Source organism: Pseudodonghicola sp. (assembly GCF_048268305.1).
Taxonomy (GTDB): domain Bacteria; phylum Pseudomonadota; class Alphaproteobacteria; order Rhodobacterales; family Rhodobacteraceae; genus Pseudodonghicola.
Window position 1 is genome coordinate 1 of record NZ_JBLWVT010000002.1, and the last position, 56,460, is coordinate 56,460.

Consider the following 56,460-nt stretch of genomic DNA (forward strand, 5'->3'; position numbering starts at 1 on the left):
GGGAGTCGAACCCCTCTTTTCAGGTTGAAAACCTGACGTCCTAACCGATAGACGAACGGGCCACGCTGTGGTGAGCGGTTCTTTATGCAATCGCGCGGACCCCCGCAAGATAGAATCTGCGCGGGGGAACAGATTTTTCGCTCAGGCCTCGGCGGCGTCCTCGAGGCGGAGCTGAACGCTCTGCCGGCCGCCCCAGGTGTTGATCTCCAGCCGCCCGGCCAGGTGGAACCGGGCGCCGCCATGGGTCTCGAGCCGCGGGCCCAGATCGGTGTCGAAGGCGCCGAAGGCGATGGCGTCGAGCCGGCCCTCCATTCCATCCGACAGCGACAGTTTCAGGTGGCTGGCGCCGACCCGCTTGGCATAGCGAATCTGCATGTCGGGCAGGGCGAAGCGGGGGGCAGGGGCGCCGGCGCCATAGGGGCCCGCGCGCTCCAGCTCCTCGATCAGCGGCACATTGGCGGCGCCCGGCATCAGCAGGCCGTCGAGCTTGAGGTCGGCCGGCCCCAGGACGCCGGCGCCCTGCCGCTCCATCAGCTCTGCCAGCCGCGCCATGGCCGGTTCCAGCTGGTCGCGCGCCACCGTCAGCCCGGCCGCCATCTTGTGGCCACCGCCCTTGATCAGCAGCCCCTCGGTCGCCAGCCGGTGAATCGCGGCGCCCAGATCGATGCCCGAGACCGAGCGGCCCGAGCCCTTGCCCTCGTCGCCATCGAGGCCGATCACCACGGCGGGGCGATTGGCGGCCTCCTTCAGCCGCGAGGCGACGATGCCGACGACGCCCGGGTGCCAGCCTTCGCCGGCGGCCCAGACCAGCGGCGCGTCGAGCCCGCGTTCCTCGGCCTGTTCCATCGCGGCGGCGCGCACCGCCTCTTCGATCTCGCGCCGCTCGGTGTTGAGCTGGTCCAGCCGTTCGGCCAGCGCCTGCGCCTCGATCGGGTCCTCGGTGGCGAGCAGCCGGGCGCCCAGATCGGCCTTGCCGATGCGGCCGCCGGCATTGACGCGCGGCCCCAGCAGAAAGCCGAGGTGATAGGTATTGGGGGCGGCATCCATCCGCGCCACATCGGCCAGCGCCACCAGCCCGGGGCGCTGGCGCTGCGCCATCACCCGCAGGCCCTGGCGCACCAGCGCCCGGTTGGCGCCGATCAGCTGGGCGACATCGGCGACGGTCGCCAGTGCCACCAGATCCAGCATCGCCATCAGGTCGGGGCCGGGGGCCTGGCCGCCTTCGCGCAATTGCCGGCGCACCTCGACCAGCATCAGGAAGACCACGCCGGCGGCGCAGAGATAGCCCAGATCGCCATCCTCGTCCTGCCGGTTGGGGTTCACCACCGCCAGGGCGGGGGGCAGGGTCTCGCCCCCCAGGTGGTGGTCCAGCACGATGACATCGGCGCCCTTGGCCGCGGCGATCGGCTCGTGGCTCAGCGTGCCACAGTCGACGCAGACGATCAGATCGTGACGGGCGGCCAGATCGCGCATCGCGGGTTCGTTGGGGCCATAGCCTTCGTCGATCCGGTCGGGAATATAGAGTGTCGGGGTCAGCCCCATCTGCCTGAGCCAGATCAGCAGCAGCGCGGCAGAGCTGCCGCCGTCGACGTCGTAATCGGCGAAGATGGCGATCCGCTGGCGTCCGCGCACCGCGGCAACAAAGCGATGGGCGGCCTTTTCCATGTCGCGCAGGCGGCGGGGGTCGGGCAGCAGATCCTTAAGTTGGGGGGTCAGGAAACCCTGGGCCTCCTCCTGCGGCACGCCGCGGCGGGCCAGCACCTGGGCGACCGGGCGGGGCAGGCCGGTGATCTGGGCCATGGCCTCGGCGGCGCGGTCGGTCTCCACATCCGGCCCGATCCAGCGTCGCCCGGTCAAGGACCGTTCCACCCCCAGAAATGCCATATGTCCCGCCCTTCGTCCTGCCGTTTCGCGGCCGGTGCCGCAATCCTGCGCTGGATAGGACATTTCGCGCCGGGAGGGGAGGTCAAAATATCCCGCGCCGGTGCGGTGGCCTCAGCGCAGCAGGCGGCTGCGCTGGGTCTCGCTCAGCTTGTCGAGATTGTTCAGATCGAAAGCCCCGGTGCGGAACAGTTGCACCACGTGGATCTGGGCGTCTTGCAGATGTTCGCGCAGTTCGGCGCGCAGCCGGGCGGGATCGCGGGCGCGCAGCGCCTCGATCAGCGGGTCATGCGACCGGGCGATTTCCTCGGGGTCGTCATAGAGCTGGCCGACCAGGGCGATACCGGCCCGCATCTCGGCGGCGATCTGGTCGAACAGCCGCAGGATTCGGGAGTTTCCGCCCAATTCGCAGAGCATGCGGTGAAAGGCGAAATCCTGCACCACCTGTTCCTGGGTCTGGCCCTCGTCCGCCAGATCGTAGAGCTTTTGCACCTGCGCCTCGAGACGGTTGAAATCCGCCTCGGTCATGCGGGCGACAGCGGCGTCTGCGGCGTGCAGCTCCAGGCATTCGCGCAGGTCATAGACCTCTTTCAACTCGTCGGCGTCATAGGCGTGGACGAAGAAGCCGCGACGCGGATGGGACACGATAAGTCCCTGACTTTCCAGCAGCCTCAGGCCTTCACGCACCGGTGCGCGGGAGGTGCCGAGCTCGCGCGCCAGCCGGGCATCGGCAACTTTCTCGCCGGGGCGCAGCCGGCCGTCGCCAATGGCGCGCAGCACCTGATCCGCGACCCGGCTGGCCAGATCTGCGGGTTGCAGGGTTTCGAAAATCTGCTGCTCCGGGGATAGGTCTTCGCTCATTCCTGCCGTCACTCCTTGGATAAAACTGGCCCGCGCGGCGCCTCCTCTGCGCCCCGGCCAATACCTCTAACGTGGCTTTGCCCGTTTCGGGGGCAATAAATGGCTTGTCGTACGGTTTCCAGCAAATCTTGCTTTGCGTCGATTGTCGACAGTTGAAATGAAAAACTTGTCGTCCTAGCCTCGACTCACCGCGACAGAGTGCCGCTCCCCCCGGGGGCGGCAGGACAGGAGACAGGAATGGTACTGCAAGAGCGCATCTCTACCGCTCATCCTCAGGAACGTGTGGAACTTGCCGCCGCTTATCGGCTGATCGCCGAGTTCGGCATGGATGACAGCATTTTCACGCATATCTCGGCCAAGGCCCCGAAAAGCGAAGGGGATCATGCCTTTCTGATCAACCCCTACGGGCTGCGGTTCGACGAGGTGACCGCCGGAAATCTGGCTGTCATCGACATCAACGGTGATATTCTGAACGACCCCTACGGGGCGGGCATCAACAAGGCCGGTTTTACCATCCATTCGGCGATTCACGCGGCGCGGCCCGATGTCGCCTGCGTGCTGCATACCCATACGGTCGCCGGTGTGGCCGTCGCCTCGATGAAAGAGGGGTTGCTGCCGCTGAACCAGTGGTCGGCGCCCTTCTTCAACCGGCTGGCCTATCACGACTATGAGGGGATCGCGCTGAACCTCGAGGAGCGCGCCCGAATCGTCGCCGATCTCGGCGACAAATCGGCGATGATCCTGCGCAACCACGGGCTGCTGACCTGCGGCCGTTCCGTCGGCGAGGCGTTCCGGGCGATGATGGATCTGGAACGCGCCTGCCGGGCCCAGATCGCAGTGATGAGCAGCCGGCAGACGCCGAACCAGCTGTCCGACGAGCTGGCCGAACATACCGCGCGGCAGGAAGAGGGCTGGGCGGAGCAGCATCAGGCCGCCGGCAAACCGGACGCGGAATGGACCGCCTATCTGCGCCTGTGCAAGAAGCGCCATCCGGATTTCGATCAGTGATGGACATGTCCCGCAAACCCCTGATCCCGGTCGTCGCCCTGTCAGAGGTGTTCGATCTGGCCACCATCTTCGCGGATGACGGGCGGTCGGGGCTGCAAATCCTGCGTCCTGAACAGATCGACGATCCGGCCGCGGTCGAATTCGCCTTGGCCTGGCGACCGGCGGACGATGCTTTCGACGCCTTTCCCAATATCCGGCTGGTCTCCTCCATCGCCGCCGGGGTCGACAGCATCATCGCCTGCCCGTCGCTGCCTGAGACGGCGGTGGTCTCGCGCATCCGCGACGAGGCGCAGGCGCAGATGATGGCGGGATTCGCGGCCTGGAACGTGGTCTGGCATCATCGCCGGATCGGCGACTATGTGAAGAACCAGACGACCCGCACCTGGGAGCGCAGCTTTCGCCCCGCCCTGCCGGGGCAGGTGACGGTCGGGGTTCTGGGCTTTGGCCTGATGGGGCGGATGTGCGCCCGGGCGATCGCCGCGATGGGCTATCGCGTGCTGGCGGCGCGGCGTTCCACTGGTGCGGCCGAGGTCGAACCGGGGGTCGAGGTGATCTCGGGCCCCGCGGCACTGACCGAGGTCGCGGCGCAGGCGCAGATCCTGGTCAACGTGCTGCCGCTGACCGAGGAGACCCGCGATTTCCTCAACCGCGATTTCTTCGCGCGGATGCCCGAGGGCGCGAGCCTGGTGCAGATCGGCCGGGGCGAGCATCTGGTCGAGGCCGATTTCCTCGAGGCGCTCGATCAGGGGCGGATCGCCTCGGCGACGGTCGATGTCTTCCGGCAGGAACCCCTGTCGCCCGACCATCCGTTCTGGGCGCGTCCCGAAATCCTGATCACGCCGCACAAGGCCTCGGATTCCACCCGCGACGAGATCCTACGGCAACTGGCGGAAAACTGCATCGCGATCAGCGAGGGGCGCGCGCCGCCCGGCGCGGTCGATCTGACTGCGGGCTACTGAGGATGCCCGCCCAGGCCGGACATTCCGGACCCTCCCAGACATGCTTTCATCGAAAGGTTCGCACATGACCACCCCCACCCGCATTCTCACCAACGGCAAGATTTGGTGTGGCCTGAAGGAAGGCTTCGCCGAGGCGCTCGCCATCGAGGGCGACAAGGTGCTTGCCACCGGCACCGCTGACGAGATCGCCGCCCTGGCCGGGCCCGAGACCGATATCATCGACCTGGGCGGCAAATTCGCCGTTCCGGGGCTGAACGACGCGCATATGCACCTCTATCTTTACGGCCTGAACCTGCTGCAGGTGGACCTGCGGCCGCACGCCGGGGTGCGCAGCATTCAGGCGCTGCTGGATCGGGTGAAGGCGGCGGCCGAACAATTGCCGCCGGGTGCCTGGATCATCGGGCGCGGTTACGATCACGACAAGCTGACCGAACTGCGCCACCCCCATATGAAGGAACTGGACGCGGTCGCGCCGAACAACCCGGTGATGCTGTCGCGCGCCTGCGGCCATGCGGCGGTCGCCAACACGCTGGCGTTGCAGGCCGGCGGCATCGGGCACAATACGCCGCAACCCTATGGTGGCCATATCGGCCGTGACGATCAGGGTATGTTGAGCGGCCTGCTGCTGGAAAACGCCCGGGTGCCGGTGTCGCGCGCCCAGCCGCAGCCCACGGTGGACGATCTGGTCAACGCCATCGAACGCGGTGGTCAGGAACTCCTGAAACTCGGCGTCACCTCGGTGATGGAGGCCGCCATCGGCATGGGCATCGGCGAGGGCGAGCTTGACGCCTATATGAAGGCGAACGAGACCGGCCGCCTGCCGGTGCGTGTTGCCGGCACGCTGATGGGCGATCTGGAGCGCAACATTCTGGATTACGCCTATGGCAAGGGGCTGGTGACCGGGGTCGGCGACAACATGTTCCGCATCGGGCCGGTGAAGATCTTCACCGACGGCTCGATCGGCGGCTATTCCGCCTGGATGTCTGAGCCCTATTACAAGCAGCCCGACAATTACGGCGTGCCCTGTCTCAACCAGGAACAGACCGACGAGCTGGTGATGAAGGCCCACAAGATGGGCTATCAGATGGCGCCCCACGCCATCGGCGATGCGGCGATCGGCATGGTGCTTGCGGCCTATGAAAAGGCCTATGCCGCCGAGCCGGCCGAGGATCGCCGCCACCGGATCGAACATTGCGGCTGGCATACGCCGGCGCAGCTCGAACAGATGAAGGCGATGAAGGTGATCCCGGCGGGCCAGCCCTCGTTCCTCTATTTCTTCGGCGACGGCTATTTCATGTGCATGGGCCCGGACAAGCCGAAGAAGAGCTATCCGTTCAAGACCTGGCTCGAGTCCGGCCTGCATCCCTCGGGCTCGACCGACTGCCCGGTGACCGAGCCCGATCCGCTGCCCGCGCTCTATGGCATGATCGCGCGCAAGTCCGACACCGGCCAGTCGCTGGGCGAGGATGAACGGCTGAGCGTCGCCGAGGCGCTGCACTGCTATACCTATGAAAGCGCCTATGGCGTCCATGACGAGAAGATCAAGGGCCGGCTGGTCCCCGGACAGCTCGCCGATATCGCGGTCTTCGACACCAACTTCTTCGACGTGGACCCCGAGGCGATCCTCGACGCCAAATGTCAGATGACGATCCTCGGCGGTGAAGTCGTCTACAGCCGCGGAGACGCTGCCTGATGCTGCGCACCATCATCGACCGTCTGCTTCTGTCGATCCCGGTGCTCTTCGGGGTGCTGTTGTTCGGCTTCCTGCTGTTGCAGCTTGTCCCGGGCGATCCGGCCCGGGTGGTGGCGGGCCCTACCGCCACGCCCGAAGTGGTGGCCCAGATCCGCGAGGAGATGGGGCTCGACCGGCCGGTTCTGGTCCAGTTCTGGGCCTATATCGAGCGGATTGCCCACGGCGACATGGGGCGGTCGATGATCTCGAACAAGACGGTGACCGAGGAATTGGGCGCCGCCATCGGCCCGACGGTGGAACTGATGCTGGCCAGCCTGGTCTGGTCGGTGCCGATCGGCATCGCCATGGGCACGCTGGCCGCGGTGCTGCGCGGATCGCTCGCCGATCGGATGGTGATGGGGCTGTCGGTGGCGGGCGTGTCGCTGCCAATCTTCTTCATCAGCCTGCTGCTGATCCAGTACCTTGGCGTGGTCTGGCCGATCTTCCCCTTCATCGGCAGGCCGGGCCCCTGGTATACCGCCCAGGGCTTCATGGCGCTGTTCCTGCCGGCGCTGTCGCTGGGGCTGATCCTGATCGGCCCGGTGGCGCGGATGACCCGGTCGTCGGTGCTCGAGGTGCTCAAGCTTGACCATGTGCGCACCGCGCGGGCCAAGGGGCTGTCGGAAATCCGCGTGGTGTTGAAACACGGGCTCAGGAACGCGCTGATCCCGGTGATCACCCTGATCGGCCTGCAGGCGGGCTATCTGCTGGGCGGCGCCGTGGTGACCGAGACGATTTTTTCCTGGCCCGGCCTCGGCCGGCTGGTGGTGGGGGCGATCCTGTCGTCCGATTTCACCGTGGCGCAGGGGGCGGTTCTGCTCTTCGCGCTGGGGTTCATCACCATCAACCTGATCATCGACGTTCTCTATTCCATTCTTGATCCGAGGGTACGCAAATGACCTTGGCCGTGACCGATCCCGAAGACATCACCGCCGCGACCGAAGAGGGAACGGCCACCGCCGCGCCGCCGGCACGCGCTCATTGGTTCCGTCGTCTGCTGCGCGACCGCGCCGCGGCGCTGGCGCTGATCACCTTGACCGCGATCATCCTCGGCGCGCTCTTCGCCCCGCTTCTAGCGCCCTTCGATCCGGCGTCGAACTCGCGGTCTATCATGACGCCGCCGGCCTGGAGCGACATGGGCGAGGCCGACCATCTGCTGGGCACCGACGGGCAGGGGCGGGATATCCTGTCGCGGCTGCTCTATGGCACCCGGCTGACCCTGCTGATCGGCTTTGTCGCCGTCGGCATCGGAGGCGCCATCGGCTCGCTGATCGGGCTGCTGTCGGCCTTCTACGCCCGGCTGGACCCCTGGGTGATGCGGGGCATCGACGTCCTGCTGTCCTTCCCGGCCATCCTGCTGGGCCTCGCCCTGGTGGCGGTGATGGGGCAGGGGATCGTGCCGGTGATCATCGCGCTCGCGGTCTCCTCGGTGCCCGATTGCGCCCGGATCGCCCGCGGCATCGCCATCGGCGTGATGAAGCAGGAGTTCATCGAGGCCGGCCGCGCCGTGGGCCTGTCGGACCTCGCGCTTTTCAACCGCTATCTGCTGCGCAACTGCATCTCCTCGATCATGATCTTCATCTCGCTGCGCTTCGGCCAGATCGTGCTGATCGGCGCGACGCTGTCCTTCCTGGGGCTCGGAGCCCGGCCGCCGGCGGCCGAGCTTGGGATGATGGCCTCGCAGGGGCGGGAGTTCCTGCTGTTCGCGCCGCATATCGCGGTGATCCCCTCGGTTCTGATTTTCGTCATCGTGCTGTCGGCGAATGTCGCCGGCGATGCGCTGCGGGACGTGCTCGACCCGCGCCTGCAGGCCTGATCCGCGCGAGCGGGCCGGGCCAAACAATAAAACCAAACGACCAACAAGGAGACGACTTCACATGATTCCCTTCACCCAGACCTCCTTCCGCAGCCGGGTCCGGCTCGGGCTGGCGGCGCTTGTCACCGCCGTGGCCCTGCCCGCCGCCGCGCAGGAAGTCACCATCATCCGCGAGCTCGACTCGAACCACTACGATCCGCCCCGCACCGCCGCCCTTGCCGGCTCGGAAGTGCTGTTCATGCTGGCCGACACCATCGTGGGCCTGGCCGAGGACATGAAGACCATCGAACCCCTTCTGGCGTCGAGCTGGACGGTCTCGGACGATGGTCTGATCTATACTTTCAAGATCCGCGACGACGTCACCTTCTGCGACGGCAAGAAGATGACCGCCGATGACGTGGCCTATTCGCTGAACCGCTGGCTCGATCCGGAAACCAAGTCGCCGGTGAGTTGGCGGATGGGCGACGTCAAGTCGATCACCGCGCCGGATGCCACCACCGTGGTCTACGAGCTGAACGCGCCGCATTCCGAGCTGCTCTATCAACTGGCGCAGAGCTTCGGTTCGATCGTCGACAAGGATACGGTCGAGAAGCTCGGCAAGGATTTCGGCGTGACCGGCTTCAACGGCACCGGCCCGTTCTGCTGGGAAAGCTGGACGCCGCGCGACAAGATGGTGATGACCCGCCACGAGGATTATCACTGGGGTCCGGCGAACTATGAGAACAAGGGCCCCGCACAGGTCGAGAAGATCACCTGGCAGGTGGTGCCCGAGGCCGCGACCCGCACCGTTGCACTGATGACCGGTCAGGGCCAGATCAGCCCCTATGTGCCCTTCATCGGCGTCGACAAGCTGCGCAAGGCGCCGACCGTCACGGTGGTGGAATCGGACGAAGCCTTCTGGACCAACTACATCGGTTTCAAGATCGACAAGGAAGGGGTTGATGATCCGCGGGTCCGGCAGGCCATCAACTGGGCGGTCGATCAGGCCGCCATGGCCGAGGATCTGTTCTTCGGCGAGGTGCAGCCGGCTTATTCCTATGTCTCGAAAGGGGCACTGGATTACGATCCCAAGGTCGAACCCCTGCTGCAGAAATACGATCCTGAAAAGGCGGCGCAACTGCTGGACGAGGCGGGCTGGAAGCTGAACGCGGACGGCAAGCGCGAAAAGGACGGCAAGCTGCTGCAACCGGTGGTCTACTCCTTCACCGGCGCCTGGCAGCAGGTGGTGGAATCGGTTCAGGCCTATCTGCTGAAAGTCGGGATCGACATGCAGATCCAGCCGTTCGACGCAACTGTCGCCTGGGGCAAGCTGGCGACCCAGGAATTCGACATGTTCACCATGGGCTTCCCCTATATCTCGGCCGGGGACGCGCTGAACCTCTATTTCCGCTCGTCGAACATGCCGTCGCCGAACCGGATGAACTGGAACGATCCGGAAACCGATAAGCTGCTTTATGAAGGCTCCATCGCCGTCAGTGACGAGGTTCGGGCGAAGGATTACGGCATCGTGCAGGAGAAGGTGACCGAGGCCGCCGTCTGGCTGCCGATCTATCACAAGCCGATGCAGATCGCCTATTCGAAGAAGCTCAAGCCCTTCACCGCCCATAACATCTATGGGGCCGGTCTCTATAAGGGGCTGCAGATCGGCTATCTCGACTGATTGCCGTGACGTCCCCGGAGAGGATCCGGGGGCGTCCGAGACCTCAGACCGTGGCCGGCTTTCCCGGCCCGGTCCCGTCTGATCACCCGTCTCCCGACACCTCCAAGACCCACCCGAGGAGCGCGCCGCGCATGTCCGATACGCCCCAATCCCCCGTCACCGTGATCCGCAACGCCGCCTATATCGTGGCCTGGGACGATCTCGCCCAGAGCCATCGGTTGATCGAAAACCAGGATCTCGCCTTTGCCGGCGATCGAATCCTGCAGGTCGGCGGCCAATGGATCGGCCCCGTGACCGAGGAGATCGACGGTCGCGACCGGCTGGTCTGCCCCGGGCTGATCGACATCCATTCGCATCCCTCCTCCGAACCGATGAACAAGGGGATGCTGGACGAGCTGGGCTCGCCCGGCCTCAGGATGTCGTCGCTTTACGAATTCATGCCGCTGTTCCGCCCCGATCTGGTGGGCACCCATGCGGCATCCAAGGTCGCCTTCAGCGAATTGGCGCTGTCCGGGGTGACCACCATCGTCGATCTCTCCGTCGCCTATGAGGGCTGGGTCGATATCCTCGCCGCCTCGGGCCTGCGCGCCGTGGCCGCGCCGATGTATCGGTCTGCCCGTTGGTTCACCAAGACCGGCTATTCGGTAGACTATGACTGGGCCGCGGACGATGGTCGCGCCGCCATGGCCGAAGCGCTTGAGGTCATCGACACCGCCACCGCCCACCCCTCGGGGCGGCTGTCGGGGATGATCGCGCCCGCCCAGATCGACACCTGTTCCGCCGCGCTGATCCAGGACAGCTTCGCCGAGGCGCAGGCGCGCGGCATCCCGATGCAGATCCATGCCGCCCAGAGCATGGTCGAGTTCAACGAGATCACCGCCCGCCACGGTCGCACGCCGATCGAATGGCTCAATGACTTGGGCGTGCTGAAACCCGGGCTGATCATCGGCCACGGCATCTTTCTGAATGATCACCCCTGGGCCGGCTGGCCGGGGTCGAGCGATTTCACGCGGCTCGCCGCCTCGGGCGCGGCGGTGGCGCATTGCCCGACGGTGTTCCAGCGTCGTGGCGTCGCCATGCGCAGCTTCGGTCGTTATCTGCGCGGCGGCATCCCGATGGGGATCGGCACCGATACCTATCCCCACAACATGCTTGAGGAAATCCGCCACGCATTGATCAATTCGCGGCTGATGTCGGGCGATGTCTATGACATCCGCGCCGCCGACGCCTTCAACGCTGCCACCATCGGTGGCGCGGCGATCCTCGGGATGCCGGATATCGGCAAGCTCGCGCCGGGCATGAAGGCAGACCTCTTCCTCGCCGATACCAAACACCGGGCGATGCGGCCGCTGCGCGACCCGCTGAATTCGCTGATCTATGTCGCCGGCGAACGCGCCGTCACCGATACCTTCGTCGACGGCCGGGCGCTGGTGCGCGCGGGTGCCGCGCTGGCCTTCGACATCGACGCCGAGCTTGACGGGCTGGAGGCGGCGCAACGCCGCGCCGAGGCGCAGTTCCGCGAGCTGGATTTCCGCCATCGCAGCCATGATCAGGCCGCGCCCATCACCTATGCAAAAGGGAAAGACGCATGAGCCCCGCAAGCCAGGCCAAGGATGCCCCGCTGCTGGAGGTGAAAGACCTCCAGATCGAATTCAAGACCGAAGGCGGCGTGTTTCGCGCCGTCGACGGGGTCAGCTTCTCGGTCCGGCGCGGCGCGACCCTGGGCGTGGTGGGGGAAAGCGGTTGCGGCAAGTCGGTGACCTCGCTGGGCATCATGGGGCTGATCCCGACCCCGCCCGGCCGCTATGCCGGCGGCGAGGTGCTGTTCGAGGGGCGCGATCTGTTGAAAATGTCGGCGAAGGAACGTCGCGGCCTGCGCGGCAGCCGCATGGGGATGATCTTCCAGGAACCGATGACCTCGCTCAATCCGGTCTATACCATCGGCGACCAGATCATCGAAAGCCTGCGGGCGCATCGCCGGATCAGCCACAAGGAGGCGCGCGAGCGCGCCGTCGAACTGCTCGACCTGGTGCGGCTGCCGTCGCCGTCGAAACGGGTGGACGATTTCCCGCACCAGCTGTCCGGTGGGCAGCGGCAGCGGGTGATGATCGCGCTGGCGCTGGCCAATGACCCCGACCTGCTGATCGCCGATGAGCCGACCACCGCGCTCGATGTGACGATCCAGGCGCAGATCCTCGATCTGATGCGCGACCTGTCGGCCCGCACCGGCGCCGCCATCGTGCTGATCACCCATGACCTTGGCGTGGTGGCCGAGACCTGCGACGAGGTGGTGGTGATGTATGCCGGCAAGGTGGTCGAGCGCGCCTCGGCCCGCGATCTGTTCCAGGCGCCGATGCACCCCTATACGCTGGGGCTGATGGCCGCGGTGCCTCGGCTCGACGAAAAGGGCAGCCGGCTGGAGACCATCCCCGGATCGGTGCCGCCGCCCTGGGCGATGCCCAAGGGCTGCCGCTTCGCCTCGCGCTGCCCGCTGGCGACCCAGCAATGCCGCGCCGAACAACCGCCGCTGCGCGCGATCGACGGGGACCGGCTGGTCGCCTGCTGGCGTGCGCCCATCGAGGAGATCGCCGCATGAAACCCCTGGTTCTGGAAGTCAAAGGCCTGACCAAGCATTTCCCCTTGGGGGCGGGCATGTTCCGCAAGGCTGTGAATGTGGTGCAGGCGGTCTCGGATGTCTCCTTCACCGTCGCCGCCGGTGAAACGCTGGCGATCGTCGGCGAATCCGGTTGCGGCAAGTCCACCACCGGTCGCGCCGTCATGCGGCTGATCGAACCCACCGCCGGGTCGGTCAAGCTGGACGGCGAGGAGATCACCGAATTGTCCCCCGGCCGGTTGCAGGCGACCCGGCGCAACATGCAGATGGTGTTCCAGGATCCCTTCGGGTCGCTGAACCCGCGCATGACGGTGCGCGAGACGTTGATGGAGCCGATCCTGCTGCATGGCGTCGCCTCGGGCGAGCGGGCCAAGCATTGGGTCGACGAGCTGTTGAAGACGGTGGGCCTGGCGGAACATCACGCCGACCGTTATCCGCATGAATTCTCCGGCGGTCAGCGGCAGCGGATCTGCATCGCCCGCGCCCTGTCGACCCGGCCGCGGCTGATCGTCTGCGACGAACCGGTCTCGGCGCTCGACGTCTCGGTGCAGGCGCAGATCGTCAACCTGTTGCAGGATCTGCAGGCGCAGCTTGGGCTGGCCTATGTCTTCATCAGCCACGACCTGTCGGTGGTGCGCCATATCGCCGACCGGGTGGCGGTGATGTATCTGGGCCGGATCGTCGAACAGGCGCCGGCCGAGCAGCTCTTCGCCGATCCGCGCCATCCCTATACCCGTGCGCTGATCACCGCCGCGCCGCGCCCGGTGCCAGGGCTGCGTGCCGCGACCGAGGCGCCGGAGGGCGATGCGCCTTCGGCGCTGAACCCGCCATCGGGCTGTGCCTTCCATCCGCGTTGCCCGCTGGCGAGCGACATCTGCAAGCAGACCCGCCCCGAGCTGACGGCGGTGGGCGAGGGCGAGACGCTGGTCGCCTGCCATCACGCCGACGCGCCCGCACCGGTGGCGCTGGAACCGGCGCCGCCGGCCTCGGCCACGCTTGCCGCGCGGTTGTCGGTTCTGGCCGCCGCCCGTGCCGCGGCCGAGGTCGGGGCCGAGGGCTAGGGATCATCGGCGTCTCGCATCCTTCCCCCCGCCGGGGGGAGGAAAGACCCGCCTGAGGCCGCTCAGGCGGGGAGGCGGCGATCGCGGATCATCTGGATGACCCATGCGGTCGATTGTTCGATGTCGGTCCGGATGTGATCTTCGAGCAGATTGGCGTCGCCGCCCTGCAACGCGGCGAGAATGCGGGCGTGATTGTCGCGCCCGACGCCCACACTGCCATAATCGGGATAGATGACATTGAGATAGGAGCCCATTTTCAACCAGCAGGTTTCGATGATCTTCAGTAGGGCAGGCATATTGGCGGCCTCGTAGAGCCCGAAGTGGAACTGCCAGTTGAGCTGCATCAGCTTGGCATGTTCCTTCTCTTTGTCGGTCTTGGCGAATTGGCTGTTGATCTCGCTCAGCCGGTCGAAGTCCTTGGGGGCGAGATTGGGCATCGCCTCGCGCGCGGCCAGCCCTTCCAGGCGGATGCGGATCAGGGACAATTCGCGAATGCGGGGCTCGTCCAGGCTGGGCACGAAGACCGTGCCATTGGCGCCACTTTCCAGAACCCCCTCGGCCATCAGGTTGTAAAGCGCTTCGCGTGCCGGGGTCAGGCTGACGTTGAGCGCATTTGCAACCGCCCGAATCGTGAGCTTTTCGCCCGGCCGGAATCGCCCGTCCATCAGCGCGGAGCGCAGTTCCTCGCGCACAATGGCACCGAGCGTTTCCTTGCGGGCAACGGGGGCAATACTGTCAAGCGCCGACGACATGAAGACCTCAATAGTTGTGTTTTTGTTATGTCATACAATTAATGGTGTTCACAGGGAAAAGGCTTTGGCGGTCGACTGACCCGGCGTCCGCTGGCTTGCCGTCTCCCACGGTCGCAGGCGTGCAATCGGCCCGGACGCGGGCCGCCTGGAACCGGCGGGCGGGCGCGGTGATCCTGGTCGCGTGCCGCCGGGTGAGGGGACGAGCCGATCGAGATGCAGGGTAACCTCGGGCCCGACCGTCGGGCCGGCCCTCCCGATCTCCCAGACAGGTGGGCCGCCCGCCGTCTGCCGCCGGCGCGGAGTTGGCCCTGCTTGACATCTCCCCGTTGCGGGCGTTGATTGCGCCACAGACAGGGGCGTCCGTGCATGCGGGCTGAGAAGAACCCTCCGAACCTGAACCAGATCATGCTGGCGTAGGGAGTCTGCAAGCCGGTCAGCCGATCCCGCGCGGGATCTTGCGCCGTCTTCGCTCTCCTCGCCTGGGCACAAGGCGAGACGGATGGACGAGACCGGGCTATATCTGCGCGACATGCGGGCCGAGGCGCCGCTGATCCACAATATCACCAATTTCGTGGCGATGAATATCATGGCCAATGTGCTGTTGGCCGCTGGCGCCTCGCCCGCCATGGTCCATGCGCGGGAGGAGGCGGCGGAATTCGCCGCCTTGGCGCGGGCGCTGACGGTCAATATCGGCACCATTGATCCCGCCTGGGCCGAGGCGATGTTGGACTGCGCCGGAGTGATGGCCGATCTGGGGCGTCCCTGGGTCTTCGACCCGGTGGGGGTGGGGGCGACGCGGTTCCGTCAGGACCTGTCGGTCCGGCTGCTCGACCTGCGCCCAACCGTGGTGCGCGGCAATGCCTCGGAAATCTTGGCGCTGGCCGGGCTCGGTGGCGGTGGCCGTGGGGTTGACGCCGGCGACAGCGTCGCCGCGGCGGAAACGGCGGCGCGCGCTCTGGCGCTGCGGACCGGCTCGGTCGTCGCGGTGTCCGGCCCGGTCGATTTCGTCACCGACGGCAGCCGGGCGTTGCGGGTGGCGAATGGCCATGCGCTGATGCCAAAGGTCACGGCGCTGGGCTGTTCGCTGAACGGGGTGATCGCGGCCTTTTGCGTCGGTCACCCGGCACCTGAGGCGACTGCGGCGGCGCTGGCCTTCTACGGTCTGGCGGGAGAGGTCGCGGGGCAGGGCGCGCAGGGGCCGGGCAGCTTCCAGGTGGCCTTCCTCGATGCGCTGCACGCCCTGACGCCCGAGGCGGTGAGCGCGGGCGCGAAGGTGACCGTGGCATGATCGGGCGCACCATCGGGCCAGTCTATGTCGTCACCGACCCCGAGGGGCCGATCCCGGTGATCGACCAGGCGCGGGCCGCCGCCCGGGGCGGCGCCTGGGCGGTGCAACTGCGCGACAAGCATGCCTCGGATGCCGAGCTGCACGCGCTGGCCGTCGCCCTATTGCCCGAGATGGAGGCGTTCGGCGTGCGGCTGATCATCAACGACCGGCTGGAGGTGGCGCTGAGCGCCGGGGCGCATGGCCTCCATATCGGGCAGGGCGATGGCGATCCCCGGCTGGTCCGGCAACGGCTGGGGCCCGATCCGATCCTCGGGCTCTCCATCGAGACGGTGGCGCAGGCGGGTCATGTGCCGGCGGGGGTCGATTACATCGGTGCCGGCCCGGTGCGCGCCACCGCGACCAAGCCTGACCATGCCCTGCCCATCGGCATGGGGGGGCTGGCGCAGATCGTCGCCGCCGTCTCTGTGCCCACCGTTGCCATCGGCGGGCTCGGGCTGGGCGATGCGGCGGCGTTGCAAGCGGCGGGGGCGGTCGGGTTGGCGGGGGTCACCGCGGGGACCCGGGCCCCCGACCCGCAGGCCGCGACCCGTGCCCTTTTTGATGAATGGAGCCGCGCATGATCCCCAATATCCTTTCCATTGCCGGGTCCGACCCTTCGGGCGGGGCGGGCATCCAGGCCGATATCAAGGCGATTTCGGCCAATGGTGGCTATGCGATGGCGGCGCTGACTGCCTTGACGGCGCAGAACACCTGCGGGGTCAGCGCCGTCGATCCGGTGCGCCCCGAGATGATCCGCGACCAGATCGCGATGATCCGCCAGGACATCCGCATCGACGCGGTCAAGATCGGCATGTTGGGCTCCGCCCCGATCATCGCCGCCGTCGCCGGCGCGCTGGAAGGGTTGGACGCCCCCATCGTGCTCGACCCGGTGATGGTGGCGAAAAGCGGCGATCGCCTGCTGGCGGCCGAGGCGGTGGCGGCGCTGGGCCGGCTGCTGCCCCGGGCGCGGGTGATCACCCCGAACCTGCCCGAGGCCGCCGATCTGCTGGGCCGCCCCGAGGCCACCAATCGGGCCGAGATGGAGGAACAGGCGCGCGCGCTGCTGGCGCTGGGGCCTCAGGCGGTGCTGCTGAAGGGCGGGCATCTGGCGGCTGAGGACTGCCCCGATCTGCTGGTCGAGGGAGAGGTCTGCCATTGGATCACCGGGCCGCGCCATGCCACCGCCAACACCCATGGCACCGGCTGCACCCTGTCGTCGGCACTGGCCTGCTGGCTGGGGCACGGCCTGCCGCTGGTGCAGGCGGTCGAGCGCGCCAAGGCCTATGTCGCCGGCGCCATCGCTGCGGCTGACCAATTGCAGGTGGGCCATGGCCATGGCCCCACCAATCACTTCTTCACTCTCGCCGAAAGGGCCGAGCCATGATCAAACCGCTTCAGGACCAGACCGTCCTTGTCACCGGCGCCGGCCGCGGCCTTGGCGCCGCGATCGCCCGTGCCTTTGCGCGCGAAGGCGCCCGGGTCGCCATCAACTATCGCAACAGCGACGCCGCCGCCCGGGCGCTGGCCGAGGAACTGGGGCCGCGCGCCCAGGCTTTCCGCGCCGATGTCACCCGGCCGGAAGAGGTCGCCGGGATGGTCGCGGCGATCACCGACAGCCTTGGGGCGCCGGACGTGCTGGTGCATAACGCGCTGGCCGATTTCTCCTTCAACGGCGAGGCGCGCGCGCATCTCGACCAGTTGAGCTGGGCTGAGATCGCGCGGCAGACCGAAACCGCTGTCGGCGGGGCGCTCAACTGCCTGCAGGCGCTGCGCGGTCACTTCGCGGCGCAGGCCTATGGGCGGGTTGTCACCATCGGCACCAATCTGGTGCAAAACCCGGTGGTGCCCTATCACGATTACACCACCGCCAAGGCGGCGCTGCTGGGCTTTACCCGCACCGCCGCGAAGGAACTGGGGCCCCTGGGCGTAACGGTCAACATGGTGTCGGGCGGGCTGCTGCGCACCACTGACGCCAGCGCCGCCACGCCCGAGGCGGTTTTCGACATCATCGCCAGCCAGACGCCGCTGGGGCAGGTGACGACGCCGCAGGAATTGGCCGATGCGGTGCTGTTCTTCGCCTCGCCCTGGGCACGGGCGGTCACCGGGCAGAACCTGGTGGTCGATGGTGGGCTGGTCTTCGACTGAGGCTTGCCGGAAACGGGCCGGGACCATAGGCGCCCCGGCCCGTCACCTTACAGATATTTGGTCGGGATGACGGTGGTGAACTTCAGTTCCTCCATCGAAATCATCGAATTGACCTGGCTGAAATCCAGTCGCTCGATCATCCGCTTGTAGACCGCGTCATAGGTCGCCATGTCCGGCACCACGACCTTGAGGATGTAATCCACCGTCCCGGTCAGCCGATAGGCTTCGAGGATTTCCGGGATCTCGTCGATCAGCGCCCGGAACCGGTTCAGCCAGTCGATTTCGTGCCGGGGGGTGCTGACGCCGATGAAGACGGTCAGCGGCACATTGGCGCGGTTCTGGTCGACCAGAGCGACACGCCGCTTGATCAGCCCGGCCTCCTCCATCCGCTTGATGCGGCGCCAGCACGGGGTGGCCGACAGCCCCACCGCCTCGGAAATCGCCTGGATCGGAGTGTCGCTGTCCTGCTGCAACATCTCCAGGATACGCTGGTCGATCTCGTCGAAGGTGATGCTCTCGGCCGGTTTGGTGCCGGTCTTGCGGGGCTTCGGATCTGTCATGTGGGGACGAATTCCACGATGACGCCGGCGGCATGTTCCGGTCCGGCGGCGATGCCGGCGGCGGTCTTCAAGGGCGTGATGCCGGCCTTGTCCAGACAGGCCTTGGCCGCCTCGATGTCGGCGACCTTGATGCGCAGGGCGGTCAGCGCGCCGCGGGTGGTCGCCGCCAGATCGGCACCCGGATAGGTCTCGGCCATCTTCGCCGGGCTCATCAGCACGAGCGGCGCCGACTTGTCGCCGGTGGTGACGGTGAAGACCCCGTCAGCCTCGGTGACCGCACCCTTGGCCCAGAGCCGGGCAAAGCCCGCCGCATCCTCGGCCGGGGTATCGGACATCGCCAGGATGGCGCCCAGGCCGCAGGCGGTGTTGGCATGGGTCAGCAGTTCGGGGATCCAGACGGTGTCGCGGGTCTTGTGCTCGCACATGAAGACCATGCCCAGCGGCACCTGGTCGGCGGTGAAGGAGACGGTCGAGAAGGCGGCGACGCCTTCGCTGCCGTCGGGCAGCGGCACCGGACGCGAGAAGCTGCCAAGCCCTTCGGTGGTGATCCCCAGATCGGCCAGCGCCTTGGCGGCGGCCTCGGCATCGTCGATGCGGCAGGCGATGGCATGCAGCCCCTGGCCGACCCGCTCCAGCGTGGCGCGGCGTGCGGCGTTCAGCTCGGTCGGTTTCAGGATGCCCAGCAGTTCGAAATAATCCTGCGGGAACATGATGGTGTAATTCGCCGTCCCCTTGGATTCCGAATGGGTGCCGCGCGGCGACAGGGTGAAGCCGAGCGCGGCGAATTGTTTGGCGGCATCATCAAGATCGTTAACGAGCGCGAAGCAGTGATCAATACCTTTGACCGGATGGGTCATGTGATGTCTCCTGTTGGGGCAGGCTCAGCGGCGGACCGGAGCCAGGACGATTTCGTGGACGGCGACATTGGGATTCATCCGCGCCACGTAGAGCGCGGTTTCGGCCATGTCCTCGGGCTGGATCATCGCGGGCAGGCGGGCGGAATCGAAGCCCGGACGTCGGGTCAGCAGCGGCGTCGCCACCTCGGCCGGGCAAAGCGCGGTCGATCGGATGCCGTTCACCCCCTCCTGATCGTTCAGGCTGGCCGACAGATCGCTCAGCGCGTGTTTCGAGGCGCCATAGGCCACGCCCCCCACGGCGGAATGGAACCGGCCGGCCCAGCTCGAGGTATGGATCATGATGCCGTCCTGCTGGGCGCGCATCGCCGGCAGGCAGGCGGCGATCACGTTCAGCGCGCCGGTGACGTTGATCTCAAAGACCTTGTCCCAGCTTTCCCAGTCCAAATCTTCCCAGCGGCGCTTGGGAATGTTGAGCCCGGCGTTGTTGCATAGCACATGCAGGCCGCCGCCCCAGGCGACGATTTCCTGCGCCGCCGCGGCCATGCCGGTCCGGTCGGTCACATCGCCCGGCACGATCAGCGATTGCGCCGCCTCGGGCAGCGAGGCTGCGACCTCTTCCAGATTGTCACGAGTGCGGCCGGTCAAGGCCACGCCATAGCCCGCACTGGCGAAGGTCCGCGCCATCGCGGCCCCGATTCCAGAGCCCGCGCCGGTGATCCAAACAATCTTTTTCAAGTGAAAACTCCCTTGATCCCCCTGATGTTTTGAATTTGTATCCCAATTAATGATCTCTTCCTAGTTGAATTTTCTAATTAGGAACAGAATTTTGGTATTCCGTGTTGACATCACTTGTTCGTGCGTCGCACTTTACCTACGCACCAAGGGACAAGGCCCTGCGGGGTGTGAACCGACCGGGAGAAACCAGACATGAAGCAAAATCTCAGAGCACTGGGCCTCGCCCTGGCGACGGCGGGGGTAGTTGGCTCCGCTGCGACCATGGCACAGGCCGAGGATGTGCAAAAGGGTGGCACCGCAGTCATCCACATGATTTCCGAACAGCGCATCCTGAACCCCGCGCTGCGGGCCTCGACCGGGGTCTACAATATCACCGGCAAGATCATGGAGCCGCTGATCGACAAGTCCTATGAGGGCTATGTGCCGGTGCTGGCGACCGAGTGGTCTTCCACCGACGACGGTCTGCACATCACCCTCAAGCTGCGCGAAGGCGTGAACTGGCATGATGGCAAGCCCTTCACCTGCGACGACGTGGCCTTCAGCGCCATCGAGCTGTGGAAGAAGCTGCTGAACTATTCCTCGGCGCTGCAGGCCAATCTGGAGACGGTCGACTGCCCCGATCCGCATACCGCCGTCTTCAACTATTCCAAGCCGATGCCGATGGAGCTGTTCCTGGCGGCGATGCCCGATCTCGGCCATCCGGTGCCCAAGCATCTCTATGAGGGCACCGACATCCTGAAGAACAAGTACAACACCGCTCCCGTTGGCACCGGCCCCTTCAAGTTCGTCGAATACGAACGCGGCCAATATGTCATGGCGGTGAAGAACGAGGATTACTGGCGCAAGGGCTATCCCTATCTGGACCGGATCGTCTGGCGCTTCATCAAGGACAAATCCGCCGCCGCTGCGGCTCTGGAAGCGGGCGAGGTGCAGGAGTCGGGCTTTATCGGCGTGTCGATGGCCGATGTCGAACGGCTGTCCAAGGACGACCGCTTTGACGTGGGCACCCAGGGTTATGAGAACAACGTCGCCCATTCGACCGTCGAGTTCAACCACCGCAACCCGATCCTGGCCGACCTGAAGGTGCGTCAGGCGATGTATCACGGTCTCGACATCGACTATGCGATCAAGACCATCATGCGCGGCTATGCCAAGCCGGGCCGGGGTCCGATCCCCAGCGCGGATACCGCCAATTACACCGATGACGTGCCGACCTATGCCTATGATCCGGAACTGGCCAAGAAGATGCTCGACGAGGCCGGCTATCCGGTGAAGGAGGACGGCTATCGCTTCCACCTGCGCCACCGTCCGGCGCCCTGGGGCGAATACACCCAGCTCTGGGCCGAATATTACGCCCAGGCGATGAAGGAGATCGGCATCGACGTCGAGATCCTGACCAACGACGCTCCGGGCTTTCTGAACGGCGTCTATCGCGACCATGATTTCGACACCGCCAACGGCTGGCACCAGTTCCGCTCCGACCCGGCCGTGTCGACCATGGTCTGGCTGCGCTCGGGTCAGCCGGAAGGCACCCCCTGGACCAACCAGTTCGGCTGGAAGGATGAGGTGATGGACCAGATGATCGACGACGCCGCCTCTGAGCTTGATCCCGCGAAGCGCGCCGAGATGTATCACGCCATCCAGCGCCGCGAGATGGAAGAGCTGCCGGTGATCTTCGCCATCGAGCATCCCTTCATCTCGGTCACCTCGAAGAAGCTGCACAACCACCACAACACCCCGCGGTGGAACTCCTCGAGCTGGTACGACCTCTGGATCGAACAGTAACCTGACCCTGCGGACGGGCACCCCGGTGGTGCCCGTCCTTTCTGTCCCGCGAAGGACCGCCCTCCCATGAAAATCCCCCTCCCTCCGATCCTGATCTATGCGCTGCGCCGCCTGCTGCAGGCCGTGCCCGTGATCATCCTGATCATGATCGGCACCTTCCTGCTGTTGAAACTCGCCCCCGGCGACACCGTCGATGCGCTGGTCGGCGACATGGGTGGCGCCGATGCCGCCTTCATCGCGCGGCTGCGCGCCGAATACGGGCTCGATCAACCGATCTGGGTGCAGCTCTGGCGGTATATGGCCAAGCTCGCGACCTTCGATTTCGGCTGGTCCTTCGTCTATGAACAACCGGTCTCGACCGTCCTGCTGGACCGGCTCGGCACCACGCTGATGCTGATGGCGACCTCGCTCAGCATCGCCTTCACCGCCGGCGTCGTGCTGGGCGCCATCGCCGCCCGCCGGGTCTATTCGGCGACCGACAATATCATCTCGATCCTCGGGCTGGTGTTCTATGCCACCCCGTCGTTCTTCCTGTCGCTGATGATGATGCTGCTGTTCTCGGTCAAACTGGGCTGGCTGCCGGTCGGCGGCATCAAGACCGTCGCCGGTTTCTATACCGGCTGGGACCATGTGGTCGATGTCGCCAGGCATCTGGTCATGCCCACCGCCGCGCTGTCGCTGATCTATCTCTCCTTCTACCTGCGGCTGATGCGCGCCTCGGTGCTCGAGGTGGCGGATCTGGATTACGTCCGCACCGCCCGCGCCAAGGGGGCAGGGGAGGTGCGGCTGATGATCCATCACATCATGCGCAACGCGCTCTTGCCGGTGGTGACGCTGCTGGGCCTGCAATTCTCCACCGTTCTCGGCGGCTCCGTCGTGGTCGAGACCATCTTCACCCTGCCGGGGCTGGGGCAGCTTGCCTATCAGTCTGTGGTGCAACGCGACATGAACACGCTGATGGGGATCATCTTCCTCTGCGCCCTGATCGTCGTCGTCGTGAATTTCCTCACCGACCTGCTCTATGCACGTCTCGACAGCCGGATCGAACTCGCATGACCTCGCTCGACACCGATCTCTCCCCCGCCGAGCCGCCCCGGCTGGTGGTATTCTGGCGCCGCTACCGGCGCAACCGTGCGGCCCTGCTGGGGCTCGTCATCTTCGCCGTCGTCGTGCTGATGGCGCTGACCGCAGGTCTTGTCGATCCCGGCGACCCGCTGCGCCGCGCCGGCGCGCCGCTGACGCCGCCCTTCGTCGACTGGGCGACGCCGCTGGGCACCGACCAGCTTGGCCGTGACGTGCTGTCCGGCGTGTTCTATGGCGCCCGCATCTCGCTTCTGATCGGGGTGGTCGCCACCCTGGTCGCGATCGCCATCGGTGTCGTCATCGGCGCGCTTGCCGGCTATTTCGGCGGCTGGGTCGATGACCTGCTGATGCGGGTGACCGAGGCGTTCCAGACCATCCCGAACTTCGTGCTGCTGTTGACGCTGGTGGCGATCATGGGGTCGAAGATCGAATGGATCACCCTGGCCATCGGCATCGTCAGCTGGACCGCACCCGCCCGCATGGTCCGGGCCGAGTTCATGTCGCTCAGGGGCCGCGAATTCGTCGATGCGGCGCGCAACCTCGGGGTGTCGAACACCGCCATCATCTTCAAGGAAATCCTGCCCAACGCGCTGCCGCCCATCGTGGTCTATGCCTCGGTGATCATGGCGCTGTCGATCCTGCTGGAAAGCGCGCTGGCCTTCCTGGCGCTGGGCGATCCCAACTATGCCAGCTGGGGCAACATGATCGGCCAGGGTCGCGCTGTGCTGCGCTCCGCCCCTTACTGCGCCGTCATCCCCGGCATCGCCATCGTCCTGACCGTGCTCTCCTTCTCGCTGCTGGGCGAGGGGCTGAATGACGCGCTGAACCCGAGGCAGAAGAAACAATGACCGACACGCCTCCCATCCTGCAAATCCGCGACCTCAAGATCGCCCTGCCCAAGGGGGCCGACCGCCCCTTTGCGCTGGAAGGGCTCGACCTGACCATCGAACCGGGCGAGATCGTCTGCCTCGTCGGTGAATCCGGCTCCGGCAAGTCGCTTTGTGCCGGTGCCATCATGCGGCTCTTGCCGGAACCCCATGTCCATGTCGCCGGCGGCGCCATCCGCTTCATGGGCCAGGAGCTTCTGGGCAAGACCGAAACCGAGATGCGGGCGATCCGCGGCGAGGATATCGCCATGATTTTCCAGGAGCCGATGACCGCGCTCAACCCGCAGAAAACCGTGGGTTGGCAGCTCGACGAGGTGCTGCGGCTGCACACCAGGATGAACCGCGCCGAACGCAGGGCCCGCGCCATCGAGATGCTGGAACGCGTGCATATCCCCGATCCGGCCTCGGCCTATAACGCCTATCCGCACCAGGTGTCTGGCGGGCAGCGGCAGCGGGTGGTGATCGCCATGGCGCTGATGCTGTCGCCGAAGCTGATCATCGCCGACGAGCCGACCACCGCGCTCGACGTGACCACCCAGTTGCAGATCCTCAAGCTGATCCGCGAGCTGCAGGAGCAGGAGGGCGCGGGCGTTCTCTTCATCACCCACGACTTCGGTGTGGTGGCCGAGATCGCCGACAAGGTCGCGGTCCTGTGCAAGGGCGAGATGGTCGAACAGGGCCCGGCGTCAGAGGTGCTGAACAACCCGCAGCACGCCTATACCCGCGCCCTGATCGGGGCGGTGCCGGCGCTGACGCCGCCACCGGTGAAACCCGTCACCCAGGCGCCGGTGGTGCTGAAGGGCACCGGGCTGAAAAAGACCTTCGCCGCGCGCGGCGGTCTGCTGTCGGGCAAGCGCAAGGCGGTTGTCGCGGTCAAGGATCTGACCTTTCAGTTGCACCGGGGCGAAACGCTCGGCGTGGTGGGGGAATCCGGGTCGGGCAAGACCACGGTGTCGCGCATCGTTACCCGCCTGCTGGAATGCGATGCCGGCAAGGTGGAACTGGACGGCAAGGATCTGCTGGCCTGTTCGCCGCGGGAGCTGCGCGCGATGCGCAAGCATATCCAGATGGTGTTCCAGGATCCGATGGCCTCGCTCAACCCGCGCAAGCGGGTGGTCGATCTGATCGCCCAGGGGCCGATCGTCCATGGCACCGATCCCGACAAGGCGCGCGCCGATGCCCGCCGCCTGCTGGAACTGGTCGAACTGTCGCCCGCCGCCGCCACCCGTTTCCCGCATGAATTCTCGGGCGGGCAGCGGCAGCGGATCGGCATCGCCCGGGCGCTCGCGCTTGAACCGAAGGTGATCGTGGCGGATGAACCCGTCTCGGCGCTCGACGTTTCGGTGCAGGCGCAGGTGCTGAAATTGCTGGCCGATCTGCGCGACCGGCTGAACCTGTCGCTGTTGTTCGTCACCCACGATCTGCGGGTCGCGGCGCAGCTTTGCGACCGGATCATCGTCATGCAGAAGGGCGAGATCGTCGAAAGCGGGCTGACGGCCGAGGTCTTCGCCAATCCGCAGCACCCCTATACGCAGAATTTGCTGTCTTCCATCCCCGGACGCGACTGGACTCCTCCATCGTTCCGCACGGATGCCGCCTGAGGTTTGTACATGTCACTGGAATTCAAAGATATTCGTGGTGCCCTGATCGGCGAAGGCACCGCCATTCCCGGCCCCTTCGGGCCGCGTGCGTTGCTTTATGCCGATTACGTCGCCTCGGGCCGCGCGCTCGCCTTCATCGAGGATGCGATCCGCACCCATGTGTTGCCCTACTATGGCAATACCCATACCGAGACCTCCTTCACCGGCAGGCGCACCACGCAGCTGCGCGAAATGGCGCGCGAGGCGGTGCGCGCGGCGGTCGACGCGGATGACAACCACGCGGTGATCTTCACCGGGGCCGGGGCGACCGGCGCGGTCGACAAGCTGGTGCGGGCGCTGGCGATGATGGGGCTGGAGCAGGGGGCGGTGGTCTTCGTCGGCCCCTATGAGCATCATTCGAACGATCTGCCTTGGCGCGAAAGCGGCGCCACCGTCGTCCGGGTGCCGCTGAACGAGGGGGGGAGCATCTGTCTTGAGACGCTGGAGCGCAAGCTGGCGACCCATGCGGATGCGCCGCTGAAGATCGGCGCCTTCTCGGCCGCTTCCAACGTCACCGGGGTGCTGACCGACCTGCGCGCCATCGCGCGTCTGATGCATGCCCATGGTGGTCTCTGCATCGCCGATTTCGCCGCCGCCGCGCCCTATGTGCCGATCCGCCTGGCCGAAACCGCGCCGGGCGCCGCTGACCGGATCGACGCCGCGGTGCTGTCGCCGCACAAATATCCCGGCGGCCCCGGCGCCTCGGGCGTGCTGGTGGCCGATCGCGGCTTTTTCGCCGGTGCGCGCCCGACGATGGTGGGCGGCGGCACGGTGACCTATGTCACCGCCGAGGGGCATTCCTATGTCACCGATCCAGAACATCGGGAGGAGGGGGGCACGCCCGCCATCGTCGACAACATCCGCGCCGGCATGGTGATGCAGCTCAAGCGCGACATGGACGAGGCGCGGGTGGCGGCGCGGGAAACCACGCTGACCCGCCGTCTGGAAGATGCCCTGCGCGCCATTCCGGGGGTTGAGTTGCTGGGCCCGCGCAACGTGCCGCGTCTGGGCATTTTCTCGTTCAATATCAGGGTGAAGGGGCGGCTTCTTCATCATAACTACGTGGTCGCGCTGTTGAATGATCTGTTCGGCATCCAGGCGCGGGGCGGCTGTTCCTGCGCCGGGCCTTACGGTCATGCGCTGCTGCGGATCGACGGCGCCACCAGTGCGCGGCATGAAGAGGCAGTGCATCACGGCCATACCGCCTTCCGGCCCGGCTGGGCGCGGCTGGGGGTGAACTGGTTCTTCGAGGATGCGGATGTCGATCACATCGCCGCCGCGATCCGCTTCATCGCCGAACATGGGCTTGAGATGCTGCCGCATTACCGGCTGGACCCGACCGAGGGCGTCTGGCGCGCCCGTCCACCGGTCGAGGATGCGCCGCCCTCTTGCCTGTCGGCGCTCTGGTCCGGCGCGGCCGAGATGGACTGCCCGCTGCCCGACTTTGACGCCTGCCTGGCCCAGGCTGCGGCCCTGGCCGGGGCCGCCGCCGGCCTGTCGCCCGCCGATCCGCTTGACCTGCCCGCCGAAGAAGAGGCGCTGCGCTGGTTCTGGCTGCCGCATGAGGCCGCCGCCCTGACAGAAGAAGGAGCCGCCTGATGGGCGAAGCTGTCGAATTCCCGAAATCGCTCTGGGCCGCCACCGCGCCGGAGCGTGCTGTCACGGCCCCGCTCAAGGGCACCGAGGAGACTGATGTCGCGGTGATCGGCGCCGGTTTCACCGGGCTTTCCGCCGCGATCGAGGCGGCCAAGCGCGGCCATGCGGTGACGCTGCTGGAGGGCAAGGCCGCCGGTTGGGGCGCCTCGGGGCGCAACAATGGCCAGGTGATCCCGATCCTGACCAGCGCCGAGCCTGACGTCTGGGTCAGCCGCTATGGCGAGGCCGGCAGGCGGATGGTCAATCTGATCGGCAATTCCGGCGATGTGCTGTTCAACCTGGTGCGCGAATTCGACATGCAGGCCGAGGCGGAGCAGGCAGGCTGGTTCCAGCCGGCGCATACCCCTGGCCGGGTGAAACTGTCGCAAAAGCGGGTCGACGCCTGGCAGCGGTTCGGTTTCCCGGCCGAGCTGAAGGACGCCAGCGAGACGGCAGAGATCCTCGGCACTGATTTCTGGTATGGCGGCATGTACAACCGCACCGGCGGCCATGTGAACCCGCTGGCCTTGGCGCGCGAGATGGCGCGCGCGGCCGAGGGGCTGGGCGTGGTGATCCACGAACAATCCCCGGTCCAGAGCTTTGTCCGCGAGGGCGCCCAATGGGTGATCCGCACCCCTGGCGGCACACTGAAGGCCCGTGCGCTGATCCTTGCCACCAACGCCTATACCGGGGAATTGGCGCCGAAGCTCGCCCCCCGGATCGCCCATTCCATCGTTCCGGTGCTGAGCTGGCAGATGGCGACCCAGCCGGTGAGCGACAATCTGCGCGCCAAGATCCTGCCGGGACGGCAGGCGGTGTCGGACACGCGCGGAGATCTGCGTTTCTTCCGCTATGACGCCCGTAACCGGCTGATCACCGGCGGCGCGGTGATGGGGAATTTCAATGTCGCCAACCGGGTCCGCCAGAAGGCCGCCCGCAATCTGGCCGAGGCGTTTCCCGATCTGGGCCTGCCCGAGATGACCCACGTCTGGTCGGGCTTCATCGGCATGAACTGGGACCGCTTCCCGCGCGTGCACAAGCTGGGTCCGGACGGCTGGGCCTGGATCGGCTGCAACGGGCGCGGCGTGGCGCTTGGCACCTCTCTGGGTCGCGAATTGGCGCGCGCGGTGACCGGCGTGGCGGAACAGGAACTGGCCCTGCCGGTGACCGAGCCGCATCCCTTCCCGCTGCACGGGATCGTGCGTCGGGTCGCCCCCACCTATCTTGCCTGGCTGAAACGCCAGGACCACAAGGAACTGAACCTCTGACAGGAGACCTACTCATGGCTGAAACCGAAGGCATGGATCTCAACGATATCCCGATCCTCCTGCGCCGCAAGATCGAGGCGATGATCCTGAAACACGTGCTTGACGTGATCACCGAACGTTCGGGCCGCGAGGAGGCCGAGGCGGTGATCGGCGCCGCCTGTTCGAAATCCGCCATCGAACAGGGCCAGATGCTGGCCGAGGCGCTGGGGCATGCCCCGGACCTGACCGATTTCGCCGCCATCCAGCCGGCCTGGACCCGCGAGGACGCGCTCAGGATCGAGATGCTGGAAGCCTCCGAGGAGAAGATGGATTTCAACGTCACCCGCTGCCGCTATGCCGAGATGTATCGCGACATGGGGATCGGCGATATCGGCCATCTGCTGTCCTGCAACCGCGATGGCGATTTCTGTATCGGCTATAACCCGGAGATCGAGATGACCCGCACCCAGACCATCATGAAGGGCGCACCCTATTGCGATTTCCGTTACCGCATGAAGAAGGAGGCCTGATCCATGGCCGTTGAGAACTGGGTCGCCAAGGAGGTCGCCACGCTGACCGAATTCCGCCGCGACCTGCACCAGAACCCCGAACTGCTCTATGACGTCACCCGCACTGCCCAGACCGTCGCCGAGGCGCTGCGCGCCGCCGGGGTGGACGAGGTGCACGAGGGCATCGGCAAGACCGGCGTGGTCGGCGTGATCCGCGGGCAGAGCGATACCTCGGGCCGCACCATCGGGCTGCGCGCCGACATGGACGCACTGCCGATCAAGGAAGAGACCGGCAAGCCCTGGGCCTCGCAGATCGAGGGCAAGATGCATGCCTGCGGCCATGACGGGCATACCACCATGCTGCTCGGCGCCGCCAAGCACCTGGCCGAGAGCCGCGCCTTCGACGGCACGGTGATCGTGATCTTCCAGCCCGCCGAAGAGGGCGGCGCCGGGGCGCGGGCGATGATCGAGGACGGCTTGTTCAAACGCTGGCCCTGTGACGAGGTTTACGGCATGCACAACCGGCCGAACCTGCCGCTCGGCCAATTCACCATCGCGCCGGGGCCGATCATGGGCTCGGTCGACGAGGTGAAGATCACCATCACCGGTCGCGGCGGCCATGCGGCGCGCCCGGAACAGACGCTCGACCCGCTGCCGATGGCGGCGGCGCTGCTGCAGGCGGTGCAGACGCTGATTTCGCGCAACAAGGATCCGATCGACAGCGCGGTGATCTCGCTCTGCACCATCCACGCCGGCAATGCCTTCAACGTCATTCCGCAGGCGGTGGAGATGACCGGCACCGTGCGCACCCTGCGCGAAGAGGTGCGCGACATGGTGGAAACCCGGATGCGGGCGATGGTCGAACATATCGCCTTGGCCTTTGGCGGCGAGGGCAAGCTGGAGTATACCCGGCATTACCCGGTGACGGTGAACCACGAGCGCGAAACCGAGCTGGCGGCCAAGGCGGCGCAGGAGGTTGCGGGCGTCGAGAACGTGCATCTCGACATGCCGCAAACCCTGGGGGGCGAGGATTTCTCCTTCATGCTCAACGAGGTGCCGGGCGCGATGATCAACGTCGGCAACGGCCCCTCGGCCGGTCTGCATCACCCGATGTACGACTTCAACGACGAGGTGATCGCCTGGGGCTGTTCCTATTGGACCACGCTGGTCCGCCAGCGGCTGCCGCAAGCGTGACGTTGGCGCGGCGCGGCCGTCGGGGTCGCGCCGCCTGTCGCTTCTGGGCCGGCGGCCGCTGTCTCGGTCGCTTTGGCGCATCTTGAATGTCATTGGCGCGCATTGCTGGTTTCGCGATGGCCTGGCTTCCGTAGATTGGGGCCGAGCAATCGAAGGGAGATGCGGCCATGAAGCGCATTCTGATCACCGGTGCCGCCAGCGGCTTCGGCAAGGGGCTGGCCCTGGCCCTGGCCGCCAAAGGGCACCACGTTATCGCCGCCGTGCAATACCCGCAGCAGCGGACCGAGCTTTTGGCCGAGGCCTGGGCGGCTAATGTCGAGATGGAGATCATCAAGCTCGACATCACCAATCCGCAAGATCGCGCCCGCGCCTTCACCCATGAGATCGACATTCTGGTCAACAACGCTGGCCAGATGCAGGCCGGGCCGGTGGCGGAAATGCCGATGGAGCGGGTGCGCGAGAATTTCGAGGTCAACGTCTTCGGCACTTTGGCGATGATCCAGGGATTCGTTCCGCAGATGGCGGCGCGCCGTGCCGGCAAGATCGTCACCGTCACCTCGATGGGCGGGCTGATCACCGTGCCCTTCGCCGCCGTCTATACCGCCACCAAACACGCGCTCGAAGGGCTGATCGAGGGGCTCAGGACCGAGCTGGCCGAGACCGGGATCGAATTCTGCACCGCCAATCCAGGGATCTTCGGCACCGGTTTCAACGACCGCGGCGCCGAAACGGCGCTGGAATGGTTCGATCCCAAGACCTCGTTGTCGAAATCGCCGATGCTGACGATGTTCGACATGATCGGCGGGGCCGAGCCGATGCCCGGCCAGCTTGATCCGCAGATCATGGTCGACGCGCTGGTCGACATCTGCGAAGCCGAGAACACCAAGTTCCGCAACGTGGTGCCCGCCGAAACCGAGGCCTGGATCAAAATGATGCAGAAACAGGCCTGGATCGCGCATCGGAACGATCCGATCTATCTTGATCCAACGGCGGGGTAAGACGATGACTGAACGGTTTCATCTCGGCCCGGGAACGCTGGCCTATGCGCGGGCGCTGGGGTTCGATATCCCGGCTGGCGGCCATCGGTCGCTGGCGCTGGAGCCGCGCGTCTATTACGGGCTTTTCGCGGCGGCCGAGCCGATGGCGGCCGATCTTTATCAGGGGGTGCTCGATCATTTCGGTTTCGAAACGCTCGATCCCGCGCTGCTGATCGGCCTGTGCAGTGAAAACCTGGCGTCGGCGGCGCTGCGGATCGCGCAGTACAAGCCGCTGATCGGGCCGCTTGGCCTTGACGTCGGTCAGGATAACGGCGGGCTGCAGCTTCGCTTCAGCTGGCCGGAACCGCTGCCGGTGCCGCCGTTGCTGCTGGCGATCGAGACGCTGTTCTGGGTGGCGCTGGCGCGGCGCGGGCCGGTCGTGCCGCAGCCTGCGCTGACGGTGACCTTGCCGGCCTTGCCGCCGGAACGGGGGCTTTTCGAGCAGATCATCGGGACAAGGGTGATGCTGGGGGCGCGGCAGGAAATCGGGTTCTCGGCCCGGGCGGCCTCTGCCCCCTTCTCGTCGCGGCGCGACGATCTGGTCGAGGTGCTGCAACGCAGCCTTTGCGTTGTGGCGACCGACCGCAGTTTCATCACCGCATTGCGCCAGGCGCTGACCTCGGCCTTGCCGGCCGGGCGTGCCACCATCGGCACCATCGCCTCGGACTTGGGGATGAGCCGGCGCACCCTGCAGCGACGGCTGGGCGAGGCTGGCACCAGCTTTCGGCAGGAGCTGACGGCAGTGCGCGCCGCGCTCGATGCGCAGCTCATCGAGGCGCGCGGCCATTCCTCGGCCGAGGCGGCCTTTCTGTTGGGGTTTCGGGACGTGAATTCGCTCTACCGCGCGCGCAAGAGCTGGGACGGCGCCGCCATCCGCGACAAGGCGGCCGCGGAATGACCGCGCTGTCTCGGCGCTTCACCGATGCGCGGGGCGTTCGGCGGTTGCCAGTTTGTTGGTCGGACCACGACCGGGACAGGGGTGGCGCGAATTTTCCGGCGCGGGGATCGGCGCCTTTGGTATAGGTCTGGGGCAGATCGGCATCGCGGGCCGGATTCGGTGAGGATCAGCACCGCGATGGCGTCCGAGACACCATAAGGAAGCCCTGTCATGACCCCGCAGCACAGCCCCGCCCATGATCCCCGCGGACCCTTCGGCCCCCAGGGCGGCCCGATCCAGGTGTTCTACATGCCACCCGAGGCGAAGCGGCGGCCGACGATCTCCCATGCCGAGGGGGTCTATATGTGGGACACCGAGGGCAAGCGCTATTTCGATGCGACCTCGGGGCCGGTGGTCAGCAATATCGGCCATGGCGACAAGGCGGTTCTGGCGGCGATGGCCGAGCAGGCGGCGAAGGTCTGTTTCGCCTCGCGCGCCCTGTTCGAGAACGAGCCGAATATCCTGCTGGCCGATCTGGTGGCGCGACTGGCGGGGCCGGGGCTTGACCGTGCCTTCGTGGTCTCCGGCGGATCGGAGGCGACCGAGGCGGCGATCAAGCTGGCGCGGCAATATGCCGTCGCCCGGGGCGAGCCCGGGCGCTGGAAGGTGCTCGGCCGTGATCCCGGCTATCACGGGGCGACGCTGGGGGCGGCCTCGGTGACCGGCGATCCCGAGACCGACGCGATCTTCGGCCCGGTGATGCAGGTGATGCCGCGAGTGCCCGCACCCTTCACCTATCGGTTGCCTGACAATCACGACGCCGACAGTTATGCCCGCGCCTGCGCCCGCGCGCTGGAGGAGGTCATCCTGGAAGAGGGGCCGGAAACCGTGCTGGCCTTCATCATGGAGCCGGTGGGTGGGCTGGCCACGGGGGCGCTGGTGGCACCCGATCACTATTACACCGCGGTGCGCGAGATCTGCAGCCGCCACGGCGTCCTGCTGATCTTTGACGAGGTGATGAGCGGGGCAGGGCGCACCGGGACTTTCCTGGCCGCCGATCATTGGCCCGATGCGCGGCCCGACATGGTGACGCTCGCCAAGGGGGTGGCAGCGGGCTATACGCCGCTGGGCATGGCGCTGGCCCCGAAAGAGATGGTCGATACCGTGGTCGCCGCCGGTGGCTTTCTGCATGGGCATACCTATTGCGCCAATCCGCTGTCCTGCGCGGTGGGTCATGCGGTGCTGACCCAGGTGGTCGAACGGGATCTGATCGGTAACGCCCGCCATATCGGCGCCCTGCTGCGTCAGCGATTGCTGGCGCTGATGGCGGACAGCCCGGTGGTGGGCGATGTTCGCGGGCTGGGGCTGTTGCAGGCGATCGAGATCGTCGCCGACAAGGGCAGCAAGGCGATCTTTCCGCCCGAGCGCAATGCCATCGGCCGGATTGTCGAACTTGGGATGGAGCGGGGGCTGCTGCTCTACTCCCGGCGCACCGCCAAGGGCCGCTATGGCGAATGGCTGATGATCACCCCGCCGCTGACCCTGACCGAGGCCGAGCTGGACGAGATGATCGAGCTGCTGCGCGACACGCTCGCCGCCTTCGCGGTCGAAACCGGCGCCTGACCCGCCACCAGCAGGCGCCGCACCTGGTCGACCACCCGGCTTGCGGCCGGGGGCAGTTGCAGCCCCTTCAGGGTGACCAGATAGGCCTCGCGCTGAAGCGGCAGCCAATCCTGCTGCAGCGGGCGGAGGCCGGCGGTATCCTCTGCCGACAGGGCGTTGCGGGCCAAGAGGGTGATCAGGTCGCTGCGGCGCAACATCGCGCAGGTGGCGAAAAGCGAACTGGTCTGAACCCGGGCCGACGGCGGCGTCTCGCCGGCCTCGGCGTAAAGGCGGTTCAGCTCGCCCTGCAACCGTGTGCTCATCCGCGGCAGGATCCAGCCATAGGGCGCCAGATCGGCCAAGCGTCGCGGCGGCCGCTGGTGTAGCGGGTGATCCTCGCGGGTGACGATCACCAGATCGTCGACCAGCAGCCGGTGGAAGGCGAGATCGGGATCAAGCGCCGTGGCGTGCCGGTCGGAGCGGACCCAGCCCAGCAGCGCGCAATCGATCTCGCGCGTCTTGATCCAGTCGCAAAGCTCCTGCGTGGTGCCCTCGCGGATGGTATAGCGCACCTCGGGCTGCACTGGCTCCAGCGCGACAAGCGCGTCGGGAAGCGTGCGGGTCAGGAAGGAGGGGCCGGCGCCGATCCGGACGTGGCCGGTCAGCCCCGACCGCATCTCTGACATCAGCTCCTGCGTCTCGGCGACCTCGGCCAGGATTGCCTCGGCGCGGCGGCGCAGGGCGGTGCCGGCATCGGTCAGCGCGATCCCCCGGCCGTTGCGGATATAGAGCTGCACGCAGAGATCGGCCTGCAGTTTGGCCATGGTCTTGGACAGCGCCGGTTGCGAGATCCCCAGCGTCTCGGCCGCCTGGGACAGGTTCATATGCTCGACCACGGCGAGAAAGCAGCGCAGGTGCTGAAGGTTCATATCATAGCCGCTTGGTTATGGATTTTGGGGTCCACGGCCATTGTTCCATAGCCTTTGATCACTTCCAATAGGGGGCATGGCCCTGCCGATGGCGCGGCCGCCGATCTGTTGGTCCCGCATCCCGGAGGTATTGATGAGCGAACTTCACTGGCAACCGGCCTGGCGGCTGAGAGAGCGGATCATCGCGGGCGAGATCACCGCCGAAGAGGTGACGCGGCATCTGCTCGACCGGATCGGGCGGCTTGATGGGAACTTGCACGCCTTTCTCACCCTGGCCGGCGATCAGGCCATCGACGAGGCGCGGGCGGTCGATCGCGCCCTGGCGGCGGGGCAGGTGCCGGGTCCTCTGGCCGGGGTGCCGGTGACGATCAAGGATCAGTTCTTTACCCGCGGGTTGCGCACCACCGGCGGATCGCTGACGTTGAAGGATCACATTCCCGATCACGACAGCATCTATGCCGAACGGATCCGGGCCAGCGGCGGCATCATCCTGGGCAAGACCAATACGCCGGAATTCGGCATGTATTGGCGCACCGTCGGCCATCTGGGCGAGGAATGCCGCAACCCCTGGGACAGCCGCCGCACCTCGGGCGGGTCGAGCGGCGGCGCCGCGGCGGCGCTGGCGGCGGGGTTCGGGCCGCTCGCCATCGGCAGCGATGCGGGCGGCTCGATCCGGTTGCCCTCGGCGCAATGCGGCACCTTCGGGTTGCTGCCCAGCCTCGGCCGGGTGCCGCGCCATGGCGGCTTTGGCTCGACGCTGTTCTTCTCGGCCATCGGGCCGATGGCGCGCGACGTGCGCGATGCGGCGACGCTGTTGCAGGTGATCGCGGCGCCGATGCGGGGCGATCCCTTCTGCCGCACCGATCCGGCGCCCGACTATCTGGCCGGGCTGGAGCAGGGGATCGCGGGCCTGCGGGTCGCCTGGTGGGACAATCGCGCCGCCGCCGATTTCGCCGACCCCGAGGTGTTGCGGGTGGTGCGCGCCGCTGCCGAGCGGGTCACGGATTTCGGTGCGATCCTGCAAGAGGCGCCGGTGGTCCTGGAAACCGACGGGATCGACGAGGCCTGGAAAGTGCTGGATTTCGTCGACCGTCAGGCCAATCTGGGCGAGGCGCTGATGCAGGATGCCGAGCGGGCGGCAGAGCTGACGCCCTATGCGCGCACCCGTTTCGAATGGGCGGCGGGGGTGAGCGGGGTGGACTATTCCCGGGCGCTGCTGCGCCGGGCGCAGTTCATCCGCCATATGGACGAGCTTTTCGCGGAAACCGATCTGATCCTGGCGCCCAGCATCGGCATCACCTCGCCGGTGATCGACCCGAACGATCTGACCCTGCGGATCCCCGCGCTGGTGTCCTATACGCTGCCGGTGAATGTCGCGGGCTATTGCGCCGCGAGCCTGCCTTGCGGCTTTGTCGGCGGTCTTCCGGTCGGCCTTCAGATCATCGGCCGCCCGAATGAAGAGGCGCTGGTCCTGCGGGCCAGCCGCCAGTTCGAAAAGGCGCTGAATTGGGCGGCGCGGCATCCCCAGCTTTGACGCATGGTGCTGCGGCAGGCGGCGTTTCCCGCCTGCCGCAACGGATCGCTCAGCGATAGGGATAGCCGGCCTTTTCCATCACGGCGGCGTATTTCTTGAAGGCCTCGACCACGCGCTTCGGGCGGTCGCCCTGCGCCGCGACCTCGTCCCAGAAGCCTTCGGCGTCCTTGACCACGGTGGCCCATTCCGCCGGCGGGATCGAGGTCAGCTCCATCTTGTCGCCCTCGACGCGCAGCTTGGCCTCGCCGCCCCAGTACCAGACATCGCGATAGTAATGCGATTGGTCGATGGTGATCTTGAACAGTTCCTGCAGGTGCGGCGGCACCTTCTCCCAGCTCTTGGTATTGGCGAAATAGGAGCCGAACCAGGCGCCGGTGATCGAGTTGGTCAGCGCATAGTTGCAGATATCGGCCCAGCCGACCTCATAGGCTTCGGTAAACCCGCACCAGGCCACACCGTCAAGCTCTCCGGTCTGCAGCGCCACCTCGACGTCATCCCACGGGATGGTGACCGGGATCAGACCATAGCGCGACAGGAACTTGCCGGCGGTCGGCACGCCGAAGACGCGCTTGCCCTTCATGTCGGCCAGGCTGCGGATCGGATCCTTGGTGAAGATGTGCAGCGGATCCCAGGCGCCAGTCGACAGCCAGGTCACATTGTCGACCTCGTCATAGGCTTCCTGCCAGATCTCCTGCAGGCCGTAGTATTTGAACAGCGCCGGCACATCGAGCGAATAGCGGGTGGCAAAGGGGAAATAGCCGCCGAAGACCGCGATATCGACCGGCGCGTTCATCGAGGCCTCATCCGACTGAACCGCGTCGATCACCCCCGATTGCAGCGCCCGGAACAGCTCGCCCGTCGGTACGAGCTGGTCGGCGTAATAGAGTTCGATCTCCATCTCGCCGTTGGCGGCGGTGTTGAAGGCCTCGATCTGCGGCTTGATCACATGGGCGCCGAGCGGCGCACCGGAATAGGTCTGCAGCCGCCACTTGATCGGGCTGGTCTGCGCCACCACCGCCGGTGCGGCCAGGGTCGAGGCCGCGCCGATGGCGGAACCGGCAAGGAATTTCCGGCGCGATGTCAGGATTTTCTCTGACGGCGATTTCTTGGAACTATCAGTCATGAAAGACCTCACTGTCGGATGGTTATGATTGGTCGAGGTGATCAGTTCCGCACAGTCTCGGGCAGCCAGAGGGCGATCTGCGGGAACAGCATTACCAGCGCGATGGTCAGCGTCATCATGGCGACGAAGGGCCAGATCGACCGGTAGATGTCGGGAAGGGTGATTTCCTTGGGCGCCATGGCGCGCATCAGGAAGAGGTTATAGCCGAAGGGCGGGGTGATATAGGCGATCTGGCAGGTCATGGTATAGAGCACCCCGAACCAGATCAGCTGGGTGCTGCCGCTGCCGAAGCCCAGATCCAGCGTCTTGACCAGCGGCACGTAAAGCGGCGCCACGATCACCAGCATGGCGGTGTCGTCCAGGAACATCCCCATCACGATGAACGAGAGCTGCATCATGATGATCACCTGCCAGGGGCCAAGCTCCCAGCGGTTCAGGAACAGGTTCTCGATTGCGCGCACCGCGCCGATGCCGTCGAAGACCGCCCCGAAGGCCAGCGCCGCCAGGATCAGCCAGAGGAACATGGAGGAAACCCCGAGCGTCTTGCGCGCGGTCTCGTTCATCAGCTTCCAGGTGAACCGCCGCTTGGCGATCGCCGCCAGCGTCGCCGCTGTCGCCCCCACGGCCGAGCTTTCGACCAGGCTGGTATAGCCCATGATGAACAGCCCGGTCATCGCGAAGAAGATCAGGAAGGGGATGATGCCGGCGCGCAGAAGCTTCAGCTTCTCGGACAACGGCATGTTCATCTCCTCGTCCGACACCACCGGGGCGAGCGAGGGGTTCAACTTGGCGCGGATCAGCACATAGAGGATGAACATGCCCGCCATCAGCAGCCCGGGGACCACCCCGGCGAGCCAGAGCTGCGACACCGGCTGGCGCGCGATCATGCCGTAAAGCACCATCACCACCGAGGGGGGCACCAAGATGCCCAGCGACGATCCGCCCTGCACCACGCCGGTGATCAGCGCCTTATCATAGCCACGCCGCAGCATCTCGGGCAGGGCGATGGTGGCACCGATCGCCATGCCGGCGACCGACAGCCCGTTCATCGCCGAGATGATCACCATCAGAAAGATCGTCCCGATGGCAAGCCCGCCGCCGACCCGGCCGAACCAGACATGCAGCATCTTGTAGAGATCTTCGGCGATCCCGGCCTCGGACAGCACATAGCCCATGTAGATGAACAGGGGCAGCGTCAGCATCGGGAACCAGTTGAACAGCTTGAAGGCCGCCGAGAAGGGGATCTCGATCCCACCGGTGCCATAGAGCAGCAGCACCATGGCCGAGCCGACGAAACCGATGGCGCCGAACACGCGCTGGCCGGTCAGAAGCAGCACCATCATGGTGCCGAACATGGTGAGCGCGATCAGTTCCGGGCTCATTCCAGGGCCTCCCCGCGCAGCACGGCGGCGTGTTTGAAGAATTCCGAAATGGTTTGCAGGATCATCAGCACGATGCAGGCGACCATCAGCGACTTGATCGGGATCATCGAGGGGTTCCACATCGAGAACCGCCGCTCATGGGTCTGGATCGCGTATTCGAGCGAGGAGACCGAGCCGATCAGCAGCACCACCAGATAGAACAGAAGGCAAGCCGAGGTGATCATGTCGAGCCGGTGCTTGCCGCGCTCCGACAGCTTCTCGAACAGCAGATCCATGCGCACATGGTCGCCGTCCTTCATCGTCTTGGCGCCGCCCATGAAATAATAGGCCGCCAGGGTGAACTGGGCCGCCTCGATGCACCAGTGCAGCGGGATGTCGATGACATTGCGCGTCACCGCATCCAGCAGCAGGATCCCCACCATCAGGAAGATCAGATACATGGCGACCACCCCGACATAGTCGGATATCCGGTCGATGATACGCACATAGGCCTGGATCGCTTTCGGCATCCTGTCCTTCGCCTTTCGTTTATGTCCCTCAGGGCATCGCGACGCCCGCCGCGCCCAGGGCGCGGACAAGCTCCGGATCCGGTTGCTTTGCCCCCAGCAGCGTTTGAAACTCGTCCAGCCGGCAAACATGAAACGCGGCGCGCCGGCCGATTTTTGACGGGGCGGTCAAAAAAGTGACGGCCCGCGAATATCTGATCATGTTGCGGGCGATTTCGGCCTCGTCGGGGTCGGCGTCGGTCACCCCGGCTTGCGGGTCGATCCCGGCCAGCGTCAGGATCGCGTGATCGGCGCGAAAGCGGCCGATCTGTTCGATCACCATCGGCCCCACCGTCTGGCTATTGCCGCGGGTGAAGGCACCGCCCAGCAGGAACACCCGGGTCTTGCCGCCCTGCGACAGGCTTTCGGCATTGGCCAGCGAATTGGTGATCACCGTCAGCCCGTCGATCTCGCGCAGCACCGGGCAGGCCAGCAGCGTCGTCGATCCGGTGTCGAGAAAGATCGTCTCGCCCGGTTGGACGAGCAGGGGCAGCTTGGCGGCGATCGCCTCCTTGGCCTCGCGCTCCTCTTCCATCCGCGCCTCGAAGGAGGCCTCGACATGCAGCCTTTGCCGCTCCGACAGCGACCGGGCGCCGCCATGGACCTTGCGCAGCCGCCCCTCGTCTTCAAGCCGGGTCAGGTCGCGACGCACGGTTTCGACCGAGACGTCGAAGCGTTCGGACAGGGCATCGACGCTCAATTCTCCCGCCTGAGCGACGAGAGAGACAATCTCTTCCCTGCGATCCTTGCTTTTCAAAACCGACATCCGGGTCTCCTGTTCGGGTCTATTCGCCCAATGATCGGGCATCAGGTCAAACATAATGTGACCGTTCGGGCAATATTTTTCGCAATAGTTGACTGATCGGGCAAAATTTGATCAGGGAACAGGCAGAGCTGTTCGCAATGGAAGGCAGAGCCCATGCAGACCCCCTATGACATCGCGGTGATCGGCGCCGGGGTGATCGGTTGCGCCATCGCGCGGCGGCTCACGCTCGACGGCGCGCGCGTCGTGGTGCTGGAAAAGGCGCCCGACATTCTGGACGGGGCGTCCAAGGCCAATTCGGCGATTTTGCACACCGGTTTTGATGCGCCCGAAGGATCGCTGGAATTGCGTTGCGTGCAGGAGGGCTATCGCGAATACGAAGCGATCCGCAGCCAGTTGAACCTGCCGCTCGACCGCTGCGGCGCGCTGGTGCTGGCCTGGAGCGAGGAGCAGGAGGCGCGGCTGCCGGCGCTGATCGCCCAAGCCCATGCCAATGGCGTCGATGATGTCGCGCCGCTGTCGCGGGCCGAGACGCTGGCGCTGGAGCCGAACCTGGCCCCCAGCCTGCGCGCCGCCTTCCGGGTGCCGCGCGAAAGCCTGATCGACCCATGGTCGGCGCCGCATGCCTATCTGTTGCAGGCGCTGCTGAACGGGGCTGAGCTGCGGCGCGATTGCGCTGTCACCGGCGGGGGCTTCGACGGGCAGCTCTGGCGGCTGGAGACCGCACAGGGGGCGATCAATGCCCGCTATGTCATCAATGCCGCCGGCCTCTATGGCGACCGGATCGACGCGCTGTTGCTGGGGTCGACCGCCTTCACCATCCGCCCGCGCAAGGGGCAGTTCGTGGTCTATGACAAATCCGCCGCCCGGCTGGCCCGCCATATCCTGCTGCCGGTGCCGACCGACAAGACCAAGGGCATCGTGGTCTGCCGCACCATCTGGGGCAACCTGCTGGTCGGCCCCACCGCCGAGGATCAGGATGATCGCACCACCGCCGATCTCGACACGCCGACGCTGGAGATGCTGAAGCAGAAGGGGGCCGAGATTCTGCCGGCCCTGGCGGGGGAGGAGGTGACGACGATCTATGCCGGTCTGCGTCCCGCCTGCGAATACAAGGATTATCAGATCAAGGCGCATGAGGGCCGCAACATGGTGACGGTGGGGGCGATCCGGTCGACCGGGCTCAGCTCCTCGCTCGGGACGGCGGCGCATGTGGCGCGGCTGGTGGCCGGGCTGGGGTTCGGCGCGACGCCGCTGGAGACGCCGGAGGTGCCCCATATGGCGATGCTCGCCGAGGAGGAGGCGCGCGACTGGCAATGCTCCGGCAATGGCGGCATGCTCTGCCATTGCGAACGCGTCACCCTGCGCGAGGCCGAAGCCGCGCTGACAGGTCCGCTCGCCCCCAACAGCTTCGCCGGGTTCAAACGCCGCACCCGCGCCACCATGGGCCGCTGCCAGGGCTTTTATTGCGGTCAGGCGGTGCAGGATCTGCTGAACGGGAGGGCCAAGGCATGAGTGCATTGCCCGATATCTGCGACGTGCTGATCGTCGGTGCCGGCCCGGCGGGCCTGTCGGCGGCGAAGGAGCTGAAGCTGCGGGGCGTCGCTTCGGTCCAGGTGATCGAGCGCGAGGCCGAAGCGGGCGGCATTCCGCGCCATTGCCTGCATTCGCCCTATGGCATGCGCGAATGGGGCCGGGTGATGTCCGGCCCCGCCTATGCCCGCCGCCTGGTGGCCGAGGCCAAGGCCGCCGGGGCCGATATCCACACTGCCACCACGGTCACCGCCCTGTTGCCCGGCGGCGTGGTCGAACTGTCGACGGCCGAGGGGCTGCGCAGGATCGCCGCTCGGGCGGTTCTCTTGGCCATGGGCGCGCGGGAAACCCCGCGGGCGGCGCGGCTGATCGGCGGCACCAAGCCCGGCGGGGTGATGAATACCGCCACGCTGCAGGAATTCGCCGCCTTTTCTCATCACCGCCCGTTCCGGCGCCCGGTGGTGCTGGGGAGCGAGCTGGTCTCCTTCTCGGCCCTTCTGACCTGCCGCAGTCTGGGGATCAGGCCGGTGGCGTTGATCGAACCCGGGGCGCGGATCACCGCCCGGGCGCCGATGGCGGCGCTGCCGCCACTGCTGGGCGTGCCGCTCTGGCGCAACACGCAGGTACTGGCGATCCACGGGCAATCGCAGGTCAGCGGCATCACGGTGGAAAGCGGCGGCAAGACGCGTGAGGTCGCTTGCGACGGGGTGATCGTCACCGGCGGCTTTCGGCCGGAAAACGCGCTCTTGCGCGCCGCAGGTCTGGCGGTGGACCCCGGCAGCCTCGGCCCCGAGATCGACCAGTTCGGTCGCCTCTCCGATCCCAGCTATTTCGCCGCCGGCAACCTGCTGCGCGGGATCGAGACCGCCGGCTGGTGTGGTCGTGAAGGGCGCCGGGTGGCGCGGGCCATCGCGCAGGCGCTGGCGGGGCAATTGCCCGACCCGGCATTGGCGCGGTCGATTGCGCCGGGTGCTGGCCCGCTGGCCTTCGCCCTGCCGCAACGGCTGGTGCCCGGTGGGCCGGCTCCGGCCTTCGACCGGCTGCAGGCGCGGCTGAGTGTGCCATATCGCGGGCAGGTTTCGCTGGGGGGCGAAACCGCCCATATCGCCTCGCGTCCGGAACGGCGTATCCTGCTGAAACTGCCCGAGACCTGAGCCCCCGCTGATGAAGATCCTGTCCATCGACCAGAGCACCACCTCGACCTCGGCCTTCCTGTTCTCGGACGGGGCCGAGCCGGAGCTGCTGTTCGCCCGCGATCACCGCCAGATCTATCCGCGCGACGGCTGGGTCGAACATGATCCGGCCGAACTGCTGGCCAACCTGCGTGCGGCGCTGGCTGCGGGGCGCGCGGCGGGGGCCGAGGCCTGGGGGATCGCCAATCAGGGTGAAAGCTGCCTGGCCTGGGACGGCGAGACCAAGGCGCCGATCTCGCCGGTGATCGTCTGGCAGGACCGGCGCACCGAGATGGAGTGTGCCACCCTGGTCGCTGCCGGGCAGGGGGCGCTTCTGCGCGACCGGGCCGGGCTGTTGCTGTCGCCCTATTTCTCGGCCTCCAAGCTCGGCTGGTGCCTGCGGAACCTGCCCGAGGCGCGGGCGCTGTTGGCTGAGGGCCGGCTGCGGCTGGGCACCACCGACGCCTTCTTTCGCGATGTGCTGACCGGGCGGTTCGAAACCGATGTCGCCACCGCCTCGCGCACCGCGCTGATGAACCTGCGGAGCCTTGAGTGGGATCCCGATCTCTGCGCCCTGTTCGGCGTACCGATGGGCTGCCTGCCCAGGATCACCGATTGCAATGGTGATCTGGGTCGGGCCGAGGGCCTGCCGCTCTGCGCCAGCATCGTCGACCAGCAGGCGGCGCTGTTCGGCCATGGCCTGCGCCGGGCGGGGGAGACCAAGATCACCGTCGGCACCGGCGCCTTTGCCCTGACCCTGACGGGAGAGACGCCGCCCGCCGCCGACAGCGCCGCGCTGCCCACCGTCGCCTGGCGCCTGGCGGGCGAGGCCGCGCAATATGCGCTCGATGGTGGGGTGTTCACCGCCTCCTCCGCGCTGAACTGGGCGCGGGGGCTGGGGTTGTTCGACAGCTATGCCGAGCTTGACGCTCTCGGCGATACCCCGATGATCGACCGTGGCCTGGTCTTCGTGCCGGCGCTTTCCGGGCTTGGTTGCCCGCATTGGGATGCCGAGGCCAAGGGCGGCTGGCTGGGGCTGACCCTGAACACCAGCGCCCACCAGATGGTGCAGGCGGTCCTTGAGGGCATCGCCCTGCGCATCGCCGAGGTCCTGACCGAGATCGAGGCGCAATGTCCGATCAGCGGCCCGATCGGGCTGGACGGCGGGGTGACGCAGAACCGCTGGTTCTGCCAGTTCCTGGCCGATGTGACCGGCAAGCCCTTCGCGCTGTCGGGCTACGCCGATCGCACTGCCCTGGGGGCGGCGCAGCTGGTGGCGCTCTCTGGCGGCGACGCGCTGGAGGTCGCGCTGGACCGGACGCTCATCGCGCCGGGGCGGGATGGCCGCGCGGCAAATGCCCGGTTCGGGCTGGCCCGTCAGCTTGTCCAGGGCTGGAAAGGCGCCTGCTGAGCCCGGCTGATCCCCGGCTGTCATGGTGATTTTCCCGGCGGAAAGGCGGCGCAGGCTCCATGCGCGGCGATGCGATGGCAGGGCGGATGTGTCCTGTGGCGGGCAGGCCGGCAAACCTTCTCGCCGTCAATACCGCCGCCGCCTTTCAATTGCGATTTCTCGATTGTGCTGGCGGTTGGCGGAGGCGGATGCGCCCGGCGCGATCCCTTCATCCGTGGTGAAGATTCAGAGTTGATCTCAATTTAAAATCCAATAGTGTATTCACTATTGGAGTGAGGGGGCCTGTTTCGAACTTCAGAACCTTGTTGGCCGTCAGCGCGCCTGTGGCCTTCCGGCTGCGCCCGCTGTGATCCCGCGCGCGAGGATGGCGCAGCGCAGCCATGCCGGGCGTCAGCTCGAAATCCCCCCGTTTCCTTGAAACGACGCAGACCGCCATGGAAGGAGCCCGCCGATGACATTGATGCCGGTCGATCTCAACGACAAATACGACCTGAACAAAACCCGGGTCTATATCACCGGGACGCAGGCGCTGATCCGCCTGTGCCTGACCCAGAGCTGGCTGGACCGCAAGGCCGGGTTGAACACCGCCGGTTACGTGACCGGCTATCGCGGCTCGCCGCTTGGCGGGCTCGATGCACAATTCCCGCGCGCGGCCAAGCAGCTTGCTGCCGCGCAGGTGATCTTCGAACCCGGGTTGAACGAGGATCTGGCTGCCACCGCGCTCTGGGGCAGCCAGCAGGCCGAGATGCGGGGCGAGGGGAAATACGACGGTGTCTTCGGAATGTGGTACGGGAAGGGGCCGGGGGTGGACCGCACCGGCGACGTGTTCCGCCACGCCAATCTGGCGGGCAGTTCCTCGAACGGCGGGGTGCTGGTGCTGATGGGGGACGATCATACCTGCGAAAGCTCCACCACCTGCCACCAGAGCGAATACGCGCTGATGGACGCGATGATCCCGGTGCTGAACCCCGCCAACCTGCAGGAAATCCTGGATTATGGCCTGCATGGCTGGGCGCTGTCGCGCTATGCCGGCACCTGGGCCGGGCTGAAGCTGGTCAAGGACAACGTGGAATCCACCGCCTCGATCGTGGCGGACCCGGCGGCCTTCCGGTCGGTCCTGCCGGTGGATCATGAGTTGCCCGAGGGTGGGTTGAACATCCGTCCCGGCGACATGCCGCAGGATCAGGAGGTGCGGCTGCACCGGCACAAGCTGAACGCGGTGCGCGCCTATGTCCGCGCCAACGGGCTCGACCGGGTGATCCTGTCGGGCGGCGCCAAGCCCCGGATCGGCATCGTATCGACCGGCAAATCCTATATGGATGTGCTCTCGGCTCTGGCCGAGCTCGGGATCAATCAGGCACGGGCCGAGGCGCTTGGCCTGTCGCTTTACAAGGTCGCCATGCCCTGGCCGCTGGAGCCGCGGGGGATTGCGGAGTTCGCCAAGGGGCTCGATCAGCTCATCGTGGTGGAGGAAAAGCGCGGGCTGATGGAGGATCAGATCCGGTCGCAGCTCTTCGGGTTGGAGGGCGCGCCGGGTTCGATCATCGGCAAGCAGGACGAGACGGGGGCGACGCTGTTTCAGGCGGAGCTGGCGCTGAACCCGATGCAGATCGCCGAGGCCGTGGGGCTCCGGCTGGCCGCCACCACCGGCGACGCCGAGGTCGCCGCCCATACCGCATCGGTGCGTGACCGTCTGGGGGCGGACCGCGAAAGCCTCGCCATCCAGCGCAAGCCCTATTTCTGCGCCGGTTGCCCGCATAACACCTCGACCCGTCTGCCCGAGGGCGCGCGCGGTTATGCCGGGATCGGCTGCCATTGGATGAGCCAGATGATGGGCCGCAACGTTGACGGTTATACCCATATGGGCGGTGAGGGCGCCAACTGGATCGGAGAGGCGCATTTCTCCACCCGCAAGCATATGTTCCAGAACCTGGGCGACGGCACATATAACCATTCGGGCCTGATGGCGATCCGGGCGGCGGTCGCGGCCAAGACCACGATCACCTACAAGATCCTCTTTAATGACACCGTCGCGATGACCGGCGGGCAGGATCACGAGGGCGAACTGAGCCCGCATCGCATCGCCGCCGAGGTCAAGGCGGCCGGCGTGACGCGGCTGGCCTTCATGTCGGACCGGCCGGATCTCTATACCGCCGCGGACTTCCCGCCGGGCACCAGCATCGACCACCGTGACGATCTGATCCGGGTGCAGAAGGAGCTGGCGCAGATCGACGGCGTCACCGTGCTGCTTTACGAACAGACCTGCGCCGCAGAAAAGCGCCGCCGTCGCAAGCGCGGCAAGATGGAGGACCCCGACCGCCGGGTCTTTATCAACCCCGCCGTCTGCGAAGGCTGCGGCGATTGCGGAGTGAAATCCAACTGCGTCGCGGTGCTGCCGCTGGAAACCGAATTCGGACGCAAGCGGACCATCGACCAGTCGGCCTGCAACAAGGATTTCTCCTGCGTCAAAGGTTTCTGCCCTTCCTTCGTGTCTGTCATGGGTGGCAGGCTGCGCAAACCCAAGGCGCAGGGGGGAGAGCTGCCGCCGCTGGCCGAGCCAAAGCGCCTGGTCGGGCTGGATCATCCCTTTGCCATCGCCCTGACCGGGGTGGGGGGCACCGGGGTTGTCACCATCGGCGCGCTTCTGGGGATGGCCGCGCATGTCGAGGGCAGGGGCTGCGGCATCATCGACATGACCGGCATGGCACAGAAGGGCGGCGCCGTGACCTCGCATATCATGCTGGCCGAGGATCCGGCGCAGATCGGTGCCATCCGTATCCCGCCGGGCAAGGCCGATCTGGTGCTGGGCTGCGATCTGGTGGTCAGCGCCTCGGATCAACTGGTCAAGATGGTCAAACCGGGCGAGGCGCATCTGGTGGTCAACACCCATGAGATGATGACCGGCGATTTCACCCGCGACGCCGATTTCCGCCTGCCGGTGACCCTGATGGAGGCGCGGCTGAAGGCGGCGGTGCCCGCAGGCGCCTCGGTCTTCGTCAACGCCACCCGGCTGGGGACTGCGCTGATGGGCGACAGCATCGCCGCCAACCTCTTCATGCTGGGGGTGGCCTATCAGAAGGGGCTGATCCCGCTGTCGGCGGACGCGATCGAACAGGCGATCGAATTGAACGGCGCCGCGATCCCCTTCAACCTGCAAAGCTTTGCCTGGGGCCGGATGTGGGTGCAGGACCGCGACTATGTCGAAAGCCGGGGGAAGGTGGCGCCGGTGATCCACCCCGAGGAACAGCCGCTGGACGAGCTGATCGCCCATCGCGTCGCCGATCTGACCGCCTATCAGAACGCCCGCTATGCCGCGCGCTACAAGGCGCTGGTGGATCGGGTGGCGGCGGCCGATCCGCGCGGCGACAAGACGCTGACCCGGGCGGTGGCGCGGGCGGCGTACAAGCTGATGGCCTATAAGGATGAATACGAGGTCGGCCGGCTTTACAGCGATGGCCGTTTCGCCAGGGCGCTGGCCGAGCAGTTCGAGGGGGATTTCACCCTGAAGCTGCATTTGGCGCCACCGATCTTCAGCAAGCGCGACGCGGACACCGGCCATCTGCTGAAACGCGACTTCGGTCCCTGGGTGCTCAAGCTGATGCCGCTTCTGGCGCGGATGAAGTGGCTGCGGGGCACCGCGCTGGACCTCTTCGGCAAGACCGAGGAGCGCCGGATGGAGCGCGCCCTGATCGAGGAGTATTTCCAGACGGTGGACCGCATCCTGACCGACCTGTCACAGGCCGATTACAGCCGCGCCGTGGCGCTGGCCGCCCTGCCTGAGCAGATCCGCGGTTTCGGTCATGTGAAGGAAGCCAATGCCGCCACCGCCGCCCGGACGCGGGCGGAGCTGCTGGCGCATCTCAAGGCCGGACCGGCCCCCGTCCGCAGGGCCAGCTAAGGCCGCAAGAGCCGGGCCGGGGCGAGGATTTCATGATCCTCGGCCCGGTACCGCATCCCCATCGGCCGTTCCGCCGCCTGGCCCAGCATGGCGATGCGATAGCTGAGCCGCCCCCTGGGCGGGGCAGTTCCCTCTCCCTCGCAATGACCCTGGCAAGAGATTTGGTAGGGGTGGCTCTAAAATCATATAAGCACTCAAAAGTGTATTCACTTATGAAGTGCATTGTGTATCATTTGTGAAGGCCGGGTGACGTGAACGCCCGCGAATCAAGAAACAGGGAATGGGAAAATGAAAAGAACGACGCTTCTTGCGGCGACGGTGTCGCTGATCGCTCTGGCCGGGGCGGCGCTTGCCGAACCGCTGAAAATCGGCGCTGTGCTGCCGCTGTCGGGATCAAGCGCCACCGCCGGCGAGGACCAGCGCCGCGGCCTTGAGCTGGCGGTCGAGGAAATCAACGCCGCCGGTGGCGTGCTGGGCGAGCCGGTGCAGACGATGATCGAGGATTCCGGCGCCCGGGTGCCCTCGGCGCTCGATGCCGCCAAGAAACTGGTGACGGTCGATGGCGTGCCGGTAGTGATCGGCGAATATTCCTCGGGCATCACCATCCCGGTGGCGACCTATCTGGTGCAGGAAGGCCGCGTTCACGTGAACATCGGGTCCAGCTCGGGCAAGGTGCGCGACATCGGCGAGGGCAGCTATAGCGTGATCGGCCTTGATAACGTGTCGAGCGCCTATGCCGCCCAGGATCTTTATGACCTCGGCTATCGCCGGGTCGCGGTGATCACCCCGAACAACGCCTTCGGCCAGGGCGCCGCCGGCGAATTCGAGAAGGCCTTCAAGGCTCTGGGGGGCGAGGAGGTCAACACCGTCCTCTATACCGAGGGGCAGACCTCCTATCGCCGCGAATTGCAGCAGATGGACCGCACCAAGCCCGACGCCTATTTCTATTCGGCCTATGGCAAGGATGCCGCCACCATCAACCGCGAAGCCTATGAGCTGGGGCTGAACCAGACCCAATGGTACGCCGGCTATATGTCGATGTGCACCTCGGACAGCGAACCGACCTATGTCGAGGGGCAGATCGGTTATGATCTGAACTTCATCGGCGAGGATGGTCAGGCTTACGAGGCCGCCTATCAGCAGCGGTATGGCGAATCCTTCGTCACCAGCTTTTCGGGCTATGCCTATGACGCGGCGAAGCTGATCATGAAGGCGGCGGAAAAGGCGGGCTCCACCGACCCCGCGGCGCTGCGCGCGGCGCTGACCGAGATCGGCAGCGCCGGCTTTGACGGCGCCACCGGCCAGATCACCCTTGATGCGGATCGTCAGCGCAGCAAGCAGCCTTACCTGAAACAGAAGATCGTCGACGGCAAGGCGCAGACGCGCTGATCCTCCCGGGCCGCCGGGGTGATCTTCCCCACTCTGGCGGCCTTCTCCGATGACCCCCGCACCGCCGCCGTTCCGGCCGGGTGGCAAGCCCCCGGAGCGCGCCAGGTTCCTGCTGGAGGATTGATCCCCGTGCTACAGTTTCTCGTGGACGCCATGCTCCGCGCTGTCGATCTGGCCCTGATCGCCGTCGCGCTGAGCTGCGTCTATTCGCTGATCCGCTTTCCCAATGTCGCGCTGGTCCAATATGCGACCACCGGCGCGCTCATCGCGCTGGGGCTGCAGGGCATCGGCCTGCCGCTGGCGCTCGCCATCCTGCTGTCCTGCCTGATCACCGGCCTGTTGGCCGTGGCGATCAGCGTTCTCATCTTTGAAAAGCTTCTCGAAATCAGCCCGCCGATCGCGATGATCGGCTCGCTCGCGGTGTCGATGATCTTCACTGCCGCCTTCCTGGTCACCGTGGGGGCGCGGCCGAAACGGTTCGATCTGGACATCATGCCGCCGCTGCGCTGGGCGGGGCTGAGCGTGACGCCGATGCAGCTTGTCTCGGTCGGGCTGACGGTGGGAGCGATCGCGCTGTTTGCGCTTCTGCTGTTCCGCACCGGGTTGGGCCGGTCGATGCGCGCCACCTCGACCAACCGGGTGTTGGCCGAGGCGACGGGGATCCCCACGCGCAAGGTCACCAATGCGGTGATCGTGCTGTCGGGGATGTTGGCGGCGCTGGGCGGCATCAGTATTTCGCTCAAGGGCGAGATGAGCGCGCAGCTCGGTTTCGATCTGCTGCTGCCGGTCTTCGCCGCGGCGATCCTCGGCGGCCTGGGCAATGCGCTTGGCGCGGTGCTGGGCGCGGTGATCATCGCGGTGGCGGAAACCTTCGTCACCAACGTGAACTTCGGCTGGCTCACCTCGCAGGAGTTCTTCTTCCTGCCGGCCAGCTTCGCCACCGTCGTCTCCTTCGGCCTGCTGGTGGTGATCTTGCTGTTTCGTCCCTTGGGTCTTCTGGTGAGCGAGGTGAAACGTGTCTGATTTTCTCATCCATGTGTCGATCATGGCGAGCCTTTACGCCGTGCTCGCGCTCAGCCTGAACATGCAGCTCGGCATCGCCGGTCTGGTGAACTTCGGCCAGATCCTGCTGTTCGGGGCAGGGGCCTATGGCGCCGCCTTCGCCTTCAGCAAGGAATTGGGCCTGATGGGTGGCATTGCCGCCGGCCTGGTGCTGGCCGTGGCGGTGGGGCTGCTCTTTGCCCGGTTGGGTCGTGATCTGGGCGGCGATTATTGGGGCATCGCCACGCTGGCGGTGGCCGAGGCCTGCCGCCTGCTGCTGCAAGAGGGCGGCGACCTGACCGGCGGCGCCCAGGGCATCAGCGGGCTGCGGCCACTCTTCGAAACCGGCTCGCGCCGCGAGGCCGCGCTGCTGACGCTCGGCGCTTGCCTCGCGCTGCTCGCGGTGGCCTATTGGCTCTGCCGCAGCCTGACCAACAGCCGCTATGGTCTGTCGTTGAAGATCCTGCGCGAAGAACCGCAGCTCGCGGTATCGCTGGGATATAACCCCAACCGTCTGCGCACTCAGGTGCTGGTGCTGTCCGCCGCGATCGCCGCCATGGGCGGGGTGATCTTCGCCCATTACATCTCCTTCGTCGGACCGGACCAGTTGGTCGCCTCTGAGACCTTCCTGATCTGGGCCATGGTCATCGTCGGCGGTGTCGGCAACCACCTGGGCGTGATCCTGGGCGCGGTGCTGATGCAGTTTCTCTTTGCCTTCGTGCCCTTCGCCAAGGATCTGCTGGGCCTGCCGTCGGATTATGTCGCGGCGATGCGGTTGATGCTGGTGGGCGGCGGCCTGCTGATCTTCCTGCTCTGGCGTCCCCAGGGGCTGGTTCCCGAACCTATCGGAGGGGGGCGTCATGGCTGCTGAAATCCTGAAAATCTCGAATGTGGCCAAGGCCTTCGGGGCGCATAAGGTGCTCAAGGACGTCTGCTTTTCCGTCGGCAAGGGGGAAATCGTTGGCCTGCTGGGGCCCAACGGGTCGGGCAAGAGCACGCTGTTGTCGGTGATCTCGGGCTTTCTGCCCGCCGATGCGGGCAGCGTCAGTTTCGAGGGGCGCGAGATGCTGGGCCGGCCCGCCCACAAGGTGGCACAAGAGGGGCTGATGCGGACCTTTCAACTGCCGTCCATGCCGCATCGGATGACCCCGCGCGAGCTGATCGCCGCCGGCGCGCGCAGCCGGCTGGGGCTGAAGGGCGTGCTGGGTCGCGCCGCGCTGCATGGCGCCGAGGTCGAGGCGGTGATCCGCCGCTTCGCGCTCGATCCGGTGGCCGACATTCCGGCCAGCGCGCTATCGGGCGGGCAGAAAAAGCTGCTGTCCATCGCGGTGGCGCTGCAGGGCAAGCCGCGGCTTTTGTGCCTGGATGAGCCGACCGCCGGGGTGCATCCGAACCTGCGGGCGCGGATGGTCGATATCCTGAAGGAGGTCGCCGCCAGCGGCGTCACCATCCTGATCGTGGAACACGACATGCATTTCGTCCGTGGTCTCTGCGACCGCTGCGTGGTGCTGGATGCCGGCGCGATCATCGCCGACTGCCTGCCCGAGGCGCTGACCGAGAACGAACAGGTTGTCGAAGCCTATCTGGGCAAAGCCAAAGTGGGGATTGCCGCATGATCCGGATCGAAAACGTCACCGCCGGCTATGGCGACGGGCCGAATATCCTGCACGGGATCGACCTGCAGGCCGACGGGCGCGAGATCGTCACCATCCTGGGTCCGAACGGCTGCGGCAAGTCCACGCTGCTGAAGTGCATCGCCGGTTTCGTCAAGCCGCGCGGCGGCAGGGTGGTGCTGAACGGCACCGACCTGACGCCGGTGCCGGCGAACGAGAAGGTGCGCAAGCATCGCATGGGCTTCGTGCCGCAAAGCGACAACATCTTTCGCACCCTGACGGTGGCCGAGAACATCCTGATGGGCGCCCGCTTCCTGCCCAAGGCCGAACGCGCGGCGGCGGTGGAGCGCCAGTTCCTGGCCTATCCCTCGCTCGCGGCCAAGGCGTCGCGCAAGGCCTCGGCGCTGTCGGGGGGCGAACGGCAACTGCTGTCGCTCGCCCGGGCGCTGGTGGCCGAACCCACGGTGCTGCTGCTTGATGAACCCTCGGCGGGGCTGTCTCCGGCCATGGTGCACGAGGTCTTCGGTGCCATCGCCGAGATCCGCGACCGCAGCGGCATGTGCATCGTGATGGTCGAGCAGAACGCTTTCGAGGCGCTTGGCGTCGCGGACCGCGCCTATGTTCTGGCGCTGGGGCAGGTCGCGCTCGAGGGCCGCGCCGCCGATCTGCTGGCCGATCCGGCCATGCGTCATCTCTATCTTGGCGGCGCGCCTGAAACCGTTGCCGTCCCAGCCTGAAGGAGTGTTTATGCTGCAGGATCTGCCCCCCCCCGACGTCCATCTGTCGGATATCCCCTATGACACCGACGCCGGCATCGGCGCGCGCGCCAATATCGGCCTCCTGGTGCTGCAGACGGACCAGACCATCGAGGACGAGTTCCGCCACATCCTGCCCGATGGCGTCGCGCTCTATCATTCCCGCCTGAAATCGCCGACCGAGATCGAACCGGCGAAGCTGCGGCTGATGGAGCAGGAAATCCCCGGCGCGACCGAACTCTTGCCGAGCATTCCCTTCGCGGCGGTGGGCTTCGGCTGCACCTCGGGCGCGCTGGTGATCGGCGAGCCGCAGGTCGCCGCACGGGTGCATGAGGTGCTGCCCGGGACCCGGGTGACCGATCCGGTGACCGCCGCCGTGGCGGCGCTGAAGGCGCTCAAGGCCGAACGGGTGGCGCTGCTCACCCCCTATCTGCCGGAAATCACCGCCTCATTGCGCGACCAGTTCCAGGCGCGAGGACTGAACATTCCGGTGACTGGCACCTTCAACCAACCCGACGATTATGTGGTGGCGGTGATCACGCCCGAGGCGATCAAGGCGGCGATCCTCGAACTCGGGCGTTCCGATCAGGTCGACGCGGTCTTTGTCTCCTGCACCTCGATGCGGGTGGCGCGGATCGTGGCCGAGATCGAGACCGAACTGGGCAAGCCGATCACCTCGTCGAACCACGCGCTGGCCTGGCACATGCTGCGGCAGGCGGGGATCAGCGATGCGATGCCACAGCACGGGCGGCTGTTCGAGACGGTCTGAAACGACAATCGCCGGCGCAAGGGGCGCCGGCGATCTCGAGTTGGGTAAAGACTGGGGAAGGGGGCTGGATCCGCGGCCGCCCGTTTCCCCGCTTATCCGAAGAAGATCCGCGCCAGCCCTTCCTTGGTCACCTCCACCGCATGTTCCGAACTCATCACGATATGGGTGCGCAGGATCTCGGCGCCCTCGGGATCGCCGCGCTTCAGACATTCGAGAACCGCGGCATGTTCGTCATAGGTCTTGTTGCAGCGGGTGGGATTTTCCAGGTCGATGCGCCGGAAAAACCGCAGCTTGGCATTCACGTCGCGCAGCGCTGTGGTGATGTGCGGATTGCCGGCCATTTCAGTGATGGCGATGTGAAACGCCTCGTCGGCCTCGCCCAATTGTTCGGAATTCTGGGTGGTGCTGGTCTGCTCGGTCCAAAGCCGCTCGGCTTCGGCGATCTGCTCGGGCGTGGCGCGCTGACAGGCCAGCCGGTAGGCGCCGCATTCGATCAGCGCGCGGTATTCGTAGATCTGGCGCACGTCCTCGGGGGTGATTTCGCGCGCATAGAAGCCACGGTTGGGCACGAAGGTCACGAATTCCTCATGCACCAGCCGACTCAGCGCTTGCCGCACCGGGGTGCGCGACACGTTGAATTTCTGAGCAAGTTCAACTTCATTGACCCGCTCGCCAGGGCGGAAACGGTATTCGACCGCCATCTCCTTGACCTGGCGATAGACCTTTTCCACCACGTCCGCAGCCCGCTTCGGGGTGCCCGCCTTGGTGGGGTTCGCGGCTTTGGCCGTCGCCATCGGTATCCTCCGCAATGATTGCCCGGGATCATGCTCGCAGAGACGGCAGACGTCTTCTGGAACCCGGCGTCCCTGAAACTACCGTCCCCGAAAAGCCGGCGCAAACTGAAAATTGCATTGTGTATACACTTGTGGATTGTTAGCGTGATTAAAGAAAATCCAACTGGAGGGAATCATGACCGAACTCACCCACGTCAACCCCGGTGCCCGCATGTCCGGCGCCGTCGTCTATAATGGTGTCGCCTATCTGGCGGGTCAGGTGGCCCTGGGCGCCCCCGGCGCCAGTGTGGCCGATCAGACCAAGAACATCCTCGACCTGCTGGACGACACGATGGCGAAGGCCGGCACCGACAAATCCAGGATCCTCGCCGCTTCGATCTGGCTGTCCGACATCTCCACCTTCGACGAGATGAATGCCGTCTGGGACGCCTGGGTCGCCGATGTGACCGCCCCCGCCCGCGCCACTGTCGAGGCAAAGCTCGCCGCGCCGCAATTCACCGTCGAGATCGCGCTGACCGTCGCCGCCTGATCGACCGGGGCGCCCTGAGGGAAGGAGTTTCGCAAATGCATGTGCTGGTGCTTGGGGCCGGGGTGGTCGGTGTGACCACGGCCTATGAATTGGCCAAGGACGGTCATGAGGTCACGGTGGTCGACCGGCTGGACCAGCCGGCGTCAGAGACCAGCTATGCCAATGCCGGGCTGATCGCCCCGGGCCATTCCTATACCTGGTCCTCGCCAAGGGCGCCCCGTACCCTTTTGAAATCTCTGGTGGATCGCAGTCAGGCTCTGGTCTTTCGGCCCAGTCTCGACCCGCGGCTCTATCTCTGGTCGCTGAAGTTCCTGCGCAATTGCACCGCCGAGCGGGCGCGCACCAACACCAAGCGCAAGGTGCGGTTCTGCAGCTATTCGCAGGAGCGTCTGCAGGGCATCGCCGCTGATACCGGCGTGGCCTTCGACGGGCTCGAGGGTGGCTTGCTCTATCTCTACCGCAAGCCCGAAAGCTTTGAGCGCGGCGCCAACAATACCCGGGTGCTGTCGGAGGAGGGGCTGGAGCTGCGCACCGTCTCCGCCGATGAGGCGGCGCAGATCGACCCGTCGCTGGCGGCCTCCAAGGACAAGTTCGCCGGTGCCATCTATTGCCCCAGCGACGGCAGCGGCGACGCGCGGATGTTCACCCGTAACCTCGCCGATTATTGCCGCGATCATCTGGGCGTGAAATTCCTGATGGGCACCGAGGTGACCGGCTTCGACGCCTCGGGCGACCGGCTGCGCAGGGTATTGACCGACAAGGGCCCGCTTGCGGCCGACGAGGTGGTCGTCGCGCTTGGCGTCTTCGCGCCGCGCTTTGCCCGCAAGCTGGGCGTGTCTCTGCCGATCTATCCGATCAAGGGCTATTCCGTCACCCTGCCGATCGAAGAGGGCCATGTCGCCCCCACCATCGGTGGCGTCGATGAGGACAACCTGACCGCCTACGCCCGCTTCGGCGACCGGATGCGGGTGACCGCGACGGCGGAATTCGCGGGCTTCAGCAAAAGCCACAAGCCGTCGGATTTCACCCATATGCTGGGCGCGGTGGGTGATCTCTTCCCCAACGGGGCGGATTACAGCCGGCCCGATTACTGGGCCGGGCTGCGCCCGATGACACCCGAGGGCACGCCGATCTTCGGCCGCGGCGGACGGTATGCCAATGTGGTGATGAACCTCGGTCACGGCCATATGGGCTGGACCATGGCGGCGGGCTCGGCCCGGATCACCGCCGATATCGTCAAGCGCGCGAAACCCTCCTTTGACCCCGCCGGCATGATGGTCCGGAGCGTCGCGCGACCCGCGGCGTGAGCGCGACCCTGCACAGGGGGCGGCATCGCCTTGATCCCAGGGCTTTGCGCCCATGCCGGTGGTGTGATCGTCAGCGGTTTCGAATGGGTCAAGAACCTCCCCCCACATGTCTTTCGGGCCGATGGGGGGATTTTCCCGCGGCACTTCGGCCATGCGGCCGCTCTGATTGAAACGCTCAGTGTCCGGGTGTTGCCGGCCAAGCTGTGCGCCGAGATCGCCGAGGTCGGTCCTGGACTGGGCCTGGTCCGCTCGGGGGTGGCGATCGCAGAGATGGCCCATGCCTGCCGCGATCTGGGCGTCTGATGGCGATCCCCTCGGGGGCCTTCGCGCCCCCCCCACGGCGCGCAAGTTCTCCTTGTGTATTTCCAGCACTTCTTGGCTGCTTCACCGACTGCGCTTTGGCACTCTGCCCTCGATATGCGAGATCAGGAGGCAGCCATGGGCGATCTGCTGGAGAGCGGGACCGAGATCGGCCCGGTGGTTTCTGAACGCCAACTGGCGGGCAATCT

51 protein-coding genes and 1 riboswitch (1 of these 52 only partly in view) are annotated in these 56,460 nt (G+C 66.3%); of the genes, 39 read left to right on the forward strand and 12 right to left on the reverse strand.

Going from position 1 to position 56,460, the window contains the following annotated elements; all coding sequences use genetic code 11:
* Nucleotides 1-141: 141 nt before the first annotated feature.
* Nucleotides 142-1,884 (reverse strand): single-stranded-DNA-specific exonuclease RecJ, encoded by a 1,743-nt coding sequence (gene recJ / locus ACN0V4_RS03125; protein ID WP_417673068.1) that lies wholly within the window; start codon nt 1,882-1,884, stop codon nt 142-144.
* Nucleotides 1,885-1,995: 111 nt separating this feature from the next.
* Nucleotides 1,996-2,742, reverse strand: coding sequence for a GntR family transcriptional regulator (locus ACN0V4_RS03130; protein WP_417673069.1), 747 nt, complete (start codon nt 2,740-2,742; stop codon nt 1,996-1,998).
* A gap of 237 nt (nt 2,743-2,979) precedes the next feature.
* Here ACN0V4_RS03130 and ACN0V4_RS03135 point away from each other — a divergent pair, with 237 nt between their 5' ends.
* From ACN0V4_RS03135 to ACN0V4_RS03175, 9 genes are all read left to right on the forward strand, one after another.
* A complete protein-coding gene (locus ACN0V4_RS03135; protein WP_417673070.1) occupies nt 2,980-3,750 on the forward strand; it encodes a class II aldolase/adducin family protein in 771 nt (256 codons plus the stop codon).
* A gap of 5 nt (nt 3,751-3,755) precedes the next feature.
* Nucleotides 3,756-4,709, forward strand: a complete 954-nt coding sequence (locus ACN0V4_RS03140; protein ID WP_417673071.1) for an NAD(P)-dependent oxidoreductase — start codon at nt 3,756-3,758, stop codon at nt 4,707-4,709.
* Between the two features lie 64 nt (nt 4,710-4,773).
* Nucleotides 4,774-6,402, forward strand: coding sequence for an amidohydrolase (locus ACN0V4_RS03145; RefSeq protein ID WP_417673072.1), 1,629 nt, complete (start codon nt 4,774-4,776; stop codon nt 6,400-6,402).
* Entirely contained in the window at nt 6,402-7,340 is a 939-nt protein-coding gene (locus ACN0V4_RS03150) for an ABC transporter permease (RefSeq protein ID WP_417673073.1), read from the forward strand. The genes ACN0V4_RS03145 and ACN0V4_RS03150 overlap by 1 nt, the downstream gene beginning before the upstream one ends.
* Nucleotides 7,337-8,257, forward strand: a complete 921-nt coding sequence (locus ACN0V4_RS03155) for an ABC transporter permease (RefSeq protein WP_417673074.1) — start codon at nt 7,337-7,339, stop codon at nt 8,255-8,257. The genes ACN0V4_RS03150 and ACN0V4_RS03155 overlap by 4 nt, the downstream gene beginning before the upstream one ends.
* A 61-nt stretch (nt 8,258-8,318) precedes the next feature.
* Nucleotides 8,319-9,917, forward strand: a complete 1,599-nt coding sequence (locus tag ACN0V4_RS03160) for an ABC transporter substrate-binding protein (RefSeq protein ID WP_417673075.1) — start codon at nt 8,319-8,321, stop codon at nt 9,915-9,917.
* Nucleotides 9,918-10,048: 131 nt separating this feature from the next.
* Nucleotides 10,049-11,509, forward strand: coding sequence for an amidohydrolase family protein (locus tag ACN0V4_RS03165; protein WP_417673076.1), 1,461 nt, complete (start codon nt 10,049-10,051; stop codon nt 11,507-11,509).
* Complete coding sequence (locus ACN0V4_RS03170) at nt 11,506-12,513, forward strand: ABC transporter ATP-binding protein (RefSeq protein WP_417673077.1); 1,008 nt, start codon at nt 11,506-11,508, stop codon at nt 12,511-12,513. The genes ACN0V4_RS03165 and ACN0V4_RS03170 overlap by 4 nt, the downstream gene beginning before the upstream one ends.
* Complete coding sequence (locus ACN0V4_RS03175) at nt 12,510-13,592, forward strand: ABC transporter ATP-binding protein (protein ID WP_417673078.1); 1,083 nt, start codon at nt 12,510-12,512, stop codon at nt 13,590-13,592. Before ACN0V4_RS03170 ends, ACN0V4_RS03175 begins: the two co-directional genes overlap by 4 nt.
* Nucleotides 13,593-13,654: 62 nt before the next feature.
* On the opposite strand, the gene ACN0V4_RS03180 is transcribed toward ACN0V4_RS03175, so the two are convergent.
* Nucleotides 13,655-14,344, reverse strand: coding sequence for a GntR family transcriptional regulator (locus ACN0V4_RS03180; RefSeq protein ID WP_417673079.1), 690 nt, complete (start codon nt 14,342-14,344; stop codon nt 13,655-13,657).
* Between the two features lie 342 nt (nt 14,345-14,686).
* Nucleotides 14,687-14,781, forward strand: a riboswitch (TPP riboswitch).
* 62 nt (nt 14,782-14,843) lie between these two features.
* Here ACN0V4_RS03180 and thiM point away from each other — a divergent pair.
* The 4 genes from thiM to ACN0V4_RS03200 are packed head-to-tail and all read left to right on the forward strand — an operon-like array spanning nt 14,844 to nt 17,816.
* On the forward strand, nt 14,844-15,632 hold the full coding sequence (gene thiM, locus ACN0V4_RS03185) for a hydroxyethylthiazole kinase (RefSeq protein ID WP_417673080.1): 789 nt from the start codon (nt 14,844-14,846) through the stop codon (nt 15,630-15,632).
* Nucleotides 15,629-16,252: a thiamine phosphate synthase gene (gene thiE, locus ACN0V4_RS03190; RefSeq protein WP_417673081.1), complete on the forward strand. Its 624-nt coding sequence runs from the start codon at nt 15,629-15,631 to the stop codon at nt 16,250-16,252. The genes thiM and thiE overlap by 4 nt, the downstream gene beginning before the upstream one ends.
* Nucleotides 16,249-17,055, forward strand: a complete 807-nt coding sequence (thiD, locus tag ACN0V4_RS03195) for a bifunctional hydroxymethylpyrimidine kinase/phosphomethylpyrimidine kinase (RefSeq protein ID WP_417673082.1) — start codon at nt 16,249-16,251, stop codon at nt 17,053-17,055. The genes thiE and thiD overlap by 4 nt, the downstream gene beginning before the upstream one ends.
* Entirely contained in the window at nt 17,052-17,816 is a 765-nt protein-coding gene (locus ACN0V4_RS03200) for a 3-oxoacyl-ACP reductase (protein WP_417673083.1), read from the forward strand. The genes thiD and ACN0V4_RS03200 overlap by 4 nt, the downstream gene beginning before the upstream one ends.
* 47 nt (nt 17,817-17,863) lie before the next feature.
* Here ACN0V4_RS03200 and ACN0V4_RS03205 read toward each other — a convergent pair whose 3' ends face one another.
* Genes ACN0V4_RS03205 through ACN0V4_RS03215 form a run of 3 tightly spaced genes read right to left on the reverse strand, consistent with a single transcriptional unit; the run spans nt 17,864 to nt 19,968 of the window.
* Nucleotides 17,864-18,376, reverse strand: coding sequence for an Lrp/AsnC family transcriptional regulator (locus ACN0V4_RS03205; protein WP_417673084.1), 513 nt, complete (start codon nt 18,374-18,376; stop codon nt 17,864-17,866).
* A complete protein-coding gene (locus ACN0V4_RS03210) occupies nt 18,373-19,233 on the reverse strand; it encodes a VOC family protein (RefSeq protein WP_417673085.1) in 861 nt (286 codons plus the stop codon). The genes ACN0V4_RS03205 and ACN0V4_RS03210 overlap by 4 nt, the downstream gene beginning before the upstream one ends.
* 24 nt (nt 19,234-19,257) lie before the next feature.
* Nucleotides 19,258-19,968, reverse strand: a complete 711-nt coding sequence (locus ACN0V4_RS03215; RefSeq protein ID WP_417673086.1) for an SDR family oxidoreductase — start codon at nt 19,966-19,968, stop codon at nt 19,258-19,260.
* A gap of 192 nt (nt 19,969-20,160) precedes the next feature.
* Here ACN0V4_RS03215 and ACN0V4_RS03220 point away from each other — a divergent pair, with 192 nt between their 5' ends.
* From ACN0V4_RS03220 to ACN0V4_RS03270, 11 genes are all read left to right on the forward strand, one after another.
* Entirely contained in the window at nt 20,161-21,753 is a 1,593-nt protein-coding gene (locus ACN0V4_RS03220; protein WP_417673087.1) for an ABC transporter substrate-binding protein, read from the forward strand.
* 66 nt (nt 21,754-21,819) lie between these two features.
* Nucleotides 21,820-22,809 (forward strand): ABC transporter permease, encoded by a 990-nt coding sequence (locus tag ACN0V4_RS03225; protein ID WP_417673088.1) that lies wholly within the window; start codon nt 21,820-21,822, stop codon nt 22,807-22,809.
* A complete protein-coding gene (locus ACN0V4_RS03230) occupies nt 22,806-23,684 on the forward strand; it encodes an ABC transporter permease (RefSeq protein ID WP_417673089.1) in 879 nt (292 codons plus the stop codon). The genes ACN0V4_RS03225 and ACN0V4_RS03230 overlap by 4 nt, the downstream gene beginning before the upstream one ends.
* Nucleotides 23,681-25,324 (forward strand): ABC transporter ATP-binding protein, encoded by a 1,644-nt coding sequence (locus ACN0V4_RS03235; RefSeq protein WP_417673090.1) that lies wholly within the window; start codon nt 23,681-23,683, stop codon nt 25,322-25,324. The genes ACN0V4_RS03230 and ACN0V4_RS03235 overlap by 4 nt, the downstream gene beginning before the upstream one ends.
* A gap of 9 nt (nt 25,325-25,333) precedes the next feature.
* Nucleotides 25,334-26,962 (forward strand): aminotransferase class V-fold PLP-dependent enzyme, encoded by a 1,629-nt coding sequence (locus ACN0V4_RS03240; RefSeq protein ID WP_417673091.1) that lies wholly within the window; start codon nt 25,334-25,336, stop codon nt 26,960-26,962.
* Nucleotides 26,962-28,266 (forward strand): NAD(P)/FAD-dependent oxidoreductase, encoded by a 1,305-nt coding sequence (locus ACN0V4_RS03245; protein WP_417673092.1) that lies wholly within the window; start codon nt 26,962-26,964, stop codon nt 28,264-28,266. The genes ACN0V4_RS03240 and ACN0V4_RS03245 overlap by 1 nt, the downstream gene beginning before the upstream one ends.
* A 14-nt stretch (nt 28,267-28,280) precedes the next feature.
* The gene (locus ACN0V4_RS03250; protein ID WP_417673093.1) at nt 28,281-28,775 is read left to right on the forward strand and encodes an L-2-amino-thiazoline-4-carboxylic acid hydrolase; all 495 of its coding nucleotides are present in this window, start codon (nt 28,281-28,283) and stop codon (nt 28,773-28,775) included.
* Between the two features lie 3 nt (nt 28,776-28,778).
* A complete protein-coding gene (locus tag ACN0V4_RS03255; RefSeq protein WP_417673094.1) occupies nt 28,779-29,948 on the forward strand; it encodes a M20 aminoacylase family protein in 1,170 nt (389 codons plus the stop codon).
* Between the two features lie 167 nt (nt 29,949-30,115).
* The gene (locus ACN0V4_RS03260; RefSeq protein WP_417673095.1) at nt 30,116-30,946 is read left to right on the forward strand and encodes an SDR family oxidoreductase; all 831 of its coding nucleotides are present in this window, start codon (nt 30,116-30,118) and stop codon (nt 30,944-30,946) included.
* A 4-nt stretch (nt 30,947-30,950) separates the two neighbouring features.
* Nucleotides 30,951-31,883 (forward strand): helix-turn-helix domain-containing protein, encoded by a 933-nt coding sequence (locus ACN0V4_RS03265; protein ID WP_417673096.1) that lies wholly within the window; start codon nt 30,951-30,953, stop codon nt 31,881-31,883.
* Nucleotides 31,884-32,093: 210 nt separating this feature from the next.
* Nucleotides 32,094-33,485 (forward strand): aspartate aminotransferase family protein, encoded by a 1,392-nt coding sequence (locus ACN0V4_RS03270; protein WP_417673097.1) that lies wholly within the window; start codon nt 32,094-32,096, stop codon nt 33,483-33,485.
* Here the strand turns inward: ACN0V4_RS03270 and ACN0V4_RS03275 are convergent.
* Nucleotides 33,368-34,393, reverse strand: a complete 1,026-nt coding sequence (locus ACN0V4_RS03275) for a LysR family transcriptional regulator (protein WP_417673098.1) — start codon at nt 34,391-34,393, stop codon at nt 33,368-33,370. The genes ACN0V4_RS03270 and ACN0V4_RS03275 overlap by 118 nt on opposite strands.
* A 133-nt stretch (nt 34,394-34,526) precedes the next feature.
* Between ACN0V4_RS03275 and ACN0V4_RS03280 the strand changes: the two genes are divergently transcribed.
* Complete coding sequence (locus ACN0V4_RS03280; RefSeq protein ID WP_417673099.1) at nt 34,527-35,927, forward strand: amidase; 1,401 nt, start codon at nt 34,527-34,529, stop codon at nt 35,925-35,927.
* 49 nt (nt 35,928-35,976) lie between these two features.
* Here the strand turns inward: ACN0V4_RS03280 and ACN0V4_RS03285 are convergent, their stop codons facing one another.
* The 4 genes from ACN0V4_RS03285 to ACN0V4_RS03300 all read right to left on the reverse strand — a co-directional run bounded on the left by ACN0V4_RS03285 (nt 35,977) and on the right by ACN0V4_RS03300 (nt 39,743).
* On the reverse strand, nt 35,977-37,011 hold the full coding sequence (locus ACN0V4_RS03285; protein WP_417673908.1) for a C4-dicarboxylate ABC transporter: 1,035 nt from the start codon (nt 37,009-37,011) through the stop codon (nt 35,977-35,979).
* Between the two features lie 80 nt (nt 37,012-37,091).
* The gene (locus tag ACN0V4_RS03290; RefSeq protein ID WP_417673100.1) at nt 37,092-38,432 is read right to left on the reverse strand and encodes a TRAP transporter large permease; all 1,341 of its coding nucleotides are present in this window, start codon (nt 38,430-38,432) and stop codon (nt 37,092-37,094) included.
* Nucleotides 38,429-38,941, reverse strand: a complete 513-nt coding sequence (locus tag ACN0V4_RS03295) for a TRAP transporter small permease subunit (RefSeq protein ID WP_417673101.1) — start codon at nt 38,939-38,941, stop codon at nt 38,429-38,431. Before ACN0V4_RS03295 ends, ACN0V4_RS03290 begins: the two co-directional genes overlap by 4 nt.
* Nucleotides 38,942-38,969: 28 nt before the next feature.
* Entirely contained in the window at nt 38,970-39,743 is a 774-nt protein-coding gene (locus ACN0V4_RS03300; protein ID WP_417673102.1) for a DeoR/GlpR family DNA-binding transcription regulator, read from the reverse strand.
* Between the two features lie 153 nt (nt 39,744-39,896).
* On the opposite strand from ACN0V4_RS03300, the gene ACN0V4_RS03305 reads away from it, so the two are divergent.
* The 10 genes from ACN0V4_RS03305 to ACN0V4_RS03350 all read left to right on the forward strand — a co-directional run bounded on the left by ACN0V4_RS03305 (nt 39,897) and on the right by ACN0V4_RS03350 (nt 53,321).
* Nucleotides 39,897-41,255, forward strand: coding sequence for an NAD(P)/FAD-dependent oxidoreductase (locus tag ACN0V4_RS03305; protein ID WP_417673103.1), 1,359 nt, complete (start codon nt 39,897-39,899; stop codon nt 41,253-41,255).
* Nucleotides 41,252-42,427: an NAD(P)/FAD-dependent oxidoreductase gene (locus tag ACN0V4_RS03310; protein WP_417673104.1), complete on the forward strand. Its 1,176-nt coding sequence runs from the start codon at nt 41,252-41,254 to the stop codon at nt 42,425-42,427. Before ACN0V4_RS03305 ends, ACN0V4_RS03310 begins: the two co-directional genes overlap by 4 nt.
* Nucleotides 42,428-42,437: 10 nt before the next feature.
* Nucleotides 42,438-43,856: an FGGY family carbohydrate kinase gene (locus ACN0V4_RS03315; RefSeq protein ID WP_417673105.1), complete on the forward strand. Its 1,419-nt coding sequence runs from the start codon at nt 42,438-42,440 to the stop codon at nt 43,854-43,856.
* Nucleotides 43,857-44,307: 451 nt separating this feature from the next.
* Nucleotides 44,308-47,754: an indolepyruvate ferredoxin oxidoreductase family protein gene (locus ACN0V4_RS03320; RefSeq protein ID WP_417673106.1), complete on the forward strand. Its 3,447-nt coding sequence runs from the start codon at nt 44,308-44,310 to the stop codon at nt 47,752-47,754.
* Nucleotides 47,755-48,042: 288 nt separating this feature from the next.
* Complete coding sequence (locus ACN0V4_RS03325) at nt 48,043-49,143, forward strand: ABC transporter substrate-binding protein (protein WP_417673107.1); 1,101 nt, start codon at nt 48,043-48,045, stop codon at nt 49,141-49,143.
* 129 nt (nt 49,144-49,272) lie between these two features.
* Nucleotides 49,273-50,166: a branched-chain amino acid ABC transporter permease gene (locus tag ACN0V4_RS03330; RefSeq protein WP_417673108.1), complete on the forward strand. Its 894-nt coding sequence runs from the start codon at nt 49,273-49,275 to the stop codon at nt 50,164-50,166.
* Nucleotides 50,159-51,055: a branched-chain amino acid ABC transporter permease gene (locus tag ACN0V4_RS03335; protein WP_417673109.1), complete on the forward strand. Its 897-nt coding sequence runs from the start codon at nt 50,159-50,161 to the stop codon at nt 51,053-51,055. The genes ACN0V4_RS03330 and ACN0V4_RS03335 overlap by 8 nt, the downstream gene beginning before the upstream one ends.
* Nucleotides 51,045-51,800, forward strand: a complete 756-nt coding sequence (locus ACN0V4_RS03340; protein ID WP_417673110.1) for an ABC transporter ATP-binding protein — start codon at nt 51,045-51,047, stop codon at nt 51,798-51,800. Before ACN0V4_RS03335 ends, ACN0V4_RS03340 begins: the two co-directional genes overlap by 11 nt.
* Nucleotides 51,797-52,534, forward strand: a complete 738-nt coding sequence (locus ACN0V4_RS03345; protein ID WP_417673111.1) for an ABC transporter ATP-binding protein — start codon at nt 51,797-51,799, stop codon at nt 52,532-52,534. Before ACN0V4_RS03340 ends, ACN0V4_RS03345 begins: the two co-directional genes overlap by 4 nt.
* 10 nt (nt 52,535-52,544) lie before the next feature.
* Entirely contained in the window at nt 52,545-53,321 is a 777-nt protein-coding gene (locus ACN0V4_RS03350) for an Asp/Glu racemase (protein WP_417673112.1), read from the forward strand.
* Nucleotides 53,322-53,413: 92 nt separating this feature from the next.
* Here ACN0V4_RS03350 and ACN0V4_RS03355 read toward each other — a convergent pair whose 3' ends face one another.
* A complete protein-coding gene (locus tag ACN0V4_RS03355) occupies nt 53,414-54,115 on the reverse strand; it encodes a GntR family transcriptional regulator (RefSeq protein WP_417673113.1) in 702 nt (233 codons plus the stop codon).
* Between the two features lie 175 nt (nt 54,116-54,290).
* On the opposite strand from ACN0V4_RS03355, the gene ACN0V4_RS03360 reads away from it, so the two are divergent.
* The 4 genes from ACN0V4_RS03360 to ACN0V4_RS03375 all read left to right on the forward strand — a co-directional run.
* Nucleotides 54,291-54,644 carry a RidA family protein gene (locus tag ACN0V4_RS03360; RefSeq protein WP_417673114.1) on the forward strand — a complete coding sequence of 118 codons (354 nt, stop codon included), beginning with the start codon at nt 54,291-54,293 and terminating at the stop codon, nt 54,642-54,644.
* Nucleotides 54,645-54,679: 35 nt separating this feature from the next.
* Nucleotides 54,680-55,951, forward strand: a complete 1,272-nt coding sequence (locus ACN0V4_RS03365) for a D-amino acid dehydrogenase (RefSeq protein WP_417673115.1) — start codon at nt 54,680-54,682, stop codon at nt 55,949-55,951.
* Nucleotides 55,952-55,981: 30 nt separating this feature from the next.
* On the forward strand, nt 55,982-56,254 hold the full coding sequence (locus ACN0V4_RS03370) for a hypothetical protein (RefSeq protein WP_417673116.1): 273 nt from the start codon (nt 55,982-55,984) through the stop codon (nt 56,252-56,254).
* 135 nt (nt 56,255-56,389) lie between these two features.
* Nucleotides 56,390-56,460: the beginning of an aldehyde dehydrogenase family protein gene (locus tag ACN0V4_RS03375; protein WP_417673117.1), read on the forward strand. Its footprint extends 274 nt past the window's final position; the window shows 71 of its 345 coding nt (coding positions 1-71); its start codon is at nt 56,390-56,392; its stop codon lies off the right edge, out of view.

What these genes read in the sequence shown, in the direction of transcription:
- ACN0V4_RS03295 (WP_417673101.1), bottom strand. Translation starts at nt 38,941, where the DNA reads ATGCCGAAAGCGATCCAGGCCTATGTGCGTATCATCGACCGGATATCC.
- ACN0V4_RS03280 (WP_417673099.1), top strand. Translation starts at nt 34,527, where the DNA reads ATGAGCGAACTTCACTGGCAACCGGCCTGGCGGCTGAGAGAGCGGATC.
- thiD (WP_417673082.1), top strand. Translation starts at nt 16,249, where the DNA reads ATGATCCCCAATATCCTTTCCATTGCCGGGTCCGACCCTTCGGGCGGG.
- thiM (WP_417673080.1), top strand. Translation starts at nt 14,844, where the DNA reads ATGGACGAGACCGGGCTATATCTGCGCGACATGCGGGCCGAGGCGCCG.
- ACN0V4_RS03155 (WP_417673074.1), top strand. Translation starts at nt 7,337, where the DNA reads ATGACCTTGGCCGTGACCGATCCCGAAGACATCACCGCCGCGACCGAA.
- ACN0V4_RS03140 (WP_417673071.1), top strand. Translation starts at nt 3,756, where the DNA reads ATGTCCCGCAAACCCCTGATCCCGGTCGTCGCCCTGTCAGAGGTGTTC.
- ACN0V4_RS03305 (WP_417673103.1), top strand. Translation starts at nt 39,897, where the DNA reads ATGCAGACCCCCTATGACATCGCGGTGATCGGCGCCGGGGTGATCGGT.
- ACN0V4_RS03175 (WP_417673078.1), top strand. Translation starts at nt 12,510, where the DNA reads ATGAAACCCCTGGTTCTGGAAGTCAAAGGCCTGACCAAGCATTTCCCC.
- ACN0V4_RS03150 (WP_417673073.1), top strand. Translation starts at nt 6,402, where the DNA reads ATGCTGCGCACCATCATCGACCGTCTGCTTCTGTCGATCCCGGTGCTC.
- ACN0V4_RS03230 (WP_417673089.1), top strand. Translation starts at nt 22,806, where the DNA reads ATGACCTCGCTCGACACCGATCTCTCCCCCGCCGAGCCGCCCCGGCTG.
- recJ (WP_417673068.1), bottom strand. Translation starts at nt 1,884, where the DNA reads ATGGCATTTCTGGGGGTGGAACGGTCCTTGACCGGGCGACGCTGGATC.
- ACN0V4_RS03325 (WP_417673107.1), top strand. Translation starts at nt 48,043, where the DNA reads ATGAAAAGAACGACGCTTCTTGCGGCGACGGTGTCGCTGATCGCTCTG.
- ACN0V4_RS03255 (WP_417673094.1), top strand. Translation starts at nt 28,779, where the DNA reads ATGGCCGTTGAGAACTGGGTCGCCAAGGAGGTCGCCACGCTGACCGAA.
- ACN0V4_RS03300 (WP_417673102.1), bottom strand. Translation starts at nt 39,743, where the DNA reads ATGTCGGTTTTGAAAAGCAAGGATCGCAGGGAAGAGATTGTCTCTCTC.
- ACN0V4_RS03275 (WP_417673098.1), bottom strand. Translation starts at nt 34,393, where the DNA reads ATGAACCTTCAGCACCTGCGCTGCTTTCTCGCCGTGGTCGAGCATATG.
- thiE (WP_417673081.1), top strand. Translation starts at nt 15,629, where the DNA reads ATGATCGGGCGCACCATCGGGCCAGTCTATGTCGTCACCGACCCCGAG.
- ACN0V4_RS03130 (WP_417673069.1), bottom strand. Translation starts at nt 2,742, where the DNA reads ATGAGCGAAGACCTATCCCCGGAGCAGCAGATTTTCGAAACCCTGCAA.
- ACN0V4_RS03160 (WP_417673075.1), top strand. Translation starts at nt 8,319, where the DNA reads ATGATTCCCTTCACCCAGACCTCCTTCCGCAGCCGGGTCCGGCTCGGG.
- ACN0V4_RS03220 (WP_417673087.1), top strand. Translation starts at nt 20,161, where the DNA reads ATGAAGCAAAATCTCAGAGCACTGGGCCTCGCCCTGGCGACGGCGGGG.
- ACN0V4_RS03245 (WP_417673092.1), top strand. Translation starts at nt 26,962, where the DNA reads ATGGGCGAAGCTGTCGAATTCCCGAAATCGCTCTGGGCCGCCACCGCG.
- ACN0V4_RS03365 (WP_417673115.1), top strand. Translation starts at nt 54,680, where the DNA reads ATGCATGTGCTGGTGCTTGGGGCCGGGGTGGTCGGTGTGACCACGGCC.
- ACN0V4_RS03310 (WP_417673104.1), top strand. Translation starts at nt 41,252, where the DNA reads ATGAGTGCATTGCCCGATATCTGCGACGTGCTGATCGTCGGTGCCGGC.
- ACN0V4_RS03360 (WP_417673114.1), top strand. Translation starts at nt 54,291, where the DNA reads ATGACCGAACTCACCCACGTCAACCCCGGTGCCCGCATGTCCGGCGCC.
- ACN0V4_RS03145 (WP_417673072.1), top strand. Translation starts at nt 4,774, where the DNA reads ATGACCACCCCCACCCGCATTCTCACCAACGGCAAGATTTGGTGTGGC.
- ACN0V4_RS03350 (WP_417673112.1), top strand. Translation starts at nt 52,545, where the DNA reads ATGCTGCAGGATCTGCCCCCCCCCGACGTCCATCTGTCGGATATCCCC.
- ACN0V4_RS03205 (WP_417673084.1), bottom strand. Translation starts at nt 18,376, where the DNA reads ATGACAGATCCGAAGCCCCGCAAGACCGGCACCAAACCGGCCGAGAGC.
- ACN0V4_RS03250 (WP_417673093.1), top strand. Translation starts at nt 28,281, where the DNA reads ATGGCTGAAACCGAAGGCATGGATCTCAACGATATCCCGATCCTCCTG.
- ACN0V4_RS03315 (WP_417673105.1), top strand. Translation starts at nt 42,438, where the DNA reads ATGAAGATCCTGTCCATCGACCAGAGCACCACCTCGACCTCGGCCTTC.
- ACN0V4_RS03355 (WP_417673113.1), bottom strand. Translation starts at nt 54,115, where the DNA reads ATGGCGACGGCCAAAGCCGCGAACCCCACCAAGGCGGGCACCCCGAAG.
- ACN0V4_RS03290 (WP_417673100.1), bottom strand. Translation starts at nt 38,432, where the DNA reads ATGAGCCCGGAACTGATCGCGCTCACCATGTTCGGCACCATGATGGTG.
- ACN0V4_RS03260 (WP_417673095.1), top strand. Translation starts at nt 30,116, where the DNA reads ATGAAGCGCATTCTGATCACCGGTGCCGCCAGCGGCTTCGGCAAGGGG.
- ACN0V4_RS03225 (WP_417673088.1), top strand. Translation starts at nt 21,820, where the DNA reads ATGAAAATCCCCCTCCCTCCGATCCTGATCTATGCGCTGCGCCGCCTG.
- ACN0V4_RS03135 (WP_417673070.1), top strand. Translation starts at nt 2,980, where the DNA reads ATGGTACTGCAAGAGCGCATCTCTACCGCTCATCCTCAGGAACGTGTG.
- ACN0V4_RS03240 (WP_417673091.1), top strand. Translation starts at nt 25,334, where the DNA reads ATGTCACTGGAATTCAAAGATATTCGTGGTGCCCTGATCGGCGAAGGC.
- ACN0V4_RS03165 (WP_417673076.1), top strand. Translation starts at nt 10,049, where the DNA reads ATGTCCGATACGCCCCAATCCCCCGTCACCGTGATCCGCAACGCCGCC.
- ACN0V4_RS03345 (WP_417673111.1), top strand. Translation starts at nt 51,797, where the DNA reads ATGATCCGGATCGAAAACGTCACCGCCGGCTATGGCGACGGGCCGAAT.
- ACN0V4_RS03235 (WP_417673090.1), top strand. Translation starts at nt 23,681, where the DNA reads ATGACCGACACGCCTCCCATCCTGCAAATCCGCGACCTCAAGATCGCC.
- ACN0V4_RS03200 (WP_417673083.1), top strand. Translation starts at nt 17,052, where the DNA reads ATGATCAAACCGCTTCAGGACCAGACCGTCCTTGTCACCGGCGCCGGC.
- ACN0V4_RS03180 (WP_417673079.1), bottom strand. Translation starts at nt 14,344, where the DNA reads ATGTCGTCGGCGCTTGACAGTATTGCCCCCGTTGCCCGCAAGGAAACG.
- ACN0V4_RS03210 (WP_417673085.1), bottom strand. Translation starts at nt 19,233, where the DNA reads ATGACCCATCCGGTCAAAGGTATTGATCACTGCTTCGCGCTCGTTAAC.
- ACN0V4_RS03340 (WP_417673110.1), top strand. Translation starts at nt 51,045, where the DNA reads ATGGCTGCTGAAATCCTGAAAATCTCGAATGTGGCCAAGGCCTTCGGG.
- ACN0V4_RS03170 (WP_417673077.1), top strand. Translation starts at nt 11,506, where the DNA reads ATGAGCCCCGCAAGCCAGGCCAAGGATGCCCCGCTGCTGGAGGTGAAA.
- ACN0V4_RS03320 (WP_417673106.1), top strand. Translation starts at nt 44,308, where the DNA reads ATGACATTGATGCCGGTCGATCTCAACGACAAATACGACCTGAACAAA.
- ACN0V4_RS03265 (WP_417673096.1), top strand. Translation starts at nt 30,951, where the DNA reads ATGACTGAACGGTTTCATCTCGGCCCGGGAACGCTGGCCTATGCGCGG.
- ACN0V4_RS03270 (WP_417673097.1), top strand. Translation starts at nt 32,094, where the DNA reads ATGACCCCGCAGCACAGCCCCGCCCATGATCCCCGCGGACCCTTCGGC.